General features: G+C 71.1%; 55 protein-coding genes, 1 tRNA gene and 1 pseudogene (2 of these 57 cut by a window edge). 28 read left to right on the forward strand and 29 right to left on the reverse strand.

Translation table 11 applies throughout. From position 1 onward, the window contains the following. Positions 1-534: the final stretch of a helix-hairpin-helix domain-containing protein gene (locus tag AC0699_RS01525; protein WP_478654266.1), read on the forward strand. The gene continues 1,710 nt to the left of window position 1, outside the view; 534 of the gene's 2,244 nt are visible here — the last part of the coding sequence; its start codon lies off the left edge, out of view; the stop codon is at positions 532-534. A 183-nt stretch (positions 535-717) separates the two neighbouring features. Here AC0699_RS01525 and AC0699_RS01530 read toward each other — a convergent pair whose 3' ends face one another. Further along, positions 718-1,389, reverse strand: a complete 672-nt coding sequence (locus AC0699_RS01530; RefSeq protein WP_469767771.1) for a hypothetical protein — start codon at positions 1,387-1,389, stop codon at positions 718-720. Between the two features lie 47 nt (positions 1,390-1,436). On the opposite strand from AC0699_RS01530, the gene AC0699_RS01535 reads away from it, so the two are divergent. Further along, positions 1,437-1,625: a DUF5703 family protein gene (locus AC0699_RS01535; protein ID WP_137990344.1), complete on the forward strand. Its 189-nt coding sequence runs from the start codon at positions 1,437-1,439 to the stop codon at positions 1,623-1,625. Between the two features lie 78 nt (positions 1,626-1,703). On the opposite strand, the gene AC0699_RS01540 is transcribed toward AC0699_RS01535, so the two are convergent. The 3 genes from AC0699_RS01540 to AC0699_RS01550 all read right to left on the reverse strand — a co-directional run bounded on the left by AC0699_RS01540 (position 1,704) and on the right by AC0699_RS01550 (position 4,393). Beyond that, positions 1,704-2,504 (reverse strand): chaplin, encoded by an 801-nt coding sequence (locus AC0699_RS01540; protein WP_478654268.1) that lies wholly within the window; start codon positions 2,502-2,504, stop codon positions 1,704-1,706. Positions 2,505-2,638: 134 nt separating this feature from the next. Next, positions 2,639-2,872, reverse strand: coding sequence for a chaplin ChpH (gene chpH / locus AC0699_RS01545; RefSeq protein WP_478654271.1), 234 nt, complete (start codon positions 2,870-2,872; stop codon positions 2,639-2,641). 195 nt (positions 2,873-3,067) lie between these two features. Beyond that, positions 3,068-4,393, reverse strand: a complete 1,326-nt coding sequence (locus tag AC0699_RS01550) for a M20/M25/M40 family metallo-hydrolase (RefSeq protein ID WP_478654274.1) — start codon at positions 4,391-4,393, stop codon at positions 3,068-3,070. 255 nt (positions 4,394-4,648) lie between these two features. Here AC0699_RS01550 and AC0699_RS01555 point away from each other — a divergent pair. Next, positions 4,649-4,736, forward strand: a tRNA-Leu gene (locus tag AC0699_RS01555). A 68-nt stretch (positions 4,737-4,804) separates the two neighbouring features. Further along, a complete protein-coding gene (locus AC0699_RS01560; protein WP_478654276.1) occupies positions 4,805-5,770 on the forward strand; it encodes a pseudouridine synthase in 966 nt (321 codons plus the stop codon). 9 nt (positions 5,771-5,779) lie between these two features. Here AC0699_RS01560 and AC0699_RS01565 read toward each other — a convergent pair whose 3' ends face one another. From AC0699_RS01565 to AC0699_RS01575, 3 genes are all read right to left on the reverse strand, one after another. Continuing rightward, a complete protein-coding gene (locus tag AC0699_RS01565; protein ID WP_478654278.1) occupies positions 5,780-6,877 on the reverse strand; it encodes an S-(hydroxymethyl)mycothiol dehydrogenase in 1,098 nt (365 codons plus the stop codon). 184 nt (positions 6,878-7,061) lie between these two features. After that, positions 7,062-8,525 (reverse strand): amino acid permease, encoded by a 1,464-nt coding sequence (locus AC0699_RS01570; RefSeq protein WP_478654281.1) that lies wholly within the window; start codon positions 8,523-8,525, stop codon positions 7,062-7,064. Positions 8,526-8,747: 222 nt separating this feature from the next. Beyond that, positions 8,748-9,449 carry a FadR/GntR family transcriptional regulator gene (locus AC0699_RS01575; protein WP_478654283.1) on the reverse strand — a complete coding sequence of 234 codons (702 nt, stop codon included), beginning with the start codon at positions 9,447-9,449 and terminating at the stop codon, positions 8,748-8,750. Between the two features lie 173 nt (positions 9,450-9,622). Here AC0699_RS01575 and AC0699_RS01580 point away from each other — a divergent pair, with 173 nt between their 5' ends. Beyond that, positions 9,623-10,132 carry a gluconokinase gene (locus tag AC0699_RS01580; protein WP_469767764.1) on the forward strand — a complete coding sequence of 170 codons (510 nt, stop codon included), beginning with the start codon at positions 9,623-9,625 and terminating at the stop codon, positions 10,130-10,132. 9 nt (positions 10,133-10,141) lie between these two features. Further along, positions 10,142-11,569: a GntP family permease gene (locus AC0699_RS01585; protein ID WP_478654286.1), complete on the forward strand. Its 1,428-nt coding sequence runs from the start codon at positions 10,142-10,144 to the stop codon at positions 11,567-11,569. 26 nt (positions 11,570-11,595) lie between these two features. Here the strand turns inward: AC0699_RS01585 and AC0699_RS01590 are convergent, their stop codons facing one another. The 4 genes from AC0699_RS01590 to AC0699_RS01605 all read right to left on the reverse strand — a co-directional run bounded on the left by AC0699_RS01590 (position 11,596) and on the right by AC0699_RS01605 (position 15,585). After that, a complete protein-coding gene (locus tag AC0699_RS01590) occupies positions 11,596-12,261 on the reverse strand; it encodes a cytochrome b/b6 domain-containing protein (RefSeq protein ID WP_478654288.1) in 666 nt (221 codons plus the stop codon). Continuing rightward, positions 12,203-12,940, reverse strand: a complete 738-nt coding sequence (locus tag AC0699_RS01595) for a molybdopterin-dependent oxidoreductase (protein ID WP_478654290.1) — start codon at positions 12,938-12,940, stop codon at positions 12,203-12,205. The genes AC0699_RS01590 and AC0699_RS01595 overlap by 59 nt, the downstream gene beginning before the upstream one ends. 75 nt (positions 12,941-13,015) lie before the next feature. Next, positions 13,016-14,596 carry an APC family permease gene (locus AC0699_RS01600; protein WP_478654293.1) on the reverse strand — a complete coding sequence of 527 codons (1,581 nt, stop codon included), beginning with the start codon at positions 14,594-14,596 and terminating at the stop codon, positions 13,016-13,018. A 32-nt stretch (positions 14,597-14,628) separates the two neighbouring features. After that, the gene (locus AC0699_RS01605; RefSeq protein ID WP_478654295.1) at positions 14,629-15,585 is read right to left on the reverse strand and encodes a hypothetical protein; all 957 of its coding nucleotides are present in this window, start codon (positions 15,583-15,585) and stop codon (positions 14,629-14,631) included. A gap of 235 nt (positions 15,586-15,820) precedes the next feature. On the opposite strand from AC0699_RS01605, the gene AC0699_RS01610 reads away from it, so the two are divergent. Beyond that, the gene (locus AC0699_RS01610; protein ID WP_478654297.1) at positions 15,821-16,252 is read left to right on the forward strand and encodes an ASCH domain-containing protein; all 432 of its coding nucleotides are present in this window, start codon (positions 15,821-15,823) and stop codon (positions 16,250-16,252) included. A 126-nt stretch (positions 16,253-16,378) separates the two neighbouring features. Here AC0699_RS01610 and AC0699_RS01615 read toward each other — a convergent pair whose 3' ends face one another. Beyond that, positions 16,379-18,034: an FAD-binding dehydrogenase gene (locus tag AC0699_RS01615; RefSeq protein WP_478654299.1), complete on the reverse strand. Its 1,656-nt coding sequence runs from the start codon at positions 18,032-18,034 to the stop codon at positions 16,379-16,381. Positions 18,035-18,244: 210 nt separating this feature from the next. Here AC0699_RS01615 and AC0699_RS01620 point away from each other — a divergent pair, with 210 nt between their 5' ends. The 5 genes from AC0699_RS01620 to AC0699_RS01640 all read left to right on the forward strand — a co-directional run bounded on the left by AC0699_RS01620 (position 18,245) and on the right by AC0699_RS01640 (position 21,049). Beyond that, positions 18,245-18,901 (forward strand): TetR/AcrR family transcriptional regulator, encoded by a 657-nt coding sequence (locus AC0699_RS01620; RefSeq protein WP_478654302.1) that lies wholly within the window; start codon positions 18,245-18,247, stop codon positions 18,899-18,901. Then, on the forward strand, positions 18,898-19,662 hold the full coding sequence (locus AC0699_RS01625) for a glucose 1-dehydrogenase (RefSeq protein ID WP_478654304.1): 765 nt from the start codon (positions 18,898-18,900) through the stop codon (positions 19,660-19,662). The genes AC0699_RS01620 and AC0699_RS01625 overlap by 4 nt, the downstream gene beginning before the upstream one ends. Before the next feature lie 40 nt (positions 19,663-19,702). Beyond that, entirely contained in the window at positions 19,703-20,251 is a 549-nt protein-coding gene (locus AC0699_RS01630; protein WP_478654306.1) for an NUDIX domain-containing protein, read from the forward strand. Between the two features lie 94 nt (positions 20,252-20,345). Continuing rightward, positions 20,346-20,735, forward strand: a complete 390-nt coding sequence (locus tag AC0699_RS01635) for a YidH family protein (RefSeq protein ID WP_469767754.1) — start codon at positions 20,346-20,348, stop codon at positions 20,733-20,735. Continuing rightward, positions 20,732-21,049, forward strand: a complete 318-nt coding sequence (locus AC0699_RS01640; RefSeq protein WP_478654308.1) for a DUF202 domain-containing protein — start codon at positions 20,732-20,734, stop codon at positions 21,047-21,049. The genes AC0699_RS01635 and AC0699_RS01640 overlap by 4 nt, the downstream gene beginning before the upstream one ends. 63 nt (positions 21,050-21,112) lie before the next feature. On the opposite strand, the gene AC0699_RS01645 is transcribed toward AC0699_RS01640, so the two are convergent. After that, complete coding sequence (locus AC0699_RS01645; protein WP_478654310.1) at positions 21,113-22,048, reverse strand: NADP-dependent oxidoreductase; 936 nt, start codon at positions 22,046-22,048, stop codon at positions 21,113-21,115. A 182-nt stretch (positions 22,049-22,230) separates the two neighbouring features. Here AC0699_RS01645 and AC0699_RS01650 point away from each other — a divergent pair, with 182 nt between their 5' ends. Then, complete coding sequence (locus AC0699_RS01650) at positions 22,231-22,527, forward strand: hypothetical protein (protein ID WP_478654312.1); 297 nt, start codon at positions 22,231-22,233, stop codon at positions 22,525-22,527. Positions 22,528-22,604: 77 nt separating this feature from the next. Next, positions 22,605-23,516, forward strand: a complete 912-nt coding sequence (locus tag AC0699_RS01655) for an MBL fold metallo-hydrolase (RefSeq protein WP_478654314.1) — start codon at positions 22,605-22,607, stop codon at positions 23,514-23,516. Positions 23,517-23,578: 62 nt separating this feature from the next. Here the strand turns inward: AC0699_RS01655 and AC0699_RS01660 are convergent, their stop codons facing one another. Beyond that, on the reverse strand, positions 23,579-24,868 hold the full coding sequence (locus AC0699_RS01660; protein WP_478654316.1) for a glucarate dehydratase family protein: 1,290 nt from the start codon (positions 24,866-24,868) through the stop codon (positions 23,579-23,581). A 136-nt stretch (positions 24,869-25,004) separates the two neighbouring features. On the opposite strand from AC0699_RS01660, the gene AC0699_RS01665 reads away from it, so the two are divergent. Beyond that, the gene (locus AC0699_RS01665; protein ID WP_478654318.1) at positions 25,005-26,027 is read left to right on the forward strand and encodes a phosphotransferase family protein; all 1,023 of its coding nucleotides are present in this window, start codon (positions 25,005-25,007) and stop codon (positions 26,025-26,027) included. An 8-nt stretch (positions 26,028-26,035) separates the two neighbouring features. Further along, a complete protein-coding gene (locus AC0699_RS01670; protein WP_478654321.1) occupies positions 26,036-27,250 on the forward strand; it encodes an acyl-CoA dehydrogenase in 1,215 nt (404 codons plus the stop codon). A gap of 277 nt (positions 27,251-27,527) precedes the next feature. On the opposite strand, the gene AC0699_RS01675 is transcribed toward AC0699_RS01670, so the two are convergent. From AC0699_RS01675 to AC0699_RS01685, 3 genes and pseudogenes are all read right to left on the reverse strand, one after another. After that, entirely contained in the window at positions 27,528-28,121 is a 594-nt protein-coding gene (locus tag AC0699_RS01675; protein ID WP_469767746.1) for a TetR/AcrR family transcriptional regulator, read from the reverse strand. A gap of 49 nt (positions 28,122-28,170) precedes the next feature. Beyond that, positions 28,171-28,594: pseudogene (locus AC0699_RS01680) on the reverse strand (AMP-binding enzyme). Continuing rightward, positions 28,591-29,355, reverse strand: coding sequence for an SDR family oxidoreductase (locus AC0699_RS01685; protein WP_478654324.1), 765 nt, complete (start codon positions 29,353-29,355; stop codon positions 28,591-28,593). The pseudogene AC0699_RS01680 and the gene AC0699_RS01685 overlap by 4 nt, the downstream one beginning before the upstream one ends. Before the next feature lie 167 nt (positions 29,356-29,522). Here AC0699_RS01685 and AC0699_RS01690 point away from each other — a divergent pair, with 167 nt between their 5' ends. The 7 genes from AC0699_RS01690 (at position 29,523) to AC0699_RS01720 (ending at position 37,374) form a co-directional block, all read left to right on the forward strand. Continuing rightward, positions 29,523-30,764, forward strand: a complete 1,242-nt coding sequence (locus AC0699_RS01690) for an exo-beta-N-acetylmuramidase NamZ family protein (RefSeq protein WP_478654326.1) — start codon at positions 29,523-29,525, stop codon at positions 30,762-30,764. Between the two features lie 76 nt (positions 30,765-30,840). Beyond that, a complete protein-coding gene (locus tag AC0699_RS01695; RefSeq protein ID WP_478654328.1) occupies positions 30,841-32,172 on the forward strand; it encodes an erythromycin esterase family protein in 1,332 nt (443 codons plus the stop codon). Positions 32,173-32,314: 142 nt separating this feature from the next. Continuing rightward, positions 32,315-33,508: a serine-threonine protein kinase gene (locus AC0699_RS01700; RefSeq protein WP_478654620.1), complete on the forward strand. Its 1,194-nt coding sequence runs from the start codon at positions 32,315-32,317 to the stop codon at positions 33,506-33,508. A gap of 289 nt (positions 33,509-33,797) precedes the next feature. Next, positions 33,798-34,409 (forward strand): hypothetical protein, encoded by a 612-nt coding sequence (locus AC0699_RS01705; RefSeq protein WP_478654331.1) that lies wholly within the window; start codon positions 33,798-33,800, stop codon positions 34,407-34,409. 101 nt (positions 34,410-34,510) lie between these two features. Next, positions 34,511-35,374 (forward strand): 3-keto-5-aminohexanoate cleavage protein, encoded by an 864-nt coding sequence (locus AC0699_RS01710; protein ID WP_478654334.1) that lies wholly within the window; start codon positions 34,511-34,513, stop codon positions 35,372-35,374. Between the two features lies 1 nt (position 35,375). Continuing rightward, positions 35,376-36,476 carry an RNA ligase (ATP) gene (locus AC0699_RS01715; protein ID WP_478654337.1) on the forward strand — a complete coding sequence of 367 codons (1,101 nt, stop codon included), beginning with the start codon at positions 35,376-35,378 and terminating at the stop codon, positions 36,474-36,476. 181 nt (positions 36,477-36,657) lie between these two features. After that, positions 36,658-37,374 (forward strand): YoaK family protein, encoded by a 717-nt coding sequence (locus AC0699_RS01720; RefSeq protein ID WP_478654338.1) that lies wholly within the window; start codon positions 36,658-36,660, stop codon positions 37,372-37,374. Between the two features lie 31 nt (positions 37,375-37,405). Here the strand turns inward: AC0699_RS01720 and soxR are convergent, their stop codons facing one another. Further along, positions 37,406-37,885 (reverse strand): redox-sensitive transcriptional activator SoxR, encoded by a 480-nt coding sequence (gene soxR, locus AC0699_RS01725; protein WP_478654341.1) that lies wholly within the window; start codon positions 37,883-37,885, stop codon positions 37,406-37,408. 118 nt (positions 37,886-38,003) lie between these two features. Between soxR and AC0699_RS01730 the strand changes: the two genes are divergently transcribed. Next, positions 38,004-38,465: a MaoC family dehydratase gene (locus AC0699_RS01730; RefSeq protein WP_478654344.1), complete on the forward strand. Its 462-nt coding sequence runs from the start codon at positions 38,004-38,006 to the stop codon at positions 38,463-38,465. A 110-nt stretch (positions 38,466-38,575) separates the two neighbouring features. Here AC0699_RS01730 and AC0699_RS01735 read toward each other — a convergent pair whose 3' ends face one another. The 3 genes from AC0699_RS01735 to AC0699_RS01745 form a co-directional block, all read right to left on the reverse strand. Continuing rightward, complete coding sequence (locus AC0699_RS01735; protein ID WP_469767735.1) at positions 38,576-39,199, reverse strand: TetR/AcrR family transcriptional regulator; 624 nt, start codon at positions 39,197-39,199, stop codon at positions 38,576-38,578. 58 nt (positions 39,200-39,257) lie between these two features. Continuing rightward, a complete protein-coding gene (locus tag AC0699_RS01740; RefSeq protein ID WP_469767734.1) occupies positions 39,258-39,545 on the reverse strand; it encodes a YiaA/YiaB family inner membrane protein in 288 nt (95 codons plus the stop codon). Positions 39,546-39,679: 134 nt separating this feature from the next. After that, positions 39,680-40,831, reverse strand: coding sequence for an acyl-CoA dehydrogenase family protein (locus tag AC0699_RS01745; RefSeq protein WP_478654622.1), 1,152 nt, complete (start codon positions 40,829-40,831; stop codon positions 39,680-39,682). A 65-nt stretch (positions 40,832-40,896) separates the two neighbouring features. Between AC0699_RS01745 and AC0699_RS01750 the strand changes: the two genes are divergently transcribed. After that, positions 40,897-41,574, forward strand: coding sequence for a TetR/AcrR family transcriptional regulator (locus tag AC0699_RS01750; RefSeq protein ID WP_478654348.1), 678 nt, complete (start codon positions 40,897-40,899; stop codon positions 41,572-41,574). 186 nt (positions 41,575-41,760) lie between these two features. Then, complete coding sequence (locus tag AC0699_RS01755) at positions 41,761-42,729, forward strand: DMT family transporter (RefSeq protein ID WP_478654350.1); 969 nt, start codon at positions 41,761-41,763, stop codon at positions 42,727-42,729. Here AC0699_RS01755 and AC0699_RS01760 read toward each other — a convergent pair. After that, positions 42,692-44,032: an MFS transporter gene (locus AC0699_RS01760; protein WP_478654352.1), complete on the reverse strand. Its 1,341-nt coding sequence runs from the start codon at positions 44,030-44,032 to the stop codon at positions 42,692-42,694. The two genes, AC0699_RS01755 and AC0699_RS01760, sit on opposite strands and share 38 nt — an antisense overlap. Before the next feature lie 146 nt (positions 44,033-44,178). Between AC0699_RS01760 and AC0699_RS01765 the strand changes: the two genes are divergently transcribed. Next, positions 44,179-44,760 (forward strand): putative glycolipid-binding domain-containing protein, encoded by a 582-nt coding sequence (locus AC0699_RS01765; protein ID WP_478654355.1) that lies wholly within the window; start codon positions 44,179-44,181, stop codon positions 44,758-44,760. A gap of 48 nt (positions 44,761-44,808) precedes the next feature. Here AC0699_RS01765 and AC0699_RS01770 read toward each other — a convergent pair whose 3' ends face one another. From AC0699_RS01770 to AC0699_RS01800, 7 genes are all read right to left on the reverse strand, one after another. Further along, entirely contained in the window at positions 44,809-45,891 is a 1,083-nt protein-coding gene (locus AC0699_RS01770) for a Zn-dependent alcohol dehydrogenase (protein ID WP_478654357.1), read from the reverse strand. Between the two features lie 23 nt (positions 45,892-45,914). After that, positions 45,915-47,306 carry an aldehyde dehydrogenase family protein gene (locus AC0699_RS01775; RefSeq protein WP_478654360.1) on the reverse strand — a complete coding sequence of 464 codons (1,392 nt, stop codon included), beginning with the start codon at positions 47,304-47,306 and terminating at the stop codon, positions 45,915-45,917. A 245-nt stretch (positions 47,307-47,551) separates the two neighbouring features. Continuing rightward, on the reverse strand, positions 47,552-47,905 hold the full coding sequence (locus AC0699_RS01780) for a hypothetical protein (RefSeq protein WP_478654363.1): 354 nt from the start codon (positions 47,903-47,905) through the stop codon (positions 47,552-47,554). Continuing rightward, a complete protein-coding gene (locus AC0699_RS01785; protein WP_478654366.1) occupies positions 47,898-49,142 on the reverse strand; it encodes an MFS transporter in 1,245 nt (414 codons plus the stop codon). Before AC0699_RS01785 ends, AC0699_RS01780 begins: the two co-directional genes overlap by 8 nt. A gap of 1 nt (position 49,143) precedes the next feature. Continuing rightward, complete coding sequence (locus AC0699_RS01790) at positions 49,144-50,535, reverse strand: CitMHS family transporter (protein WP_478654369.1); 1,392 nt, start codon at positions 50,533-50,535, stop codon at positions 49,144-49,146. A 138-nt stretch (positions 50,536-50,673) separates the two neighbouring features. Next, positions 50,674-52,908 (reverse strand): molybdopterin oxidoreductase family protein, encoded by a 2,235-nt coding sequence (locus AC0699_RS01795; RefSeq protein ID WP_478654372.1) that lies wholly within the window; start codon positions 52,906-52,908, stop codon positions 50,674-50,676. A 197-nt stretch (positions 52,909-53,105) separates the two neighbouring features. After that, the gene (locus tag AC0699_RS01800) at positions 53,106-53,714 is read right to left on the reverse strand and encodes a TetR/AcrR family transcriptional regulator (RefSeq protein WP_478654374.1); all 609 of its coding nucleotides are present in this window, start codon (positions 53,712-53,714) and stop codon (positions 53,106-53,108) included. A gap of 256 nt (positions 53,715-53,970) precedes the next feature. On the opposite strand from AC0699_RS01800, the gene hmgA reads away from it, so the two are divergent. Further along, positions 53,971-55,121 carry the 5' portion of a homogentisate 1,2-dioxygenase gene (hmgA, locus tag AC0699_RS01805; protein ID WP_478654377.1) on the forward strand. Its footprint extends 178 nt past the window's final position, so the window shows 1,151 of its 1,329 coding nt (coding positions 1-1,151); its start codon is at positions 53,971-53,973; its stop codon lies beyond the right edge, outside the window.

The raw sequence follows: 55,121 nt of genomic DNA on the forward strand, positions 1-55,121 counted from the left end.
GCGATCGGGGTTCCGGCCTCGGAGACCCAGGTGATCACGGTCGGCCATGGCGGGGGCGCGGGCACCCGCGCGCTCAACGCCGCACTGAAGCAGCGGCTCAACCCCGGTCCCGGCCGCTTCGGCGGCTTCGACCCGGGCGACCGGGTCGCCTATGTCCCGGCGCCGGGCCGCACTCTGCACGGCGCGGTGGTCTCGGCCGACGCGGAGGGCCTGCGGCTCGACTGCGAGGGCACGCCCGTCGTCGTACCGAAGGAGCGGGTCGAGTCGGCGGTACGGCACGGCTGGGCGCTCACGGCGCACCAGGCGGCGGGGATGCGCTGGGCCGCCGCGGTCGTGGTCCTGCCCGGTGACGCTGCGCAGGGCCTGAGCCGCCCCTGGGTGTACACCGCGTTCAGCCGCGGCGAGCGCCATCTGTCCGTGGTCCACGGCGTGGACCAGGCACTTCCGCGCGCGGTCGCGGAGGTCCCGGCTCCGTCGCGAACGACCCGGCTGCGGGTCCTGCTCGAAGGGCTCCTCACGCCCCGGAACGAGTGAACCCTTGGCCGGGGTTCTCGGCTGCGAAAGCGTGCTGTCCCCCCGGGCAGGCGCCCGGAGGTCCGTCCGCAATCGCCGGACGGGCTCGGTACGCACGCCGCCCACCGTCGAGCAGGGACGGGCTGCGGGGCGATGAGGGGCAGCCCCCGGCCCACGGGGGCCGGGGGCGTACGCCCCGAAGTTTCACCTGTCCGCGGTGTCCAGGTCGTCCCGGTCCTCGTCCACGTCCTCCTCGTCGAAGACCGAGCTGACGTCGAAGCGGCAGACGACGTGCTCCGGATCGGCCTGGTCGAACGGGGTGCTCAGCCACTCGCCCGGCTCGGGAAGCTCCTCCGCCGCGGACACCCACAGCGTCGAGTCGCCCTCCTCCAGACCGAACTCTTTGTGCCGGGAGGCGATTTCGTCCGGTTCGAACTCACCGAAGAGCACACCGAGCGCGGCGTGCACGCTCGTGCCGACCACCGCCGCATGCGCCTCGTCCGCGGTTTCGTCGCGGTCGAGATCGGCGATGCGCTGCGCCTGGGCGAGCAGCCGCTGCGGCTCCACCACGGCGTAGTCGCGGCGGATGAGGACACTCAGCGCGTTCGGTTCGTCGGGGCCCGCGTAGGGGGGCAGGGAGTCGTCCGCTCCGGGGATCTCGAAGGGGGTTACTTCGTCGTAGCGGTCGTAGAGCCGCTCGTCGTACGCCTCGGCCGCGGCGGCAAGCGCATTGAACGCCGCGAACACCGCCGGGTCGTCCTCTCCCGTGCGGCTTTCGACCGCTTCGAGGTGACGGTCCAGCGCGGCTTTGACCGCCTCGGCGGCGGCGCGAACCTCGGCAGCCGTGGGCTGCGCAGGAGCGGAAGCATCAGACATAGTGCAGACGCTATCCGTACTGGGCCTCTGCCCGCACAATAGATGCGATGCCGGAATACGAATTTGTCGACGTGTACGTGCCTCGCGGGGTCTCCCGCAAGGAGGCCACCCGTCTGCTGACCGACCATGCCGAATACGGACACTGGGAGTTGGACCGACTGACTCTGCGGCGGGACGGCAGCCGCAGGGTGCGGCTGCGCCGTCGCATCATCCGTCAGGTACGCGCCACGTGGTGAGTTCCTGCAGGACGAGAGGTGACGAAAAGACGGAGCGGGCCCGCGGTTGCGGGCCCGCTCCGTTGTGTCACGGCTCAATCACGCGGAGGCGCGGGCCCTTCGGTAGAGGACCACACCGCCGAGCAGCAGGCCGGCGCCCGCCGGGATCACGAATCCGAGCGAACCGGCACCGGTCTGCGCGAGCTCGTCGGTGCCCTTGGGCGGCGTGACGGTGTTGGCACCCGGCGTGTTCGGGCCGGAGGACTCGATCGGCGTTGCCGGCTCTCCGGGTTCGCCGGGCTCACCAGGCTGACCGGGCTCTTCCGGTTCGCCGGGCTCACCAGGCTGACCGGGCTCTTCCGGTTCGCCGGGCTCACCAGGCTCCCCGGGCTCACCAGGCTCACCGGGCTCACCGGGCTCTTCCGGTTCGCCGGGCTCACCAGGCTCCCCGGGCTCTCCCGGCTCACCGGGGCTGTTCCCGTCCGAGCCGTTGCCGCAGTCGTTGCCGACCGCGCCGTTGCCGAGGCCGCCGATCGTCACGCTGTTCCCGCACGCGTTCACGGGCACATCGACGGGCACCTGGACGCTGTTGCCGGAGGCGACTCCGGGAGAGTTCGCCGTGCCGCCCTCGGCGTGGGCGCCTCCGCCGTGGTCCGACGTATTGGCGCAGCTGTTCCCGAACGCGGGGTTGAGTACACCGATGACGTTCACGGTGTTGCCGCAGATGTTGACCGGCACATGCACCGGAGCCTGGACCGAATTCCCGGAAAGCACTCCCGGGGAATTCGACGCACCCCCCTCGGCGCCCGAGTCCGCGTGCGCGTAGCCACCACTGAGGGCGGCGAGCACGCTGCCCGCGGCCGCCGCGGTGATCAGGCCTTTTCGCGCGACCTGTCGCATAGCTGGTTTCCTGCCTTCTGACTTCCGGAATACCCCGGGCGCCGCGCCCGGGGGTGGAACACGGGCGGCCCCGGAGTGCATGGCGCGCACTCCGAGGCCGCCGGGGTCACTCCCTCACGGGGCAAGACTCAACGTCAGTCGTTGACACAGACGTTGCCGAAGGCGGGGTTCAGCAGCCCGATCACGGAGACCGTGTTGCCGCAGACGTTCACCGGGATGTGGATGGGCGCCTGAATGACATTGCCCGAAAGCACACCCGGGGAGTGCACGGCGGCACCCTGCGCGCCCGAGTCGGCGACGGCCATGCCCGCACCCGCGAGAACCAGACCACCAGTGGCAGCCGCAGCAGCGACGACCTTCTTGATCATTATTCCTCCTTGTTGGCAATGCGGTCCCAGCCGCGGGCCGCACACCTGTAACGAGGAGGGGTTAATGGAGCTACTAGCTTATGGTCCCATTCACTCTTTTCAGTCAAATACGCACGCGTGGACGAATGCTGGAGTTTCCGTGGGCGAATGCTGGAGTTTCGTTTCAGCAGATCGAGCGGTTCAGCCGCAGCTCCCTCAGCTCGCGTCGAGGAAACGGTCCAGTACCCGCACGCCGAACTTCAGACCGTCCACCGGAACCCGCTCGTCCACTCCGTGGAACATTCCGGCGAAGTCCAGCTCGGGCGGCAGTTGCAGCGGTGCGAAGCCGAAGCAGCGGATGCCGAGGTCGTCGAAGGACTTGGCGTCGGTGCCGCCGGAGAGCATGTACGGGACGGCTCGGGCGATCGGGTCCTCGGCCCTGAGCGCCGACTGCATGGCGTCCACCAGATCGCCGTCGAAGCTCGTCTCCAGTGCCTTGTCGGCGTGCACGTCCTCCCGCTTCACGCGCGGCCCGAGGAGCCGGTCGAGATCGGTCAGGAACTCCTCCTCGTATCCCGGCAGGAAGCGCCCGTCGACATGCGCCGTGGCCTGCCCGGGAATCACGTTCACCTTGTAACCGGCGCCGAGCATGGTCGGGGCGGCGGAGTTGCGGAGCGTCGCGCCGATCATCTTGGCGATGCCGCCGAGCTTGGCGAGGGTCGCCTCCATGTCCTCCGGGTCGAGCGGGGTGCCCAGCGCGTCGGACAGCTCGTCGAGGAAGGACCGTACGGTCTTGGTCATCCGCACCGGCCAGGTGTGGCGGCCGAGCCGGCCGACGGCCTCGCAGAGCTCGGTGATCGCGTTGTCGTTGTTGGTCATCGAGCCGTGTCCGGCGGTGCCCTCGACCGTGAGCCGCATCCAGTGCATGCCCTTCTGGGCGGTCTCGACGAGATAGAGCCGCAGATTCTCGTTCACGGTGAAGGAGAAGCCGCCGACCTCGCCGATCGCCTCCGTGACGCCCTCGAAGACATCCGGGTGCTTGTCGACGAGATACCGGGCCCCGTACGTACCGCCCGCCTCCTCGTCCGCGAGGAACGCCAGCACCACGTCGCGCGGCGGCTTGCGGCCGCTGCGCAGCCGGTCCCGTACGACCGCGAGGGTCATCGCGTCCATGTCCTTCATGTCCACCGCGCCACGGCCCCAGACGCACCCGTCGGCGATCTCCCCGGAGAAGGGGTGGTGGGTCCAGTCGTCGGCGTTGGCCGGTACGACATCGGTGTGGCCGTGGATGAGCAGCGCCGGCCGGGACGGGTCCTCGCCCTCGATCCTCGCCACGGTGGAGGCCCGGCCCCGGTGCGACTCGATGATCTTCGGCTCCAGGCCCACCTCGGCGAGCTTCTCCGCCACGTACTCGGCGGCCGCCCGCTCCCCCGGGCCGGAGTGGTCGCCGTAGTTGCTGGTGTCGATCCGGATCAGATCGCGACAGAGATCGACGACCTCGTCCTCGCCGGAGATCCTCCGGGCGGTCTGCGACTCGCTCACGCTGTTTCCTCCCACTGTCGCTCTGGTGGTCCGTCCTCATCCTCCCGCGCCCCCGGCTCGCGCCAAAGAGTGCCCGGGTGATGACACACGCCCGAAACGGGACGAGGTGCGGGACGGGGTACGGGAGTGGGCAGAAGGCGGACGGGGGGTGGAGTGGGGGTGGAGAGGGGCGGACAGGGGGCGTGATCGGGCACTCCGAATGTTTGCTATGGTTTTCCACGTCGGAACGGCCCAGGGCCGGAAGACAGACACCTGGTCCGGGTGGCGGAATGGCAGACGCGCTAGCTTGAGGTGCTAGTGCCCTTTATCGGGCGTGGGGGTTCAAGTCCCCCCTCGGACACCAGCATCGAACCCCAGCTCAGCTGGGGTTTTTTGTTTTTACGGGGCCGTACGGAGGCGGGTGCTCGAGCCGTGGGACGCAGGAGACGGGCTGCCCCGGTGGCGCCGCTGGCGCAGCGCGACGGGATCGACCCGGTGCGGATCCGGCTGCCCGCCGATCCGGACGGGACCTGGCGGACGGTACGGGACCATCTGGTCGGGCGGTTCGCGGGGGCGGTCGGGGCCGAGCGGGTGGATGCCATGCTGCGCGAGGAGCGGTTCGTCTCGGCGGACGGGCCGGTGGCCGCCGAGGAGCCGTACACGGCCGGACGGTATCTCTGGTTCCACCGGGATTTCGCGCCCGAGCAGCGCGTCCCGTTCGAGATCGGGATCGTGTACCGGGACGCTCGTGTGGTGATCGCCGACAAGCCGCACTTCCTCGCGACGACTCCGCGCGGCCGGCACATCACCGAGACCGCGCTGGCCCGGCTGCGCCGTGATCTCGAGCTGCCGGAGCTGCAGCCCGCGCACCGGCTGGACCGGCTGACGGCAGGGCTCGTGCTGTTCGTCGTACGGCCCGAGGACCGCGGCGCGTACCAGACGCTGTTCCGGGACCGGCGGGTGCGCAAGGAGTACGAGGCGGTGGCGCCGTACGACCCCGGGGTGGCGCTGCCCGTCACCGTGCGCAGCCGGATCGAGAAAGAGCGCGGGGTGCAGGCCGCCCGGGAGGTGGCGGGCGAGCCGAACAGCGAGAGCCGGATCGAGCTGCTGGAGCACCGCGGCGGGCCAGGGCACGCGAGCCCGGCAAGATCCGGAAGCCAGGCCCTCGGCCGGTACCGGCTGCTGCCGGCCACCGGCCGTACCCATCAGCTGCGGGTGCACATGAACGCCCTGGGGCTGCCCATCCTCGATGATCCGGTGTATCCCGTGGTCCGTGCGGACGGGCCGGAGGACTACCGGCGGCCGTTGCAGCTGCTCGCACGGGCCCTGGAGTTCACCGACCCGCTCAGCGGGCGGGAGTGCCGGTTCGAGAGCGGGCTGCGGCTTTCGGCGTGGTGACCGTGCCGGTCACAGCACCACCACCGAGCGCAGGACATCGCCCTCGTGCATCCGGGCGAAGGCCTTCTCGATGTCGCCGAGGCCGATCGTCTCGGTGACGAAGGCCGCGAGGTCGATGCGGCCCTGCTGGTGGAGATCGATGAGCATCGGGAAGTCGCGGGACGGCAGACAGTCGCCGTACCAGGAGGACTTGAGCGCGCCGCCGCGGCCGAAGACGTCGAGGAGCGGGAGTTCGAGCTTCATCTCGGGTGTCGGAACGCCGACGAGAACGGTCGTGCCCGCCAGGTCCCGGGCGTAGAAGGCCTGCTGGTACGTCTCGGGGCGGCCGACGGCCTCGATGACGACGTCGGCGCCGAAGCCGTCGGTGAGTTCGCGGATCGCCTCGACGGGGTCGGTGGTGCGGGAGTTGACGGTGTGGGTGGCGCCCATGGAGCGGGCGGTCTCCAGCTTGCGGTCGTCGATGTCGACGGCGATGATCCGCGCGGCTCCGGCGAGCCGGGACCCGACGATCGCCGCGTCGCCGACGCCGCCGCAGCCGATGACGGCGACCGAGTCGCCGCGGCCGACGTTTCCGGTGTTGAGGGCGGCGCCGATGCCTGCCATCACTCCGCAGCCCAGCAGGCCGGCCACGGCCGGGGAGACCGACGGGTCGACCTTGGTGCACTGGCCGGCGGCGACCAGCGTCTTCTCGGCGAAGGCACCGATACCGAGAGCCGGAGAGAGCTCCGTCCCTCCCCCTGAGCCTCCGGCCAGCGTCATCTTCTGCCGGGCGTTGTGGGTGTCGAAGCAGTACCAGGGCCTGCCGCGCCGACAGGCCCGGCAGCGGCCGCAGACCGCACGCCAGTTGAGGATCACGAAGTCGCCGGGGGCGACCTCGGTGACGTCCGGGCCGGTCGACTCCACGACGCCCGCGGCCTCATGGCCGAGGAGGAAGGGGAAGTCGTCGTTGATGCCGCCCTGCTTGTAGTGGAGGTCGGTGTGACAGACCCCGCATGCCTGGATCTTCACCACGGCCTCGCCGGGGCCGGGGTCGGGAATCACGATCGTCTCGACCCGCACGGGTTCGTCCTTGCCGGGGGCGACGACCCCCTGGACCTGCTGCGCCATCGCAGTGCTTCCCTTCCTCGGGGGACTTCCGCGTACAGCTGTCCCGCCCCACTATTCCCGAAGCCGCTCCCGATTCCCGAAGCCGCTCGCGAAACCGCTCCCGAAGCCGCTCGCGAAACGGCGAGGCCCCCGCGGGATGTCCCGCGGGGGCCTTCCGTGCAACGCGTACCGGGACGCGGTGGCGTCAGAGCTGCTTGTGTCCGGCGGCGATCCGCTTGACCTTCTTGCGGACGACGAACCAGCCGCCGACGAGCGCGAGCGCGATCAGCGGGAGGCAGTTCACCGTGGTGCGGCTGATGCCGCCGTCCATCCACATGAGGACCAGCACGGAGGCGAGGAAGACCAGGGTGATGATCTGCGTGTACGGAGCCCAGGGCAGCTGGTAGCCGGGGCGGGTGACCCGGCCGTCCTTGGAGCGGTTCCAGAACAGCAGCGAGCAGACCATGATCATGCCCCAGGTGCCGATGATGCCGATGGAGGCGAAGTTCAGCACCAGCTCGAAGGCGTCGCCCGGCATGACGTAGTTCAGGACCACGCCGAGGACACCGAAGCCCGCGGTGAGCAGGATGCCGCCGTAGGGCACGCCGCCCTTGTTCATCACGCCGGTGAACCTGGGCGCCGAGCCGGACATCGACATCGAGCGCAGGATGCGGCCGGTCGAGTACAGGCCGGAGTTCAGGCTGGACAGGGCGGCGGTGAGCACGACGAGGTTCATCACGCCGGCCGCGCCCGGGATGCCGAGCTTGTCGAACACGGTGACGAAGGGGCTCTGGTCGCCGGTGTAGGCGGTGTACGGCAGCAGCAGCGCGAGCAGGATGACCGAGCCGACGTAGAAGAGGCCGACGCGCCACATGATCGAGTTGATCGCCCTCGGCATGATCTTCTCGGGGTTCTCGGTCTCACCGGCGGCGACGCCGCACAGCTCGACGGAGGCGTAGGCGAAGACGACACCCTGGATCAGCAGCAGCATCGGCATGACACCGGTCGGGAAGACGCCGCCGTTGTCGGTGATGGTGGCCAGGCCCGGGGTGTGGCCGCCGACCTCGTGCTGGGTGACGACGAGGAAGATGCCGATGAGCATGAAGACCACCAGCGCGGCGACCTTGATGATCGCGAACCAGAACTCCATCTCGCCGAAGTACTTCACCGAGATGAGGTTGGCGGTGAGGACCACGGCGAGGGCGATCAGGGCGAGCACCCACTGCGGGATGTCGCTGAACATCGCCCAGAAGTGCGCGTAGGTCGCGGCCGCGGTGATGTCCGCGATGGCGGTGGTCGACCAGTTCAGGAAGTACAGCCAGCCGGCGGTGTAGGCGCCCTTCTCGCCCATGAACTCACGGGCGTACGAGACGAAGGCACCGGAGGAGGGCCGGTAGAGCACGAGCTCGCCGAGCGCGCGCACGACGAAGAAGGCGAAGACGCCGCAGACCGCGTAGGCGATGAAGAGCGAGGGGCCGGCGTTGGCCATGCGTCCGCCGGCGCCGAGGAAGAGGCCCGTACCGATGGCGCCGCCGATGGCGATCATGTTGATGTGCCGCGACTTGAGGTCCTTGCGGTACCCGGCGTCACCGGCGTCTACGTGGGGGGTGCCCGTTGCCGGAGGCCCGGCGACGGGCGTTTCGGCCGCAGTCATGATGCGGTCACTCATGTAGGTGTTCGCCTTCGTGAGGGGGTGTGCGGTACCCGGTCAGATGCCGGCGGCCTTCCGCGGTGAGGAAGACAGTCACCACGGCTCGGCCTCGGGGCGCAGAAGGCCCGAAAGCTCATAGTCACGGCAACCCTGGGATTTTGGCAGTGGCGCACCTCACTCAGATACAGATCTGAGGTATTTCAGAGGTTGCGACAAGGTGAAGCAAGGATGCCATGATCCTCAGGGGGCGAGTACGTCCAGCTCCTGGAGCGCCCCGACGGCGATCTCACGCGTAAGGGTCTCGGCCCGGGCTGCGTCGCCTTCGCGAACGGCTTCGGCGACCTGCACATGGAGGGTCACGGCAGCCGGGTCCGGGTCCTCGAACATCACCTGGTGGTGGGTGCGGCCGGCGAGGACCTCGGCGACGACATCGCCGAGCCGGGCGAACATCTCGTTGCCGGAGGCATTGAGCACGATCCGGTGGAAGGCGATGTCGTGCTCCAGATACCCCTCCAGCTGATGGCCGCGGGAGGTGGCGACCATGCCGAGCGCGCACTCGGTGAGCGCCGCGCACTGCTCGGGGGTGGCGTTGCGGGCGGCGAGCCCGGCGGCGACCGGCTCGATCGCGGACCGCAGCACGGTCAGTGAACGCAGCTGGCGGGGGCGGTCGGCACCGGCCAGCCGCCAGCGGATGACGCGCGGGTCGTAGACGTTCCATTCCGCCGTGGGACGTACGGTCACGCCGACGCGGCGCCGGGATTCCACCAGGTGCATCGACTCCAGGACGCGGACCACTTCACGGACGACGGTGCGCGAGACGTCGAAGCGCTCGGCCAGCTCGTCGGTGCGGAGCACATTGCCCGGCGGGTACTCCCCCGCGGTGATCGCCAGGCCGAGGCTGTCGAGGACGTGTGTGTGCAGCCCGTGGCCCTCTGTGGTCATGGGCCAAGCCTACGGGGCGGGGCCGTAGAACATTAAGTATGACGTTTACATCTCAACCTCTTGAATAAGTCGTACCTAATGCGTTTCAGTAGCGCGACGGCTCGACGGCGGGACCGCTGCCGGGCCCATGTCGATGACGTCGGACCGATGTCGAAGAAGACAGCGAGGCACCCATGAGCACCCCCCACGTCGTCGTAGTGATGGGCGTGGCAGGGACCGGCAAGACCACGATCGGCCCCCTGCTCGCCGAACGCCTGGGCGTTCCGTACGCCGAAGGCGACGACTTCCATCCCGCGGCCAACATCGCCAAGATGTCGGCCGGCGTCCCGCTGGACGACGCGGACCGGGCGCCCTGGCTCGACGCGATCGGGCAGTGGGCGCACGGCAGGGCGGGCCTGGGCGGCGTGGTCGCCAGCTCCGCGCTCAAGCGGATCTACCGGGACCGCCTGCGCGCCGCCGCGCCCGACGCCGTCTTCCTCCACCTGACCGGCGACCGTGCGCTCATCGAGCGGCGGATGGCCGAGCGCAAGGGGCACTTCATGCCCACCGCGCTGCTCGCCTCACAGTTCGCCACCCTGCAGCCGCTGCAGGAGGACGAGGCCGGCGTCTGTGTCGACGTCACCGGGTCTCCCGAAGAAATCACCGAGCGAGCCGTCGCCGCGCTGCGCCGGCTCGAGAGCTAAGGAATCACCGTGACCAGTCTCAGCGTCGAGATGCTGGCAGCGGACGCCACCGAACCGATCACCTCGGCGGGCAACGCACAGCTGGGCATCGCCGTTCTCGCGGGCATCGCCGTCATCGTCGTGCTCATCACCAAGTTCAAACTGCATGCCTTTCTGGCACTGACGATCGGCTCGCTGGCGCTGGGCGCCTTCGCCGGTGCTCCGCTGGAAAAGACCATCGAGTCCTTCACCAAGGGCCTCGGCACCACCGTCGCGGGCGTCGGCGTGCTCATCGCGCTCGGCGCGATACTCGGCAAGCTGCTCGCCGACTCGGGTGGCGCGGACCAGATCGTCGACACGATCCTCGCGAAGGCGAGCGGCCGGTCCATGCCCTGGGCGATGGTGCTGATCGCGTCGATCATCGGGCTGCCGCTCTTCTTCGAGGTCGGCATCGTCCTGCTGATCCCGGTGGTGCTGATGGTCGCCAAGCGGGGCAACTACTCGCTGATGCGGATCGGCATCCCGGCCCTCGCGGGCCTGTCGGTGATGCACGGCCTCATCCCGCCGCACCCCGGCCCGCTGGTCGCGATCGACGCCATCGGCGCCAACCTGGGTGTCACCCTGGCGCTCGGCCTGGTCGTCGCCGTACCCACGGTGATCATCGCCGGTCCGGTGTTCTCCAAGTACGCCGCACGCTGGGTCGACATCCAGGCCCCGGACGGGATGATGTTTTCCTCCGGGGGTTCCTCCCGGACCCCCGCCGAGCGCTCCTCCGAGGACCTGGCGAAGCGGCCCAGCTTCGCCGCCACCGTCTCCACCGTGCTGCTGCCGGTCGTCCTCATGATGGCCAACGCCCTCGTCGAGATCGTCGTCGACGACCCCGAGAACCCGGTTCAGCGCGTCACCGACGTCATCGGCTCGCCGCTGATCGCCCTGCTCGCGGCCGTGATCGTGGGCATGTTCACGCTGGGCCGGGCCGCCGGCTTCAGCAAGGGCCGGATCGCCTCCACCGCCGAGAAGTCCCTCGCCCCGATCGCGGGCGTGCTGCTGATCGTCGGCGCCGGCGGCGGCTTCAAGACGACGCTGATCGACATCGGTGTCGGCCAGATGATCCTGGACTTCTCCAAGAACTGGGCGATCCCGACGCTGCTGCTGGCCTGGCTGATCGCGGTCGCGATCCGGCTGGCGACCGGCTCGGCGACCGTGGCGACGATCTCCGCCGCCGGTCTGGTCGCCCCGCTCGCCGCCGACATGGGCACCGCCGAGGCGGCGCTGCTGGTGCTGGCGATCGGTGCCGGCTCGCTCTTCTTCAGTCACGTCAACGACGCCGGATTCTGGCTGGTGAAGGAGTACTTCGGGATGAGCGTCGGCCAGACGATCAAGACCTGGTCGGTGATGGAGACCATCATCTCGGTGGTCGGCATCGTCTTCGTCCTGCTGCTCTCCCTGGTGCTGTAGCCCCTCCGGCCGTCAGCCGGCGGCCGTCAGTCCTTGTCCGGGTCCCACAGCGGGTGTTCCCGACGGGCCCACGGGCGCTCGACCGACCCGGTGCGCATGCCACGGCGTGCCTCCGGGTCGGCGAGCGCCATTCCGATGTGGCCGATGAGTACGAGGCCGATGGTGAGCGCCAGCCAGTCGTGCACGAAGGTCGCGCTCGTACGCCACACCAGCGGGGCGAGATGCGTGAACCACATCAGCAGCCCCGTGCCGAGCATCACCAGGACCGCGCCCGCGATCCAGGCCGCGTAGATCTTCTGTCCGGCGTTGAACTTGCCCGCCGGACGCGACGACGGCCGGCGGTCCCGGCGCCGTACGGCCCGCAGCCATTGCCGGTCGTGCGGACCGAAGCGGTTGAGCCGCCCCAGATCCGCCCGGAACGCGCGCGAGGCCAGCCCCAGCAGGAACGGTGCGGGCAGCAGCAGTCCCGACCACTCGTGCAGGGTCACCACGAGATGGCGGCGGCCGACGAGTTCGGCGATCCCCGGGACGTACAGTGCGGCCGCGGTCGCGACGCACAGCAGCATCAGGGCCGCGGTGGTGCGGTGCACCCAGCGCTCGGCGCCGCTGAACCGCCGTACAGGAACCGGGCGTTCAGACGGTGGGGGCGTCGTCGCGGCCGTTGGACCGGCCGACCCAGGCGTCGACGTCATAGCCTCTCTCCTCCCAGTATCCGGGCTGCACTTCGGAGGTCAGGGAGATTCCGGAGAGCCATTTCGCCGACTTGTAGAAGTACATGGGCGCGATGTAGAGACGCACCGGGCCGCCGTGCGAGTGGCTGAGCGGCTTGTCCTGCATCCGCAGGCAGACCAGGACGTCGGAGCGTCGGGCCTGGTCGAGGGTGAGGCTCTCGCTGTACGTGCCGTCGAAGCAGGTGAACCGGATGGCCCGGGCCTCGGGCCGCACCCCGGCCGCGTCCAGCAGGTCCGACAGTCTCACGCCCTCGAACGCGGTGTCGGGGACACGCCAGCCGGTGACGCACTGCACGTCGCGCACGATGCGGGTCTGCGGCAGCGCCCGCAGGGCGTCCAGTGTGTACGTCGTGGGCCGCTCGACCAGTCCGTCGACGGTGAGGCGGTAGTTCTTCTCGTTCTTGTGCGGTACGGACGCGGCGACCGAGTAGTAGCGGAAGCCGCCGCCGTTCGGGAGCAGCCCGGTGAGCTTGGTGGGGTCCTTGTCGGCGACCGAGCCGAGGAAGGCTTCGAGGCCGCGCTGCAGATACGGGGCGGTGGCGACGCCTGCGGCGCCGAGGCCGAGGACCGAGAGCACCAGGCGCCGCCCGACGGGCGTGCCTTCGGCATCGGGGCTGGGGGCTGAGTTGGGGTCCTTCACATTCCGATTCGAGCACCCGCGGCCGCCCGAATCCAGAGACCGCGGGTGTTCGTCAGACTTCCGTCACACCCGGCGTCACCGTCGGGCGTCCGCCGCACCGGCCGGATCGGCGGCTTGCTCCAGCCGGAAGGCCTCGTTGCCCAGGCCGATCCGGGCGTGCACATCGGGCTTCGCGGAGCGCAGGACCGCGCCGTAGAGCAGCCCGCCGACCAGCGCGACGCCGATGACGCCCGGCAGGATCCAGTTGAGGGAGGAACCGGGTCCGGCGCCGATCAGGGCCTCGAAGTCCTTGACCGTGTAGACGGCGATCGCGACGAGGGCGAGGCCCGCGAGCCCGGAGGCGATGAGCCGCCAGGCCTGCGGTCCGGCCGCGCCGCGCCGTACGAAGAAGGCGATCACCGCGAACGAGGCGGCGGCCATCAGCAGGATGACGCCGAGCGCTCCGACGTTGCCCATCCAGGTGAACAGGCGCAGTACGGGCGTGGTGGGGTCGCCCACGGGCAGGTCGTCGGTGGCCGCGAAGGCCGCGATGACCAGGACGGAGACGGCGGACTGGAGCACGGAACCGGTGGCGGGGGCACCGCTGGCCTGGTTGGTACGGCCGAAGGCGGCCGGGAGCAGCCCCTCACGGCCCATGGCGAAGGCGTAGCGCGCGACGACGTTGTGGAAGCTGAGCAGGGCCGCGAACATGCCGGTGACGAAGAGGACGTGCAGGACGTCGGTGAAGGTGCCGCCGAGCCGGGTCTCGGTGAGCGAGAAGAGCAGCCCGGGTCCCTGCTTGCCGGCCTCGCCGGTGATGGCTCCGGGCCCGGTGGCCACGGTGAGGGCCCAGGCGCTGAGTGCGAGGAACAGCGCGGCGTACCCGACGGCGAGGAACATCACGCGTGAGACGACGACCTGTGGGCGGCTGGTCTCCTCCGCGTACACAGGGGACTGCTCGAAGCCGACGAACGCGGCGATGCAGAAGCAGAGGGCGGTGCCGAGGCCGGCGCCGGTGAGGGTGTCGGGGTTGAATGCGCTCAGCGACAGGCCTTCGCTGCCCGGTTCGGCGACGGCCGCGATGTCGAAGATGACGACGAGCGAGCACTCGATGACGAGGAGCACGCCGAGCACCTTGGCGTTGAGGTCTATCTTCAGCCAGCCCAGTACGGCGACGATCGCGGCGGCGACGAGGGCGGGGACCCACCAGGCGACGGTCACGTCGAGATGGGTGGCGAGGAGCCCGGAGACCTCGAAGCCGAGGATGCCGTAGATGCCGACCTGCATGGCGCTGTAGGCGACGAGGGCGACGAGCGAGGCGCCGGCGCCCGCGGTGGGGCCGAGGCCGCGGGCTATGTACGCGTAGAAGGCACCGGCGTTGTGGACGTGCCGGCTCATCTCGGCGTAGCCGACGCTGAACAGCATCAGGACGACTCCGAGGATGACGTACAGGAGGGGCTGGCCGACGATGCCCATCACACCGAACACGGTGGGCATGACCCCGGCGACGACCATCAGCGGGGCGCTGGCGGCGAGCACGGAGAGCAGCAGGCCCGCGGTGCCGAGGCGGTCGGCCCGAAGGGCGCGTTCCTGTCCTTTGTAGGTGTGGATCTCGCTGGTGCTGGTGGCGCTCGTGCGGGTGCTGGTCGCGTCGCTCGATCTGGCAGCCGGCGGCATGGCGGGGTGGTCCCTTCGGCGATGGTGGTCGTTCATACGGTGCCGAGCGCGGCGTTGCGCGCGGCCTGGAAGGCGCGGTGCGGGTCCCGGTCCGGATACGACCAGGGAGCAGGGGTGGCGTGCGGGCCGATGCGGTGGAAGAGCGCGGCGGCCTCGCCGGAGCGGCCCTCGCAGACCTTGGCGTGGGCGAGGAAGTTGAGGTCGAGCCGGTTGCGGGGGTGGTCCTCGCGCTCCCATTCCAGCCACCAGTCGAAAGCGGCCTTCATCACCTGGCGGGCGCGGCGGCCGGTCCAGTGGCCGGAGCGAAGGGGGTCGGCCGGTTCGCTGCCGGCCGAGGCCAGCACGCGGTAGCGCTCGGCGTGCGCGACGACGGGCAGGACGGCGAGCGGGGAGTCGGCGGGGGCCTGTTCCGCGGCCCAGGCCGCGAAGTCGTAGACCTCGTGCAGCGGGTCCTGGCCGGCTCCGGGGTGCCGTTCGGCGAGTCTGGCGGTCATCAGGTGGTGGGCGTGGTGGTGCTCGGGGTGCCGGGCTCGCACTTCGTCGAAGAGGCGGGCGACCTCTTCCTCGGTGCCGAGGGTGCGGGCGAGGAGCAGCAGGGCGAGCCAGGGGGTGGGGTCGTGCGGGGCGAGCTCGGCGGCGGCGCGGCAGGCGGTACGGGCCCGCTCCGCAGGCTCCTTGCCGCGCAGCGCACCGAAGACGGCGGCGCAGGCGAGGAGTGCGGTGGCGTCGGCGCTGGCGGGCTCGGCGAGCAGCCAGTCACGCGCCCAGGCGGCGCTCGACGGCGGTGTGCCGAGCACGACGAGACGGTGGCCCCTGCGGTCCCAGTCGTCGCCGGTCCCGGCGAGCAGGGAGCGCACCGCGGTCCACCGTCCCTGCGCCAACTGGCCGCGCACGGCGACCAGTTCGGTGTCGTCGAGTGCGGGGTCGAAGGCATGCCCGGTGCGTGCTGCCCGACGCCGGGAGCGACCGAGCGGCGGAGGTGGGGGCATCCGCGGCTTCCTTCACAGCAGGATGTGAGCGAACGATCGCGCACAGCAAAGCGGCAGGGAAGGCTCCGCGTCAAGGGCGGTTCTGTGGGGTGGCTGAGGCGCGCGGGGTGGACGGTGGCTGAATCAACTCCCGGAGCGGGCGGTGCGGTTGGTCCCGGTGCGGCTTCCTCCCCCGGCCCGGGATTCCGGCTCCGGCTCCGGCTTCGGCTTCGGCTTCGGCTCCTATCCTGTTGCCGTGAGCGACGACGAACCCCTCAAGCCGTATCTGCTGGCCTTCCCCGGGCCGCTACGGGACAAGCTGGTCACCGCGGTCCTCTCCGGCGAGAAGGTCTCGACGACCGGGCTGCTGGCCGAGTACGAGGCGGAGCGGGAGGAGTTGCCGGAGCCCGGCGAGCGGTCGGCCCTCATCGACTCCGCGGGCCACGAGGTCGCTGTGATCGAGCTGACCGAGGTCCGGGTCCTGCCGCTGGGCGAGGTGGACCTCCGTCACGCGCTCGACGAGGGCGAGGGCCACCGGACGGTGGCCGAATGGCGCGCGGCGCACGAACGCTACTGGCACGGCGAGGAGATGCGCGAGGCACTGGGCGACCCCGGGTTCACGGTGGACGACTCGACGATGCTGGTGGCAGAACGCTTCCGGGTGGTACGGCGCTCGGACGACGCGTAGGCGCTGCCCGGGCGACGCGTAGGCACTGCCCGGGCGACGCGTAGGCACTGCCCGGGCGACGCGTAGGCACTGCTCGCCGGTCGCGGCGGCACGGTGCGCGCCCGGCGACGCAGGCGGTGTCCTCCGTCAGGACACCGCTTTCGCCGCCGCCCTCCCCGCCGCGCGGCCCGAGAAGATGCAGCCACCGAGGAAGGTGCCTTCGAGGGAGCGGTAGCCGTGGACCCCGCCGCCGCCGAAACCGGCCGCCTCGCCCGCCGCGTACATCCCGGGCAACGGCTCGCCGCCCGCCGTGAGCACCCGCGACGAGAGGTCCGTCTGCAGGCCGCCCAGCGACTTCCGGGTCAGGATGTTGAGCCGTACGGCGATGAGCGGCCCCGCCCCGGGGTCGAGGATGCGGTGCGGGGACACCGTGCGGATGAGTTTGTCGCCGAGGTACTTGCGGGCCCCCCGGATCGCCGTCACCTGAAGGTCCTTGGTGAAGGGGTTGGCGATCTCCCGGTCGCGCGCGGTGATTTCGCGGCGCAGCCCGTCCTCGTCGATGAGCGGCTCCTTGGTGAGGGAGTTCATGCCGCGCACCAGCGCGCCCAGGTCCTTCTCGACGACGAAGTCCACGCCGTTGTCCATGAACGCCTTCACCGGGCCCGGCACGTCCAGGCGGGCCCGTGCGATGACGTCGCGGACCGACTTGCCCGTCAGGTCGGGGTTCTGTTCGGAACCGGAGAGCGCGAACTCCTTGCCGATGATGCGCTGGTCGAGCACGAACCACGTGTAGTCGTAACCGGACCGCATGATGTGCTCCAGCGTCCCGAGCGTGTCGAAGCCGGGGAAGAGCGGTACGGGCAGCCGCCGTCCGCGGGCGTCCAGCCACAGCGAGGAGGGCCCGGGCAGGATCCGGATGCCGTGCCGGGCCCAGATCGGGTTCCAGTTCTCGATGCCCTCGGTGTAGTGCCACATGCGATCGCGGTTGATGTGATGCGCGCCGGCCGCCTCCGCGATGCCGAGCATCAGCCCGTCGACATGCGCCGGGACGCCGGAGAGCATCTTCTCGGGCGGGGTGCCGAGGCGTTCGGGCCACTGGGCACGTACGAGGTCGTGGTTGCCGCCGATGCCGCCGGAGGTGACGATCACGGCCTGGGCCCTCAGTTCGAAGGACCCGGTGACCTCCCGGCTGCTCGCCTTTCCGCGCTCGACGCCGGACGGCTCCAGGATCTCCCCCGTCACGGTGTCCACGGTCCCGTCGGTCCGGCCGAGTCCGGTCACCCGGTGCCGGAAGCGCAGCTCGACGAGCCCGCGGGCGACGCCCTCCCTGACCCGCCGCTCGAACGGCTCGACGAGGCCGGGGCCGGTCCCCCAGGTGATGTGGAAGCGCGGCACGGAGTTGCCGTGGCCGTTCGCGTCGTAGCCGCCGCGCTCGGCCCAGCCGACGACCGGGAAGAACCTGACTCCCTGCGCGTGCAGCCAAGGCCGCTTCTCACCGGCGGCGAAGTCGACGTACGCCTCGGCCCAGCGGCGCGGCCAGTGGTCCTCCTCGCGGTCGAAGCCGGCCGTACCGAGCCAGTCCTGGAGCGCCAGGTCGTGGCTGTCCTTGATGCGCATCCGGCGCTGTTCGGGCGAGTCGACGAAGAAGAGTCCCCCGAACGACCAGTGGGCCTGTCCGCCGATCGACTGCTCGGGCTCCTGGTCGAGCAGGACGACCTTCCGTCCGGCGTCGACGAGCTCTGCGGTGGCCACGAGGCCCGCGAGTCCTGCCCCGATCACGATGACATCAGCGTCGTACGCCATGGGTGGTGTCCCTCCCGGAGCGGGGCCCGGTGGCGCGGCCCGGTCAGCGGCTCGGTTCAGTGTCTCGGCTCAGCGACTGGGTTCAGCAGCTGAGATCAGCGGCTGGGTTTCAGTGGCTTCGATCTTCTGTACGCGGCAGTAACTCGTCAACAGTTCAATCCACGCGAGACGGCCCCCGCTTTTAATAATGTCCAGCATTAGGATCGCGGCATGGCGAGGACGTCAGGACCCGAGACCCGGGAGAAGCTCATCCGCGCGGCCGAAGAGATCTTCGCGGCGCAGGGAGTCGACGGAGCGCAGATCCGCGACATCGTGCGGCTCGCGGGCCAGAGCAATCCGTCGGCCGTGCAGTACCACTTCGGCTCGCGCACCGGACTCGTGGAGGCGGTGATGGCCGGCCGCCAGGCCCGTACGGAACAGGTGCTGGCACCGCTGCTCGACGGGGCCCCGGACGATCTCCGCGAGCTGGTGGCCGTGCTGGTCATGACGGAGGCGACCGAGCTGCACTCCGAGCGGGGGCTGCGCTGTCTGCGGATCTCGGCCCAGCTGAGCCACGAGAGCGGCGTACGCACCCGCACTCCGCACCCCACGCTCGACGGCACCGTCTACTGGCGGCTCATCGAACGCGTCGAGGCCTGTCTGACCCCGGCCGGGCTCCCCGAGCCGGTCCTGCTGGAACGCCTGGACCTCGCGCTCACCCTGATCGGCGCGGCGCTCGCCGACCGGGCCCGCCAGTACCTCGACGGCATCGCCCCGCTCACCGGAGAGGAGTTGTTCCTCGCCGACCTCGTCGAGACCGCCACCGCACTGCTGCGGGCGCCCTTGCCCGCCGCCCGGTACACCACCACCCGAGGGGACACCACATGACCGATCTCGGCGGAAAGACCATCGTCATCACGGGCGGCGCACGCGGACTGGGGGCCGAGGCCGCCCGGCAGGCGGTCGCGGCCGGCGCGTCGGTCGTCCTCACCGACGTCCTGGCCGACGAGGGCGAGGACATGGCCGCGGAGCTGGGCGGGCGTGCCCGGTTCCTGCGCCACGACGTGACCTCGGAGGAGGACTGGCAGCGGGTCGCGCGGTACACGGTGGCCGAGTTCGGCGGGATCGACGGGCTGGTCAACAACGCCGGGACAGCCGCCGGTCAGTTCATCGAGGCGGAGAGCGTCGAGAACTTCCGCAAGGTCCTCGACATCAACCTCACCGGCGTGTTCATCGGGATGAAGACGGTCATCCCGGCCATGAAGGAGCGTGGCGCGGGCTCGATCGTCAACATCTCGTCGGCCGCCGGGCTGATGGGCCTGGCCCTGACCGCCGGGTACGGCGCGTCGAAGTGGGGGGTGCGGGGGCTGACGAAGATCGGCGCGGTGGAACTCGGGACGGCGCGGATCCGCGTCAACTCGGTGCACCCGGGCATGACCTACACGCCGATGACCGCCTCCGTCGGCATCCGCACGGGAGAGGGCATGTACCCCAACACACCGATGGGGCGGGTCGGCGAGCCGCACGAGATCGCGGGCGCGGTGGTCTTCCTGCTCTCCGACGCGGCCTCGTACGTGACGGGCGCCGAGCTGGCGGTGGACGGCGGCTGGACCACGGGCCCGACGGTGAAGTACGTCATGGGCCAGTGAGTCCGGTCCGGTCGGTCGACCGGCCTGGTTGGATGAGGGCATGAGTGCCGCTTCCAGTCCCTCCGACGAGATCCTCGACATCGTCGACGAGAACGACGAGGTCATCGGGCAGGCCCCGCGCGGCGAGGCGTACGCGCGGGGCCTGCGCCACCGCTGCGTGTTCATCCAGGCCCGGGACGCGGAGGGCCGGATCTTCGTCCATCGCCGCACCCCGACGAAGCTCGTCTTCCCCTCCCTGTACGACATGTTCGTCGGTGGTGTCGTCGGCGCGGGCGAAACGTACGACGAGGCGGCGCTGCGCGAGGCCGAGGAGGAACTCGGCGTCTCCGGGCTCCCCCGGCCCGTCCCGCTCTTCAAGTTCCTCTACGACGCCCCGGCGACGGATCCGGGACAGATCTGGCAGACCTGGTGGTCGGCCGTGTACGAGGTCCGCTGCGAGCTGCCGGTGAACCCCCAGGCCGAGGAGGTCGCCTGGCACGCCTTCCTGCCGGAGGCGGAGCTGGAGGCACGGCTGGGCGAGTGGGAGTGGGTTCCGGACGGCCTCGCCGCGTACGAACGTCTGCGCGACCATCGGGCCTCGGCGGGCTGAGCCCGGCCGGTGACGGCGCGGGCGAGCACCTCGCAGGACCCGTGCCGGAAGCGCCGGTCCGGGCACCGACTATGCCGCGGGTAGGGTGCGACGCGTGAGCGAATTCGTACAGAGTCTGCGGCTGTGGTTCGCGCCCCAGCGGATCCGGGACGAGGGCGAGACCCCCGACTACCGCTTCTCGCTCGCCAATGAGCGCACTTTCCTGGCCTGGCTGCGCACCGCGCTCGCGCTGATCGCCGGCGGCTTCGCCGTCGACCAGTTCCTGCCCGATCTTCGCTGGGGTGTCCGCGTGGGTCTTTCGCTCGCGCTGATCGGCACGGGCGTGCTGTGTGCGCTGCGGTCCGTCAACCACTGGGTGCGCTGCGAGCGGGCGATGCGGCGCGGCGAGGATCTGCCGGTGTCGCGCTTCCCGACGCTGCTGGCGCTGGTCGTGGGCGCCGTGTCGGTCGCGATGGTGGTGGTCGTCTCCTGGGGCCGTGGGTGAGCGGCGGTGCCCGCGATCCGGGACTGCAGCCGGAGCGGACCCGGCTGGCGTGGCGGCGCACGACGCTGTCCTTCACGGTCGTCGCGGTGCTCGCGGCGCGCCAGGTCGTCCGGCACGACGAGATCACGGGAGGCGATGTCGTCGCCTTCGCGCTGAGCGCGCTGGTGTGGCTGGCGTTCCTGTTCGTGGCGCAGCGGCGCATCGGGGTGATGGCCGCGGGGCGGCCGCCGGGCGCGATGCCCCTCGGTCAGGCTCTCGCAGCCACCCTGTGCACGCTCGCGCTCGCCGCGTTCGCCGTCACGATTGTGTGGTGACCGTGCGGAGACCGCATCGCACGGTGACCCGGACGGGCGAGGCGACCGGCCGGACGCGGGCGCTCAGCCCTCCCAGTCGACGGTGACGACGATCTTTCCGCGGGCGTGACCTTCCTGGCTGAGCCGGTGGGCGTCGGCGGTCTTCTCCAGCGGGAAGCTGCGGGCCACATGGACCGAGATGACCTCCTCCTCGGCGAGCTCGCTCAGCCGGTACAGGTCCGCGGTGTTGGGACGTACGAAGACATAGCGTCCGCCGAGCGTGGTCACCGCCGCGTCGCTGATGGAGGCGAGCCGGCCGCCCTTGGCGAGCAGCTCCGCGGAGAGGGTCAGGGTCTCGCCGCCGATGGTGTCGAAGACCGCGGCGACCCCGTCGGGCGCGAGGGCCCGTACCCGCTCGGCAAGCCCTTCGCCGTACGTCACCGGCTCCGCGCCCAGATCGCGCACATGCTCGTGGGACGGCTCACTCGCGGTGCCGATCACCCGGGCGCCGAAGTGGCGGGCGAGCTGCACGGCCATCGACCCGACCCCGCCGGCCGCGGCGTGCACGAGGAGCGTGTCGCCCTGGCGCACCCCCAGGGCCTGCGTGAGCACCTGGTAGGCGGTGAGCCCGGCCAGCGGCATCCCCGCCGCTTCCTCGAAGCTCAGATTGCGGGGTTTGCGGGCGAGGGTGCGGACGGGGGCGGCGACGTACTCGGCGAAGGTCCCCCGGGACAGGAAGTCCTCACGGACGTATCCCATCACCTCGTCACCGACGGCGAACTCGGGCACGGAGGCACCCGGCTGGACGACGACCCCGGAGACGTCCCAGCCCGGGATCACCGGAAAGACGGCGTCGACCACTGCGTCCAGGTAGCCCTCGCGGAGTTTCCAGTCGACCGGGTTGACGGCCGCCGCCCGCACCTTGACCAGGACGGAGTCGGGCCCGACCTTCGGCTCCGGGAGCTCGCCGTACTCCAGGACCTCGGGACCGCCGTAGCGGCGGTAGCTGATCGCCTTCATGCTCCGACCCTCCGACCCGCCCGGGGCTTGCGCAAGCTGAAGGCCGCCCCGGGGGGACACCTGGTGGGGTGTGCCGTCCGGATCGCGCCGCGGCACACCGCGGGAACACCGATTAAACGGATATTACAGACTAATCTGAGTGAAACCAGGAGATCTCCCGATCCACCCCGAAGGTGAGCCACATGACCGTCCTCCACCAGGAGCACCCCACCCACGAGCACACCCACCGGCCGGGCTGCGGGCACACCGAGATCGTGCACGGCGACCACATCGACTACGCGCACGACGGACATCTGCACCGCTCGCACCAGGGCCACTGGGACGAATGCGAACCGGGCGGCCATGTCACGCACAGCGACCACGCTCACCAGCACGGAGACGGCTGCGGGCACACCGCCGTCGCCCACGGCGACCATGTCGACTACGTCCACGACGGCCACCGCCATGCCGCCCACGACGGGCACTGGGACGACCACTGACCCGCCCCCGTTCCGCCCGGCCGTGGCCAACTGGCAGGCTGTCCCTGTCAGTTGGCCACGATCTCCGGGGAGCCGCGGTGCCTGCCACCGATCCGTACACCGTCCAGCTCACGCCGTCGGTGCAGGCGTACGTCCAGCCCGATGGCGGCTGGTGTCTGAACAACGCGGGAATCATCAGCGACGGTGAGTCCACGCTCCTCGTCGACACCGCCGCCACCGAGCGGCGCGCGCTGCTGCTGCGCGAGGCGCTTCTGGCGACCGGAGCCCGACTGCCGCGCACGGTCGTCAACACGCACCACCACGGCGACCACACGTACGGCAACTGCGTGTTCACACCGGACGCCACCGTCGTGGGCCATGAGTCCTGCCGCTCGGAGGCCCTCGCCGCCGGGCATCAGCTCCATCTCATCTGGCCGCAGACCGACTTCGGCGACATCACGATCACCGCGCCGGACGTGACGTACAGCGAGCGGCTGACGCTCCGGGCCGGCGGGACCGAGGTGCGGCTGATCCACCCGGGGGTGGCGCACACCGTGGGCGACACGATCGTCCACCTCCCCGAGCACGGCATCGTCTTCACGGGCGACCTGATCTTCCAGGGCGGTACGCCGTTCATCCCCATGGGTTCGCTCAGCGGCTCACTGCGGGCGCTGGAGCTGCTGCGCTCGCTGGACGCCGGGACCGTCGTCCCGGGGCACGGCCCGGTCACCGACCCGTCGGCGTACGACGCCACGGAACGGTATCTGCGATACGTCGCCGCACTCGCCGAGACCGGGCACACCAAGGGCCTCACCCCCCTGGAGACGGCACGCACCGCCGACCTCGGGGAGTTCGCCGGGCTGCGGGAGAGCGAGCGGCTGGTGGCCAATCTGCACCGGGCGTACGCCGAACTGGAGGGGCAGCCGGCCGGCTCGCCGCTCGACCCCGTCGCCGTCTTCGGGGACATGGCGGTGATGAACGGGGGCGTGCCGGTGGCGTGCCACGCCTGATTTCTTTCAGGGCCCCGAGCCCGCGGGCCCCGCGCCTCAGCCCCGGGGGCCATGGCCCCCGGTCACCAGCGCGGCATCACCGGGGTGCGCCACTGAGGGTCCGCCTTGCGCATCGCCGCCGCGTCGTCGCGCTCGCGCATCGTGCCGTCGTCCTCCAGCCAGCGCCGGTGCAGCGCCGCCAGCTTCTCGCGGTCGAGTTCGACACCGAGGCCCGGTGCGTCGGAGACGGTCAGCCGCCCGTCGCGGAAGACGTGGCGGGCGGTGACGATGTCCTCGGTCTGCCAGGGGTAGTGGCTGTCGCAGGCATGGTCGAGGTTCGGGACGGTCGCGGCGACCTGGGTCATGGCCGCGAGACTGACGCCCAGATGCATGTTGGAGTGCATCGAGAGTCCGACGCCGAACGTCCGGCAGATGGCGGCCAGTTCGCGGGTCTTGTGCAGGCCACCCCAGTAGTGGTGGTCGCTGAGCACGATCTGTACGGCGTCACGTGCGAAGGCGTCGGCGATCTCGGGGAAGGTCGTCACGCACATGTTGGTCGCCAGCGGTACGTCGGTACCGGCGGCGATCTCGGCCATCCGGTCGGTGCCGCTCGCCGGGTCCTCCAGGTATTCGAGGACGCCCTTCAGCCGCTCGGCGACGTACAGAGAAGTCGCCACGGACCAGGCACCGTTGGGGTCGAGGCGCAGCGGCCGGCCGGGGAACGCTTCGGCGAGTGCCCGGATCGCGGCGATCTCCTGGTCCGGCTCGAAGACGCCACCCTTGAGCTTGAACGAGGTGAAGCCGTGGTCGCGCTCCAGGCGCAGCGCCTGGGCGACGATGCCCGCGGGGTCGAGGGCGGCGCTCCAGTCGTCCTTCTCGCCGCCGTCCGGGTGGGCGTCCCAGCGGTAGAAGAGATACCCGCTGTATTCGACGGTGTCGCGGACCTTGCCGCCGAGCAGGGCGTGCACGGGCAGTCCGAGCGTCTTGCCCAGAGCGTCCAGGCAGGCGACCTCGAAGCCGGAGACGACCGAGAGCCGGAGCTTGTCCGCGGTCTGGACGCCCCGCAGTCCGCCGGCGTCGACACGCGCGTCGGCGGCCCGCGAATCGCCACACACCTGGTCGGCGAGACCGAAGAGGCTGTTCAGGTCGGTGACCGGACGGCCGGGGAGTGCCTCGGCGAGAGGCCTGGCGAGTTCGAGGTATGTGCCGTCGCCGTACGTCTCGCCCACGCCCGTCACTCCACCTCGCGTGACGACCTCCACGATGAGGCGTGGCGTGTACGGCTGGTGGACGCCCTGGGTGTTGAGCAGCGGTGGATCGGCCATGAGGATCGGGGTGAGCCGGACCGTGTCGATGAGCAGCGCGGTATCCATACATGAACCCTATTCAGAAATACGATCAGGAGACCAGGGGCCGAGCCGGTCTTTCCGGTCGGACCCTGGACGACATACCGACTGGTCGGTCATCATGAGTGGGAACCGAATCGCCGCCCCACCGGAGGTGCCCCCGATGAGCTCAGTCCACCCGCCAGGCCTCGACCCCGAGCAGCTGCGCGGCTTCCTCGACCGCGAGCGACCGGGCCTGGTGAGCGGACCGCTCAGCGCCCGGCTGATCCAGGGCGGACGGTCCAACCTCACGTACACCGTCACCGACGGCGCCGGCCAGTGGGTGGTCCGCCGGCCCCCGCTCGGCCATGTGCTGGCCACCGCCCACGACATGAAGCGTGAGCACCGGGTGATCAGCGCCCTGCACCCGACGGCCGTGCCGGTGCCCGAGCCGGTGCTGCTGTGCGAGGACGAGTCCGTACTCGGCGCGCCTTTCTACGTCATGGAATTCGTCGAGGGCACGCCGTACCGCACGGCCGAGCAGCTCGCGCCGCTCGGCCCGGAGCGCACCCGCAAAGCCCTCCTCGGCCTCGTCGACACGCTCGTCGAGCTGCACGCCGTGGCTCCCGAGTCGGTGGGCCTGGGCGACTTCGGCCGCCCGGAGGGCTTCCTGGACCGGCAGCTGCGCCGCTGGGGCAAGCAGCTCGACGCCTCCCGCAACCGCGAGCTCGCGGGTATCGACGAGCTGCACGCCGCCCTCGGCCGCGCCCTGCCCACCTCTCCCGCGCCCGCCGTCATCCACGGCGACTACCGCCTCGACAACGTCCTGATCGGTGACGACGACCGGATCAAGGCGATCCTCGACTGGGAGATGTCCACGCTCGGCGATCCGCTCACCGACCTCGGGCTGCTGGTGATGTACAGCCAGAAGCTGGAGGTCCCCGACTCCCCCGTCAGCACCACGGCGGGAGCCGTCGGCCACCCCGATCCCGCCGAGCTGATCGAGCGTTACGCCGCCCGCTCCGGCCGCGACACGTCCGCCATCTCCTGGTACACGGCGTTCGCGTGGTTCAAGCTCGCCGTGATCCTCGAGGGCATCCACTACCGCTACACGCTCGGCCAGACCGTCGGCGCCGGCTTCGACCGCATCGGCGATCTCGTCCCCGTCTTCATCGAGCACGGCCTCACCACCCTCCAGGAAGGCTGATCACTCCCATGGACTTCGCATTCGACGCGCGCACCGAGGAACTGCGGGCCAAGCTGCTCGCCTTCATGGACGAGCACGTCTATCCGGCCGAGGCGGTCGAGCACGAGCAGCGCGCGCAGCTGGCCTCGCCGTGGGACACCCCGGCAATCATGGATGAGCTCAAGGCCGAGGCCCGTAAGCAGGGTCTGTGGAACCTCTTCCTCCCGGACGAGGAGTACGGGGGCGGGCTGACCAATCTCCAGTACGCGCCGCTCGCCGAAATCACGGGCCGCAGCCCCCACTTGGCCCCGACGGCGCTGAACTGCGCGGCGCCCGACACCGGCAACATGGAGGTGCTGGCCCAGTTCGGGTCCGAGGAGCAGAAGAAGCAGTGGCTGGAGCCGCTGCTGGCCGCCGACATCCGCTCGGCCTTCGCGATGACCGAGCCCGAGGTGGCCTCGTCCGACGCGACGAACATCGAGACTCGGATCGAGCGGCAGGGTGACGGGTACGTCATCAACGGCCGTAAGTGGTACATCTCCGGCGCGATGAATCCGGACTGCAAGATCTTCATCGTGATGGGCAAGACCGACCCCGACGGGGCCGACATCCGCCGCCAGCAGTCGATGATCCTCGTCCCGCGTGACACGCCCGGCGTCGAGGTCCGGCGCGCCATGCAGGTGTACGGCTACGAGGACCACTCCCACGGCGGGCACGCCGAGGTCGTCTTCGACAACGTCCGCGTTCCGGCGTCGAATCTGATCGGCGAGGAGGGCGGCGGCTTCGCGATCGCCCAGGCGCGGCTCGGTCCCGGCCGTATCCACCACTGCATGCGGCTGATCGGCATGGCCGAGCGGGCGATCGAGCTGATGTGCCGCCGGGCCGTGTCCCGTACCGCCTTCGGCAAGCCGATCGCCCAGCAGGGTGTGGTGCAGAACTGGATCGCGGACGCCCGGGTGACGGTCGAGCAGCTGCGACTGCTGGTGCTGAAGACCGCGTGGCTGATGGACACGGTCGGCAACCGCGGCGCGCACACGGAGATCCAGGCCATCAAGATCGCCACTCCGCGTGCGGTCGTCGACATTCTCGACAAGGCGGTCCAGGTGCACGGCGCCGGCGGGGTCAGTCAGGACTTCCCGCTGGCCGAGCTGTGGGCGGCGGCGCGGACGCTGAAGCTGGCGGACGGGCCGGACGAGGTGCACCAGCGGTCGCTGGCGCGGCGCGAGCTCAAGAAGTACGTCTAGGCCGTGTTTGAGAACTAGCGCCGTCCGCCCGCAGGGCGGGGCTCGAGGCGTCCGGTGCGTGCAATCGCAAGGCGGAGGATCGTCCTCGTACTGGACGTACTTGGATGACTCCGACAACGCAGCGTGGGGGCACCTCCCGTGCCCGAAGGGCTACGGGGGAGTGCGTGCCAGGCGTCGCGAGCCAGGCGGGAGTTCTCAAACACGGCCTAGTCTTCTGTCCTGACTCAGAAGACTAGGGCGGCCTCGGTGTCCGGGGGGCTTCCCCCCCGGACCGTCCTTACGGGCGCAGGGCCCTGAGCAGCAGGTCGGCGAGGTGATCGGCGACCTGCTGCGGGGTGAGCGGCCCGTCCGGGCGGTACCACGTGGACAGGTGGTGGACCGAGCCGAAGTGGTAGTCCACCACCAGATCCGCGGGGGTCGCGTCGGAGAACACCCCGCTGCGCTGGCCCTCCTCGATGAGCGCCCGGAAGCGCTCGTGGTAGCGCCTGCGCTCGGCGCGGACCTGCTTGTTCTTCTCCGGGCTGAGGTGGTGCATGGAGCGGAAGAAGATGGCCGCGTCGTCGAGGTTGTCGATGGTGGTCACGACGACGTCGGCGGCGGCGGACCGCAGCCGCTGCTCGACCGGCGCGTCGGCCTCCGCGAAGGCGTCGAGGCGCTCCTGCTGGAGCCTCAGCACCCGCGAGTAGACCTCCTGGAGGAGGTCCTCCTTGGAGCCGAAGTAGTGGTAGAGCGCCCCTTTGGTGACGCCGGCCGCCTCGACGATCTCCTGGACGGACGTACGGTCGTAGCCCTGCTCCGCGAAGAGCCGGGTGGCGGCGGCCAGCAGCCTCTGGGGGACGGGAGTGCCGTTCCCGTCCGTCGTCCTGGCCATTGCCGCCACCCGCCTTTCGCTCGGCTCATCTTCTCGGAGCACACCGTGTCTACGCACGGGAACGCAGTTCCCGTCTGAGGATCTTCCCACTTGTCGTCCTCGGGAGCTCCTCCAGGACCTCGACCTGCCGTGGGTACTCGTACGCGGCCAGGCGGTCCGCGCAGTGTCCGGCGAGCTCGTGGGGTGCCACGGACGCGCCCGGGCGCAGGCTGACGTAGGCCTTCACGGTCTCGCCGCGGTCGCCGCGCGCGATGCCGCGGGGCGGCGAGATGGCCGGCGACCGAGTCGGAGAGCGCGTCGGTCTCGCGGTAGCTGAGCCGTCCGTCGAAGTAGGCGAGGGCGGTGTGCCAGGGGGCCCGGTCGACGGCGGCGCGGAAGGAGTGCACGACGGTCGCGTGCGGTGCCACCGGCGCCCGCCGGGCGTCGGTGAGCTGCGAGAGCCAAGGCCTGGCGGCGTAGCCGTCCGCGGTCACTTCGCCCTCTCTTCCCACTTCCGCTGGATGTGGTTCATGCCGGCCAGCCAGCGGCCGGGTTCGGCGGCGCGGGCCTGGTAGTACTCGGCGACCTCGGGGTGCGGAAGGATCAGGAAGCGGTCGGCCTCGATGCCTTCGAAGAGGGCGTCGGCGACGTCCTCGGGCTCGATGGCGCTGGGGGCGAGGACCAGTTCGCCGGCCGATCCCGCCGCCGTGAGCATGTCCGTACGGACGCCCTGCGGGCAGATGGCGTGGACCTTGAGCCCGCGGTGACGGTACGTCAGCGAGAGCCATTCGGCGAAGGCGACCGCGCCGTGCTTGGTCACGCTGTACGGGGCGGCTCCGATCATCGTGAGGAGCCCGGCCGCGGAGACCGTGGAGACGAACCGGCCGCTGCCGCGCTCCAGCCAGTCCGGCAGCAGGGTGCGGACGGCGCGGACGTGCGCCATGACGTTGACGTCCCAGGCGGATGCCCAGACGTCCTCGTCGGCGAAGGCGTCGCCCGGCGAGGCGAGTCCGGCGTTGGCGCAGTAGATGTCGACGGTGCCGCCGAGCGCGTCGCGGGCCTCCTCGACGATGGCGGAGGCGTCGCCGGGGACGGCGAGGGCGCCGATCTCGTCGGCGACGGCCTTGGTCCTGCCGGGGTCGAGGTCGTTGACGGCGACGCGTGCGCCTTCCGCCACGAACCGGCGGGCGAGGGCGGCACCGATCCCGCCGCCCGCTCCTGTGACCACCACGTTCGCGCCCTGCAGCGTGCTCATCGGACCTGCCTCTCCGTCGCGGTTCACTCCAGGCAGCAGACTAACCAGTCGGTATGTGGCCACGGAAGAGGCGGGCGGGAACGACCGTGTCCGGCTCGTTCCGCACGGCCCGACCGCGCGCTAGCGTGCGTGTCCATGACAGATGTAGCGATCACGGAGGTGGCGCGATGAGCCTGTCCAGACGGGGTCTGCTGGCGGCGGGAGGCGCGGTCGGCGCCCTGGCGGCGGCCGCACCGGCCGCCGCCGCGCACGGCGGGCGCAGCCGGGTCCGCACCGGCTTCGAGCGGTTCGCCGCCGACGGCTACCGGCTGGTGTCCGGCGAACGGATCGGTGTCGTCACCAATCCGACCGGCATCACCCGCGACGCCCGCCACATCGTGGACGTCATGCACGCCGACGAGCGAGTGGATCTCGCCGCCGTCTTCGGACCCGAGCACGGCTTCCGCGGCACCGCCCAGGCGGGCGGCTCCGAGGGCCGCTACGACGACCCGGCCACCGGCCTGCCCGTCTACGACACCTATCTGAAGAGCGGCCGGCCGCTCGCGGACATCTTCACCGCCTCCGGCGTCGACACGATCGTGTTCGACATCCAGGACGCCGGCGCCCGCTTCTACACGTACATCTGGACGCTGTACGACTGCATGGTGGCGGCGGCGCTCGCCGGGAAGCGGTTCGTCGTGCTGGACCGGCCCAACCCGGTCACCGGGCGGGCGGCACTCGGCCCGGTCCTGGACAAGGCGTTCGCGACCTTCGTGGGCCGCGAGCCCATCGCCCAGGCGCACGGCATGACCGTCACCGAGCTGGCCCTGCTCTTCAACGGCGAGTTCCTCACGACGCCGGTCGAGCTGGCGACCGTGCGCATGTCGGGCTGGCGGCGCGAGGACTTCTACGACGCGACGGACCTGCCCTGGGTGCCGCCGAGCCCCAACATGCCGACGCCGGACACCGCCCTCGTCTACTCGGGCACCTGCCTCTTCGAGGGCACGAACCTCTCGGAGGGACGGGGGACGACCCGCCCGTTCGAGCTGCTCGGCGCCGAGGGCATCGACCGCGCCTGGGCGGAGGCGGCCAACGCGCTGGAAATGCCCGGCGTGCGCTTCCGCGAGGCGTACTTCGCCCCGACCTTCTCCAAGTTCCAGGGCAGGACGGTCGGCGGAGTACAGCTGCACGTCCACGACCGGGAGGCGTACGACCCGGTCCGCACCGGCATCGGCCTGCTGGTGACGGCGAAGCGGAGCTGGAGCGGCTTCGCCTGGCGGTCGGACAACTGGATCGACAAACTCACCGGGTCCACGCGGGTGCGCACGATGATCGACGCGGGGGCGGACACGGACGAGCTGGTGGGCGCCTGGCAGCAGGACCTGGCCGCGTTCCGTGCCGTGCGCCGGGGGTATCTGCAGTACCGCTGAGCGGGGGTATTCCCCCGCCCGCGCAGGGGTGATGGCCGGATGGCGGGCCCTGCCGGCCCGCCGACACCCTTGACGCATGCGCGTTTCCACACGTCATCACCTGCACCGGCTCCTGCTGGCCGTCCTCTGCCTCACGACGCTCGCCGCGACCGCCCCCGCCGCACGCGCCGATGCCTCCCCCGCCGCTCGCGGCGGCGATCCGTTACCCGCGCTGGCGCGGGCGGCCGAGCCCCTGTCGGATCTCCGGCCGTTCGGCCGGATGACCGGCGAGGCGAAGGTCGTCGGGGTCGGCGAGGCCACCCACAACTCCCGTGAGTTCTTCACGACGAAGCACCGGCTCTTCCGGCATCTCGTCGAGCGGAAGGGCTTCACGACGTACGCCCTGGAAGCGAACTGGAGCGCTGGGCTCCGGCTCAACGACTATGTGCTGCACGGGAAGGGGGATCCCCGGCGCATCATGCGTGAGGAGTTCCAGAACTCCTATCTCATGTGGCACACCCGGGAGTATCTGGACCTGATCCGCTGGATGCGGGAGCACAACCTCCGGCACCCCGGCCACCAGGTGCAGTTCATGGGCAACGACGTCGGGTACGCCGGGCCGCAGCTCTTCGACACCGTGACGGACTACGTCGGCGAGCGGTATCCCGCGCTGCTTCCGCGGATCAGCCGGCTCTACCGGGCGTCGCGGCCGGCCGGGTCCGTCGACGAGACGATGAAGGCGTATCTGGTGAAGCCGCTCGACGAGCGCAAGGCACTGGCCGGTGAGGTGCGGCAGGCTCTGGAACTGCTGGAGCGGCAGCGGCCCGGGCCGGACCGCGAGCGGCACGCCTGGGTGCTCCAGTACGCCCGGGTCATCGCCGCGACCGGCGCGATGTACGCGTACGACTTCTTCGACCCGGAGCAGCTCGGTCGGGCGATGCTCCACCGGGACCGGGTCATGGCCGAGAACACGGTGTGGTGGCAGCGGCAGACCGGGCACCGGATGCTGCTCTCGGCGCACAACGGGCATGTGGGGTACGAGACGAGCAGCCCCGCCCAGTACCCGAAGCTGCAGGGCGCGTTCGTGCGCGACATGATGGGCACGGCGTATGTGAGCGTCGGATTCACCTTCGGGCAGGGGTCGTTCAACGCGCTCGACATGACCGATCCGGCCGAGCCGATCCGCAGGTTCTCGGTGGGGCCGATGCCGACGGGGAGCAATGAGCACACCCTGGAGCGGGTGTCGGGCCGCGACTACTACCTCGATCTGCGGACCGCGCCCGACGCGGCCCGCAAGTGGCTGGGCGAGGTCCGTCCGACCCGGAACATCGGCAACTCCTGGCCGGCCGAGCCGGAGCCGGTGCGGCTGGGCACCTCGTACGACCTGCTGATCCATCTCCACCGGGTGACCGCGTCGAACCGGCTCTGACCGGCTCTGACCGGCACTGACCGGCACTCGCCACGGGTCTGGCCGTCCCTCAACCGCCGCGGGATGCTGGGTCAGCAGCGGTCTTCGGTGGAGGTCCCCAGGACGGAGCCCTGGGGGGAGGAGGGACGCGCCCGTGAACGAGATGAGTGTGCGACCGTACCGGGAGATCACGTTCGACGCGGACGGCGATGCGGACCCCGCTCAGCGGGACGCTCTCGTGGGACCGGGGGTCACGGATCTCGTGATGCTCGCGCATGGCTGGAACAACTCCCGGTCCACGGCGACGCGTTTCTGCTCGCGCTTCTTCGAGCCGTTCCCGGGCCTCCTTCCGCCCGGCGCACGCGTCGGGTACGCGGGGGTCGTGTGGCCCTCGATGATGTTCACCGACGAGCCGGTGCCGGACTTCGAGGCGCTTGCCGGAGTCTTTCCGGGCCGGGAAGCGGCGTTGGGCCGGCTGGCGGTGCTGCTCGCGGAGGAACCCGCATCGCACGCGGCCTTCGATGAATTCGGGCTGCTGGTGAGGGAGTTGACCGAGGCCACGACCGCCGGACTCGTCGGCGACGTGGCCGACGACGGCGAGCCGCTGTTCCTCCGGGAGGACCCCGTCGAGGTCTGCCGGATCTTCACCGAGGCGCTCGAAGGCGCGGAACCCTCACTCGCGATCGGTGGTGGACTGAAGAAGCTGTGGAAGGGCGCACGGGAAGTGCTCCGCCAGGCCACGTACTACACGATGAAAAGACGGGCCGGGACGGTCGGGGAGCTCGGGCTCGGGCCGCTGCTCGGGCAGCTCGCCCGCTCCTCCCCCACCACACGCGTCCATCTCGTGGGGCACAGCCAGGGCGCGCGGCTCGTCGCGTTCGCGCTGCGGGGGCTGCCCGCAGGTGCCCGCCCGGTGAAGTCGGTGACCCTGCTGCAAGGCGCCTTCTCGCACTACGCGTTCGCGCCGTCGCTTCCGCATGCCAAGGGCAGCAGCGGGGTGCTGCGCGACATGCAGCACCGGGTCGACGGGCCGCTGGTCGCCTGCTTCTCACGGCATGACACGGCGCTCGGCGTGATCTATCCGCTGGCGTCCCGGATGGCAGGGGACTCCTCGACGCTCGTCGGTCTCGACAAACGTTGGTGGGCGGTCGGCCACGACGGCATCCAGGCCGTCGCCGGCACGCGCCGGCTCACCCTGGAGGAGGCGCTGCGCGACGGGCTCCCGGCCGCCGGGTGCGTGAATGTCGACGCGGCGTCGGTGGTGCGCCACGGCGGGCCGCCGTCCGGGGCGCACAGCGACATCCTGCATCCGGAGCTGGCTCGGGTCGTGCTGGCGGCGGGCAGGGTGGGGCGCTGACCGCAAGGGTGCCGGGGCCCTTCAGCCGGCCCGGCTCCAGCGTCCCCGTACTCCCGAACTCCGAGGTCAGCCGCTCGGCGACGATGGCCGGCACTGCCTCGTCCGGCAGCCGCTCTTCCTGGAACCGTGTGCTCTCCCCACCCATGGGCGCATCCTGGGCCCCGTCCGGGCGACCATCACATCCGGTACTCCAACGGATTTTCGATGGAGCCGGATCGGGTAGTCGTACGTCCATTCCTCGACGCGGAAGTACGAGCGACGAAGTACGAGCGACGGAGGTGGCGGTGCAATGGCCGGTTTCCGGAGTCTTGCGAGACAGGTGCGCGACCCGCGATGTGATCTGGCGCTGCGGCGGTATTCACTGCGCAAGTGCCTTGAGAGGTTCGCCCCGTACGGGCACAGGGCGACCTGGGACCACCTGTGCGCGAGGCACAGGATCGAGCCCGAGGACCGGGAACCCGATCCGGCGCGGCTGGTGGCCGCGCTCGATGAACTGGAGGACGCGCGGGCCGTGTGGCTCGCGTACGAGGAGGAGTTCGCGGAGCGCCGCAGGCGCGAGAAGCACGAGGGGCTGCGGCGGCCCGGCAGTTTCGACGACTGGCACCGGCGCACCTGGGGCGGCAACGGGGTCGCCCGCTGCGACGATCCGGCGGTGCACCCCTCGGACCCGCTCGGTGAGGTGCTGCGCCGGCTGATCGCGGCACTGGAGGCGGCGCCCGGAACGGTCTGCCCGGTGTGTGCGGGGAACCGGATCGTCTGGCGTCAGGGTCTGGACCACGAACCGTCGTACGGTCCGGTGTGCGCCGGGTGCGGAGTCGTGGTGCCGCAGCCCGTGCTCACGGACGAGGCCCTCAGGACCGCCAAGCGGATCCGGGGCAGGGAACTCGCGTCGGTGGCGTAGGGCCTGTTTTTTGGATCAGGCCGGAGGGACGCGGCGCGCGGGGGCGGGCCGCCGAGCGGTGGCCCCCCGCGTTGTCAGTGGCGCCTGGCACCATCGAAGGCATGATCCAGGTCTGTCTCAACGGGGCCCGTGGCGCGGGGGATTCGGCCGCGGTGCCGATGTCGCCGGACGCGCTGGCCGAGTCGGCGGCGGCCGCGCTCGCCGCGGGCGCGGCCGGCGTCCATGTGCATCCGAAGACGCCGTGTGGGAGCGACTCGCTCGCGCCGCGCGTGATCGCCCCCGTGCTCACGGCGATACGGGCCGTGGTGGGGGGCGTACCGGTCGGGGTGACGACGGGTGCGTGGGCCGAGCCGGATCCGGAGCGACGGGTGGAGCGCGTCCGCGCCTGGACGGTGCTGCCCGACCACGCGTCGGTCAACTGGCACGAGGACGGGGCGGAGGAGGTCGCGGCCGCGCTGTTGGAGCGCGGGGTGGGCGTGGAGGCGGGCCTCTGGTCCGGGACGGACGGGCCGCAGCAGTTCCTGCGGTCGCCGCTCGCGCCCCGGGTGCTGCGGGTGCTGGCCGAGGTGACGGATCCGGACCCCGCGACCGCGGAAGCCTCGGCGCTCGCCCTGCTCGACGAGCTGGGCCCGGGCGCGGCCCACGGCCTGCCCCCGAGTCCCGTTCGCCACCGGGTTCCGGCGTGCGGCGACAGTGTCGGCGCAGGTGCGCCCCTTCGGCTTCCGGTGCTGCTGCACGGCGAGGACGGCGGCGCGTGGCCGGTGCTGCGGCTGGCGCGCCGACTGGGTCTGGACACCCGGATCGGCCTGGAGGACGTGCTGTTCCTGCCCGACGGGCGGCCGGCGGCGTCCAACGCCGAGCTGGTCGCGGCGGCGGCGAAGGTACCAGAGCGGAAATCCGGTGGCCCACCGGTATTCCGGGCGGCGACAGTTGGGGCGATGCAGACCACATCCGAGGAGCCCTGACATGTCGACGCTGCGCGTCACCGCCGAACTGCTGACGATCCATGAGCATCCCAACGCCGACGCCCTCGAGCTGGCCCAGGTGGGCCTCTATCGCGCCGTCGTCGCCAAGGGTGCCTACCGCAGTGGTGACATCGCCGTCTACATCCCGGAGCAGGCCGTGCTCCCGGCCGGGCTGATCGAGGAGCTCGGGCTGACCGGGCGGCTAGCCGGGAAGGCGTCCGACCGGGTCAAGGCGGTGCGGCTGCGCGGTGAGCTGTCGCAGGGGATCGTCTGCCGGCCGAAGGCGCTCGCGGACACCGATCTCGGGCGCGCGGCCGCGGACGGCACGGACTTCGCCGAGGCGCTGGGCATCACCAAGTGGTCGCCGCCGATCCCGCCCACGATGAGCGGCGATGTCGAGTCCGCGCCCGACCTGCTCCCGTGGGTCGACATCGAGAACCTTCAGCGGTATCCGGACATCTTCGAGCCGGGCGAGCCCGTCGTGCTGACGGAGAAGCTGCACGGCACGGCCTGCCTGGTGACGTACGTCGCCGACGGCGTGGGGGTCGCTCCCGTGCCCGGAGAGCCACGGGGGAGGGTGCTGGTGTCCTCGAAGGGCTTCGGCTCGAAGGGCCTCGCGCTGAAGGAGGACCCGAGGAACCTGTACTGGCGGGCGGTGCACGGCCACGGCGTCGCCGAGGTCGCGGCGAGGCTCGCCGAGAAGCTGGGGGCGAGCAGGGTCGGCATCTTCGGTGAGGTGTTCGGCGCGGGCGTGCAGGACCTGTCGTACGGGGCGAACGCCCGCTCGACGGAGCTCGGCCTCGCGGTCTTCGACGTCTCGGCGGAGATCGACGGCCAGGTCCGCTGGCTGGACGCCGCGGAGCTGCTCGACGGTGAACTGCCTCTGGTGCCACGGCTGTACGAAGGCCCTTACGCGCTGGAGACGGTGCTCGCGTTCGCGAGCGGCCGCGAGACGGTCTCGGGGCGGGATCTGCATCTGCGCGAGGGTGTCGTGATCCGCCCGGCCACCGAGCGCTACAGCCCGGTGGTGGGCGGCCGTGCGATAGCCAAGTCGGTCAGCCCCGCTTATCTGACCCGCAAGGGCGGCACCGAGTACGAGTGACCGTCCTGGTGTGTGGTGGCCCGTCACGGGGGTGCGGGCCGCCACGCACCGCGACCGCGGGGCAGGGACCGGGTGCCGGGTGGCCCGTCACGGGGGTGCGGGCCACCGGGTGCCCTGGACCGCGCGCCCACGGTCGGCGCAATCGGCGGTGCGGACGACCGGATCCGCCGAGACTCGGCGCGTGCAGCCGAAACGCGAACCCGCCCTGACCTGGGCCATGATGGCGCTCACCATGGCGACAGGGTTGGTCGAGGCGGTCAGCTTTCTCGCGCTCGGCCCGGTCTTCACTGCTGTCCAGACGGGCAACATGCTGCTGATGTCCTTCGCGCTCGCCGGCGTCGGCGGGCTTTCCGTGGCCGCGTGTGCGGCCTCGCTGGGGGGATTCACCGTGGGTGCTGTGCTGTCCGCCCGGTTCGAATCGCACGCACAGGTGCGCGGCCACCGGTGGTTCACGGACGCCCTGTTCGCCGAGGCCGGACTGCTGGTCGTCGCCGCCCTGGTGGCGTGGGGGATGGAGCGGGGCGGCGAACCGGTCACCGGCAGGCACTACGTGGTGTCCGCGCTGGTGGCGCTGGCCATGGGGGTCCGCAATGTCACCACACTGCGGGCGAAGGTGCCGGGCATGCCCACCACCGTCACCACCCGGGCGTTCACCGCCCTCATCGGCGGTTCCCGCCTCGCGCTCGACGCCCGGATCGAACCGGGGGCGCGGAACGAGGTCCGGCGCGCGGCCTCGGTGGCGGCCATGTTCGCGGGCGGTCTGCTGGGCGCGTGGATGATCCACGACGAACGGCTCGCTCCGCCGGTGGTCCTGCTGGTCATCGGCGCCCTTGTGCTGGTGGTCGCGGTCGGCTTCTCCTTCGTGCCGCGCGAGGCCGCCTTCCCCGAGCCCCGCTGACCGGGGCCGCCGGGGCGGATCCCGTCCGCCTTCAGGCCCCGTCCTGCGGAGCGCACCGTCGTTCCGGCAGCAGCCGCGAGCCGGTCATACGGTCGCCGAAGACGTCGTCCGGGTTGGACAGGACACAGGTCTCCAAGGACAGGCAGCCGCAGCCGATGCAGTCGGTGAGATGGTCGCGCAGCCGTCCGAGCTGCTTGATGCGCTCGTCGAGCTCGGAGCGCCAGGCCTCGGAGAGCCGTGCCCAGTCCGCGCGGTTGGGCGTGCGCTCCTCCGGCAGTTCGGCGAGCGCGTCCCTGATGGTGGCGAGCGGGATGCCGACCCGCTGGGCGGCACGGACGAAGGCGACCCGGCGCAGCGCGTCGCGTCCGTACCGGCGCTGGTTGCCCGCGGTCCTGCGACTGCTGATGAGCCCTTTCGACTCGTAGAAGTGCAGGGCGGAAACGGCGGCTCCGCTGCGCGCGGACAGCTGGCCGACGGTGAGTTCGTGGATCTTCTCCGGAATCTGCGGCACCTCGGAAGCCTACGTGACCTGCGGTGCGGGCATCCGTTGACAGAAGCCTCCACCCCGACCATGCTAAGCAGTCGCTTAGACATCAGAGTGGACCGGATGAGAGGCAGGGAACAGGGACATGGCCGAGCCGAGGATCTTCACATCCGCCGAGGAGCTGACCGCGGGGGTCGGCGAGCAGCTGGGCCACAGCGACTGGCTGGAGATCGACCAGAAGCGCATCGACCTCTTCGCCGATGCCACCGGCGACCACCAGTGGATCCATGTGGACCCCGAGCGCGCCGCCGCCGGGCCGTTCGGGAAGACCATCGCGCACGGCTATCTGACGCTGTCGCTGCTGCCGACGCTCGTGCCGCAGATCATGCGGGTCGAGGGCATGAAGATGGGCATCAACTACGGGACCAACAAGGTCCGCTTCCCCGCACCCGTGCCGGTCGGCTCACGACTGCGCGCGACCGCCGTCCTCGAGAGCGTCGAGGAGGCGGGCGGCGGTGTGCAGGTCACGGCCGTCGTGACCGTGGAGCGCGAGGGTTCGGACAAGCCGGTGTGCGTCGCCGAATCGGTGTCCCGCTACTTCTTCTGACCGGGACCGGGACCGGGACCGGACCAGGGTTGCTTCTACTGCCCAGGACCAGGACCGGGATCACTTCGTCCGACCGGGACCCGAGCCGCGGCCGCTGCCCGGCGTTCCGCTCACTTCCGGGCGGAGACCATGCGCAGGACGAGGTCGGCGTAGAGTGCGCCGACCTCCTCCGGCGTCCTGCGGCCCTGGGTGCTGAACCACCGCGCCACGTCGATGCAGAGCGACAGCACCGCCAGCGTGGTCCCCGGCACGTCAGGGACGTCGAACTCCCCCGCCTCGACGCCGTCGCGCAGAATCTGGCGCACGACGGCGTCGCTGCGGCGGCGCAGCTCCACGATCTCGGTCCGGTGCTCGTCGGAGAGCGCGTCGAGCTCGTACTGCACCACGCGCGCGGTGTCGTGCCGCCCGGCGTGCCAGCGGACGAACGAGCTCACGGCCGCGGCAAGCCGCTCGCTGGGCGTGCCCCCGCCCTCGGAGGCCGTCGACAGAACCTCGAGCGCCTTGTCGTGCCCGATCCGGCTGATCCGGTGGAGCAGCTCCTCCTTGGTCTTGTAGTGGATGTAGAGCGCGGCGGGGCTCATCCCCGCACGGCCGGCGATGTCCCGCGTCGTCGTCGCGTGATAGCCCCGTTCGGCGAAGGCCTCGACGGCGGCGACCAGGAGCTTCCTCGCGGCTTCGGGAGCGACCTCGCCCCACGGCACTTCCTCGCCCGTTGTGTCCTCCGCCGCAGTCATCGCTCGCCCCTTCTCCACTCAGCAGGACGCCCACCATACCCCGAACCTGAGCAAGCGCTTAGAGCTTCTGGAACGGGTCGTGCTCGGCCAGCAGTTTCTCCAGCCGGGCCTGGTCGACACGGTTCACGATCTGTCCGGCCTCCTGCTTGTCCCTGATCACCTTGGCCAGGGTGAACGCCGAGGTCGTCAGATAGAGGACCGTGATGCCGAGGAAGGCGCGCACCCACACGTCGGCGTCCAGATTCAAGATCCCGATGGCGACCGCGCCGAGCGCGATGGCGAAGGAGGCGACGGCCTGGCCGTAGTACGCCGTCGTGTTCTGCTGCTTGACCCCTGTCTCACTCATGCCCGACAGGATGCGTGGACGCGGGCCGCGCATCATCCGCGTCCGTACTCAGGCACCCACCCGGGCAGGTACTCAGGCAGGTACTCACGCAGGCATGCAGGCACGCACTCAACCACCCACTCGGGCAGGCGGGTTCAGAAGGCGGAGACCCCCGTCAGCGCCCGTCCGATGATGAGCTTCTGGATCTGACTGGTGCCCTCGTACAGGGTCATCACCCTCGCGTCGCGGAGCAGTTTGCCCACCGGGTACTCGTCGATGTAGCCGTAGCCGCCGAAGACCTGCAGGGCGTTGTTCGCGGCGCGGACGGCCGCTTCGGACGCGAAGAGCTTGGCCTTGGACGCGGCGGTGGCGAAGTCCTGGCCCCGGTCGACGAGATCGGCGACCCGCCAGGTCAGCAGCCGCGCCGCGTCCACGTCCACGGCGATGTCGCTGATCAGCTCCTGCACCAGCTGGTACGAGGCGATCGGCTTGCCGAACTGCTCGCGCTCTCCCGCGTAGGCGACGGCGGCGTCGAGCGCGGCCTGGGCGATGCCGACGCAGCCCGCGGCCACCGACATGCGCCCCTTGGCGAGCGCGGACATGGCGATCGAGAAGCCCTTGCCCTCGGGCCCGAGCATGGCGTCGGCCGGCACCCGTACGTCTTCCAGGACCAGTTCGGCAGTGGCCTGGCCACGCAGGCCCAGCTTGCCGCGGATCGTACGGCGGGTCAGCCCGGGGGCGTCGGCGGGTATGAGGAAGGCGGAGACACCGCGGTGGCCCGGGGTGTCGTCGGTGCGGGCGAAGAGCAGCACCACATCGGCCCAGGTGCCGTTGGTGATGAACATCTTCGAGCCGTTGATGACGTATGTGCCGCCGTCCCGTACGGCGCGGGTGGCGAGGTTGCCCGCGTCGGAGCCGGTTCCGGGCTCGGTCAGCCCGAAGCAGCCTAGGGCCTCGCCGGCGGTGAGCCTCGGCAGCCAGTGCCGCTTCTGCTCCTCGCTGCCCCAGGCGGCGATGGTCTTGGTGACCAGCCCGAGGGAGACCGAGACGATGCCCCGGACCGACGAGTCACCGCGCCCGAGCTCCTCCGTGACCAGGCAGTACGCGAGATGGTCGCCGCCCGAGCCGCCGTACTCCTCGTCGACGGTGAGCCCGAGGAAGCCGACCGAGCCCAGCTTCTTCACGATCGACCTGTCGACATTCTCGGCCCGGTCCCAGTCGACGACGTGCGGGGTGATCTCACGGTCGACGAAGTCGCGGGCGAGCCGCCGGACGGCCATCTGCTCCTCGCTCAACTCCAGGTTCACCACGGAACATCCCGCCTTTAACTACCACTGCTAGTTTCTGGTTGGCAGGGCCTACTATGTGCCGCATGGCCCGACCGCGCAAGCCCCTCCTCAGCAGAGACCGCATCGTCGGGACGGCGAGCGCGCTCGTGGACGCGGAGGGCCTCGACGCGGTCTCGACCCGCCGGCTCGCCGCGGAGCTGGGGGTGAGCGGACCGTCCCTCTACAACCACTTCCGCAACAAGGACGAGATCCTGGACGCGGTCGCCGACGCGGTCAGCGCCAAGGTCGACCTGTCGATGTTCGACGAGACCGACGCCCGCGACTGGCGCACCGCACTGCACGACTGGGCCGTCTCGTACCGCGCCGCCCTCGCGGACCACCCCAACATCGTCCCGGTCCTCGCCCGCGGCCCCGGCCGCCGCCCGGCCGGCCTGAAGGTCGCCGACGCCGTCTTCGGCGCCATGGTCCGGGCCGGCTGGCCACCGGCCCAGGCCACCCACATCGGCGCCCTGATGCGGTACTTCATCACCGGCTCGGCACTCGGCTCCTTCGCCCGGGGCTTCGTGAACGACGAGACCGCGTACGACCCGGCCGACTACCCGCATCTCGGCCAGGCCCATCTGCTCGCCGACCGGCAGGAGCAGGTCGACGAGGGGGCGTTCGAGACAGGGCTCAGGGCGCTGCTGGACGGACTGGCAGTGCAGTACGAGGCGGGGGTGCGAGGGGCATGGGCGAAGAAGGAATCGACGGGTGGGCCGTAGCTGGACTGGACGGACTCCGGCTGGTGCGTACGCATCGGCTCGGAACGGGCGGTGAAGGTCACCGCGGACGGGGAGCGGCCCTCCGCGACCTGCTGGGCATACCGGCACAGGCACTGCGGTGAGGGATGCACTGCGGTGAGGGATATCGCGGTGCGCGCCGAAGAGTCCACGACGTACGGTCGCCGCATGACCAAGACCCAGTGGCGCGCCTTCGCCGCGGCCGCGACCACCGTCGTCCTCTGGGCCTCGGCGTTCGTCTCGATCCGCAGCGCCGGCGCGGAGTACTCCCCCGGCGCGCTCGCCCTCGGCCGGCTGCTCGCCGGTGCGCTGGTCCTCGGCGCCATATGCGCCGTACGCCGTGAGGGACTGCCGCCCCGGGCCGCGTGGCCCGGGATCGCGGTCTCCGGGCTGCTCTGGTTCGGGCTGTACATGGTGGCCCTGAACTGGGGTGAGCAGAAGGTGGACGCGGGCACGGCGGCGCTGGTCGTCAATGTCGGCCCGCTGGTGATGGCACTGCTCGCCGGTTGGCTGCTCAAGGAGGGGCTGCCGGCGCGGCTGCTCGCCGGGATGGGTGTGTCGTTCGCGGGCGCGGCGGTGGTCGGTCTTTCGATGTCCGGTGAGGGCTCGGCGTCCGTGCTGGGTGTGCTGCTCTGTCTGCTGGCAGCGGTGTCGTACGCCGCCGGTGTGGTCGGCCAGAAGCCGGCGCTTCGGCACGCGTCGGCGCTGCAGGTGACGACCTGGGGCTGTGTGATCGGCGCGGTGGCGTGTCTGCCGTTCGCGGGGGTGCTGCTCCGCGAGGCCGCCGACGCCTCCGTGCCGGCGACGCTGAACATGGTGTACCTGGGCGTGTTCCCGACCGCGCTCGCCTTCACGACGTGGGCGTACGCCCTGGCCCGTACGACCGCCGGGAAGATGGGCGCGACCACGTATGCGGTGCCCGCGCTGGTGGTGCTGATGTCGTGGCTCTTCCTCGATGAGGTGCCGGGGCCGCTGACACTGCTGGGCGGTGTGGTGTGCCTGGCGGGCGTCGCGGTGTCCCGCTCCGGGTCCCGTACGCCGGCCCGGAAGGACCGGGCCGGCGTCACGGAGGCCGCCGCGGCGGCCGGAGCAACCGGGGTCACGCCCGGGCAGCCGCCCGCTTCGCGAGAATCCTGATCGATACGAGCGCGATGACGGCCAGGCCGATGATGTAGCCGGAGACGGCCATCGAGGTGCCGGTCGCCTCCAGCAGCAGCACCATGACGAACGGCGCCAGGCCGCCGCCGAAGACCGCCGCGATCTGGTAGCCGAGCGAGGCGCCGGTGTACCGCATCTCCGCCGTGAACAGCTCGGCGAAGAGCGCGGCCTGCGGCCCGTACATGATGCTGAGGAAGCAGCTGGTGACGAAGGTGCCGACGGCCAGCCACAGCAGCGACTTGGTGTCGATGAGCAGGAACAGCGGGACTGCCCAGACCAGCAGGCCGACCGCGCCGGCCGCGTAGATCCGCAGCCGTCCGATGCGGTCGGAGAGCGCGGCGGAGGCGGGTATCAGCGCGAGCTGGGTGAGGCTGACGCAGAGCGAGACGGTGAGCACCGCCTCGCGCTCCATGCCGAGTTCACGGGTCGAGTAGTCCAGCACGCCGGTGATGATGATGTAGAAGGTCGCGGTGTTGACCGCGAAGGAGCCGCCGGCGAGGAAGACCGTTCCGAGGTGCTGGCGCAGGATCGTGCCCAGCGGGGACCGGGTCCGGGTCTCGCTCTTCTCCTGCTCGGCCAGGGCCTTTTCGGCCTCGCGGAACTCGGGGGTCTCCTCGACCCGGGTGTGGATGTACCAGGCGAGGCCGAGGACGAGGAAGCCGACGAAGAACGGCACCCGCCAGCCCCAGGACGCGAAGGTGGCGTCGTCGGTGAGCGCGCCCGCCGCCAGGAACACGGTGTTCGCGGTGACCACACCGATGGGCACGCCGAGCTGGACGAGGCTGCCGTACAGTCCGCGCTTGCCCTCGGGGGCGTACTCGGTGGCCATCAGCATCGCGCCGCCCCACTGGGCCCCGACCGCGATGCCCTGCATGACGCGGAGCAGCACCAGCAGGAGCGGGGCGGCGATGCCGATCGTCTCGTACGTGGGCAGCAGCCCGATGCCGGCGGTGGCGATGCCCATCAGGGTGAGCGCCAGGACGAGCATCGGCTTGCGGCCGCGCTTGTCGCCGAGCTGGCCGGCGATGATGCCGCCGACGGGCCGGGCGAGGAAGCCGACCGCGAAGGTGGCGAAGGCGGCGAGGACACCGGCCGAGGAGCTGCCCGCGGGGAAGTACAGGTCCCCGAGGACGAGGGCGGCGGCGATACCGAAGACGAAGTAGTCGTACCACTCGACGGCGGATGCGAGGGCGGCGGCGGTGGCCACCCGGCGGCGGTGCCGGTCGGTGGGAGCGGTCGACTGTGCCGTACCGGCGAGCGGGGAAGGGGGTGCCGTGTCCATGCGTGCACACTCCGATTGGGTGCGGGGGACGAGGAGTGCGGGGACCGTACCGACCGGATGGTATGGCGGTCAACGGTTCGTGCAGCAGGAGTTTTTGCTCGATCATTACCCGCCAGTAGCGTGACGGTCGTGGAAAGGTGGTCGCCGTGCGCTACACATCCCCGCCCGCGACCGCGGCCTGGCGGCATCAGGACGCCCGGGCGGGCTTCGAGGTCGCGTTCTTCCAGCTCCTGGACGACGGCTGGCGCGTCGAGGGGTGCACGACCGCGGTGGAGGACGGCGACGCCTTCGCGGTCGAGTACGCCATCGAGCTGGACGCGGCCGGGAGGACCCGCGCCGCACGGGTACGCGGTCGTGCACCGTCGGGCGCCCGGACGACCGCACTGACGACGGACGGGTCGGGGCACTGGCTGGTCGACGGCAGCCCCGCGCCGCACCTCGACGGCTGCTTCGACGTGGACCTGGAGTCCTCGGCACTGACCAATGCCCTGCCCGTGCGCCGGCTGGAGTTGCCGCTGGGGGCAGCGGCGGCGGCGCCGGCGGCGTACGTCCGCGCGCTCGACCTCACGGTCGAGCGGCTGGAGCAGACGTACACGCGCACCACCGAGGAGACCAGGCACGAGCGCTACGACTACGCGGCTCCCGCCTTCGGCTTCGAGTGCCGCATGGTCTACGACGAGTGCGGGCTGCCGCTGGAGTATCCGGGGATCGCCGTTCGCGTCGGCTGACGTGGATTCCCCGGCCGGCTGCCCAGGAGCGGCCGGCCGGGGGGACGCTCACTCGAAGACGATCAGCGCCCGTCCGCCCTTGCCCGCGAGCATGTTGTCGAAGGCGGCCGGGATGCCGTCGAGGGTGATCCGCTCCGTCACCAGGGCGCTCAGGTCCAGGCGTCCCGCGCGGATGTGCTCCGCGAGCACCGGCAGATCCCGTGCCGGGTCGGAGTTGCCGTACACGCAGCCCGAGAGCGTACGGCCCCAGTGGAAGATCTCCAGAGCGTTGAAGCTGACCTGCTGGTCCTTGCCGCCGATGCCGACGACCGTCGTACGGCCGCCGCGCCTGGTCGAGTCCCAGGCGGTACGGATCGTGGCGGCGCGGCCCACGCATTCGACGGCCACGTCCGCGCCCTGACCGCCGGTCAGCTTGCGGATCTCCTTCGCGGTGGTCTCGGAGGCGACGACGTACTCGGTGGCTCCGGCCCGGCGGGCGAGGGCCTCCTTCTCCGGCGACACATCGACGGCGATGACCGTGGAGGCGCCCGCGATCCGGGCGGACTGGAGCGTCGCGAGCCCGACTCCGCCGACGCCGAAGACGACGACCGACTCGCCCTCGCGGACCCGGGCGGAGTGGTGGACGGCGCCGTAGCCGGTGAGGACCGCGCAGCCGAGGAGCGCGGCATCGGTGAGCGGGACACCGTCCGGGACCGGCAGCACACAGTTGGCGGCGACGACGGTCTCCTCGGCGAACGCGGCGACGTTGAGGCCGGGGTGGAGATCGGTGCCGTCCTCGGTGGCGGCGTAGACACTGGCGGCGCCCGTCAGGGCGTCGGCGCAGAGCCAGACCTCGCCGATCGAGCAGTGATGGCACTTTCCGCAGGACGGAGCCCAGTTGAGGACGACGCCGTCGCCGGGGGCGACATGGGTGACGCCCTCGCCGACGGAGACGACCGTGCCCGCGCCCTCGTGGCCGAGGACTGCGGGGACGGGCACCCGCATGGTGCCGTTGGACAGGGAAAGGTCGGAGTGGCAGACCCCGGCGGCGGCGAGGCGGACCCTCACCTGGCCGGGACCCGGCTCGGGGAGCCGGATGCCGGTGACCTCCAGGGCCGAGCCGATGGCGGGCAGGACTGCGGCGCGGACCACGCTCACAACTCTCCTCGGAGCTATCAGAACTGCAGGGACTTGGTGTGGAGGTACTCGGCGAGACCGTGCGTGCCGAGCTCGCGGCCGACGCCCGACTGCTTGTAGCCGCCGAACGGCGCCAGCGGGTTGAAGCGGCCGCCGTTGATGTCGACCTGTCCGGTGTCCATACGGCGCGCGAAGGCGACGGCCTCCTCCTGCTCTCCCCACACGGCGCCCGCGAGCCCGTAGACCGTACCGTTGGCGATCTTCAGAGCGTCGTCCTCGTCCTCGTACTTCAGGATCGACACGACCGGGCCGAAGATCTCCTCCTGTGCGATGGTCATGTCGGGCGTGACGTCGGCGAAGACGGTCGGCGAGACGTAGTAGCCGGGCTCGCGCGGGGCTTCGGGGCCGCCCGCCACGAGCCGGGCGCCCTCGGCGACGCCCCGCTCGATGTAGCCGCGGACGCGCTGCTGCTGCTTGGCGTTCACGAGCGGGCCGACCCGGTCGCCCGGCGTGTACTTGGCGACGGCTTCGGCAGCGAGCGCCACGGCTTCGTCGTACTGGTCCTTGTGCACCAGCATCCGGGTCCAGGCGCTGCATGTCTGGCCGGAGTTGGACATGACGTTGGCGATGCCGACGTTGACGGCGCGGCCGAGGTCGGCGCCGGGCAGGATCACGTTGGCGGACTTGCCGCCGAGTTCCAGGGCGACGCGCTTGACGGCCCCGCCCGCGGTCGCGCCGATCTTCCGGCCGACGGCGGTGGAGCCGGTGAAGGAGACCAGGTCCACACCCGGGTGCTCGGCGAGCGCCTGTCCCGCGACCGGTCCGAGACCGGTGACGAGGTTGAACACTCCCGCGGGCAGACCGGCTTCGTGAACGGCCTCGGCGAAGAGCTGCGCGGTCAGCGGGGTGTCCTCGGCGGGCTTGAGCACGATCGTGCAGCCGGCGGCGAGAGCGGGGGCGACCTTGGCGACGATCTGGTGGAGCGGGTAGTTCCACGGGGTGATCGCGCCGACGACACCCACCGGCTCGTGGAGCACGGTGGAGTTCCCCACCTTCTCCTCGAAGGCGTACGTGGCGGCCAGCTCGGCGTACGAGCCGGCGACCAGGACCGGCAGTCCCGCGTGGACGGACCGGGCCAGCTGCGGCGGCGCGCCGAGCTCGGCGGTCACGGTCTCGGCGATCTCGTCCTTGCGGGCGGCCAGCACGTCGCGGAGGGCGGCGAGCTTCGCGGCGCGCTCGGCGGGCGGGGTCGCGGACCAGCCGGGGAACGCGGCGCGGGCGGCGCGTACGGCAGCGTCCACGTCCTGCGCGGTGCCGGCCGGGACGTGGGCGACGACCTGCTCGTCCGCGGGGTTCACCACCGCGATGGTGTCGGCGCCGGCGGCGGGCTGCCACGTGCCGCCGATGTACATCCCGTCGTGGGCCTTCATCCGCTTCTCCTTCGGGCGTGGCTCGGTAGTCCGTCGTCCGCACCCAAACTAGCGGTGTTAGTTTTCTGGCGCCAGGGCGGCCGGAGCGCTGAGGCCCTGTGATTCTCCCCCTGCGCCGCCCTTTCCCGCAGCATCGATGTGCGGCTGCGCCGCGTGGGGGCTCCGTGCCGTCCCGTACCCCAGTCCTTGGGGTCGCCGGACGGGCTCCCGTCGGAGCCCGTCCGGCGACCGAGGAGGATCCGCTCTCAGGCCGGCGTCTGGCCGAGTACCGACGGCTGGGCCGGGCGGACCGTGGGCGGCGAGATGGAGGCGACCCTGGCCGCGGGATTCCCGGTGATCGCCGCCGTCGTGGGCGCGGGCGCCGAGGGCGGAGCCTGCACCTGGCCCCTGTCATCAGGGGTCTTCGCCACCGACGACCACGTACGGAGCCGGTGGCTCGCCGCCTCGTCGAGGCTCACCGGCGCCCCTCGCTGTTCCGCCAGCCGGCTCGCTTCCCGGCCGAGCGCTGCCACATCGTCCCAGCGCAGTTGCAGCACGACGGACAGTTCCGCCCCGCCGTCCGGCAGTCCGCGCATGATCGGCCCGTCACCATCAGTCATTGCCGCTCCTGTCATTGACGCAGAGACGCTTCTCCAAGTGGTCAGTAGTACGCAGCACTTGCACGTCGTGTTCAGCCCGGCCGCCCCGCAGGCCGAGACCCGCCGCCGCCACGAGGAGCACCCCGAGTATCACGAACGGCGCCGCCGTGCCCGCGACGCCCGCGACGAGACCGGCCGACGCGGGTGCCGCGACCTGGCCGAGGCGGTTGCCGGTGAGGCGCAGCGCGAGCGCCGTGGAACGGGCCCGCGCCGGGGCGGCCCGGACGACCGTCGTCATCGAGAGCGGCTGGCCGGCCCCGAGGCAGAAGCCGAGCGCCGCCAGCATCACGGCGAGCACCCACACGGGGACGGGCAGCGCGATGCCCCCGCACAGCAGGCCGGCGAGCACACAGGTCACGGTGAGCAGGGCCGTACGGCCCATGACCCGGATCATCGGGGTCATCACCAGCCGGCAGGCGATCGTGGCCGCCGCGCGCAGGCTCAGCAGCAGTCCCACGACAGAAGGGGCGATGCCCCGGTGCTCGCCGATCACCGGGAGGTACGCGGTGAGGATGTCGGTCGCCGACAGCACCGCGAGGCTGATGAAGATCCCGGCGGGTACGCCGCGCGTGCGCAGGATGCGGTGGACGGGGACCTTCGTCGTCGTGGCGGCCCCCGCCCGGGGCACCTGGTGCTCGATCCGCCACAGGGACGTGAAGGAGACCGCTGCGACGGCCGCCGGGACGAGCAGGGCGAGCGCGCTGGTACGGGCCATGTCGCCGCCGATCACCGCGCCCGCCGCGACCGGCCCGGCGAGCTGACCGAGCGAGGCACCGATCGTGAAGTGCCCGAAGTTGCGGTCCTGGTCGGCGGGGGCGGACCGGCGGGCGACGATCGACTGCGCGCCGATCACGAAACAGAGATGCCCGAGTCCCATGACCCCGCTCCAGGCGGCCATGGCGAGAAGGGAGTTCGCCAGTCCGCTCAGCGCGCAGCCGCCGGAGATGAGGACGACCCCGACGGGCAGGAGCGGTGCGCACCTGCCGTGGTCGGTGCGGCGGCCGAGCGGTACGGCGGCGAACAGCGGAAGCAGCGCGTACACACCGGCGATGACGCCGATCGCCCGCTCGTCCGCGCCGAGGGCGAGAGCGCGGTACGAGACGGCCGGGCGCGCCATCGACACCGCCCCCTGCGCGAAGCCGAAGGCGATGACGAGGCGTAGCAGCCAGCTCCTGGACCCGGCGGTCGGTCCGGTCACGTCAGATGATGCCGAAGAGGATTCCGGCGCCGAGCACCACGAGCGAGGTGAGCGCGGCCCACTTGACGGTGAATCTGGTGTGGTCGCCGAATTCGACCTTGGCCATGCCGACCAGGACGTAGACGGCGGGGACGAGCGGGCTGGACATGTGCAGCGCCTGTCCGACGAGGGAGGCGCGGGCGATCTCCAGCGGGGAGACGCCGTGGGCGGCGCCGGCTTCGGCGAGGACGGGGAGGACTCCGAAGTAGAAGCCGTCGTTGGACATGAAGTAGGTGAGCGGGAGGCTCAGCAGGCCGGTGACGAGCGCCATGTGCGGCCCCATGCCCTCGGGGATGGCGCCGACGAGCCAGTCGGCCATGTGCTTGACCATGCCGGTGCCGGTGAGGACGCCGGTGAAGACGGCCGCGGCGAAGACCATGCCCGCGACGTTGAGGACGTTGTCCGCGTGGGCGGCGATACGGGCCTTCTGGTCGGCCATCTTCGGGTAGTTGACGGTGAGGGCGAGGGCGGCGCCGATCAGGAAGAGCACGGGGATCGGCAGCAGCTCCATGATCATCGCGGCGAGCAGGGCGACGGTGAGGCCGGCGTTGAACCAGTAGAGCTTGGGTCGCAGGGTCTCGCGCTTCGGGTCCAGGCCCTGGAAGCCCTCGTCGTCGGTCGTGCCGCCCGGGCCGCCCGTGCCGCCGGAGCCGGTGGCCGCGGCCGCACGGTCCGTGCCACCGCCCGCCGCCACGAGGACCGTCTCGGTCTCCGGCTCCAGCGCCTCGTCCAGCGTCAGATAGCCGATGCGCCTGCGCTCCCGCCGGCCGAGGACGTACGCGAGGACGAAGACGAAGAGCAGTCCGACGCCGAGCGCGGGGATCATCGGCACGAAGATGTCACCGGCGTCGAGCTTGAGCGCGGTGGCGGCGCGGGCGGTCGGTCCGCCCCACGGCAGGGTGTTCATCACGCCGTTCGCGGTGGCCGCGACACCGGTCATCACGACCAGGCTCATCTTGAGGCGCTTGTAGAGGGGGTACATCGCCGAGACGGTGATCATGAAGGTGGTGGAGCCGTCGCCGTCCAGCGAGACGATCGCGGCGAGCAGGGCCGTACCGAGCACGACGCGCATCGGGTCGGCCTTGCAGAAGCGCAGGATGCCCCGGACGACCGGGTCGAAGAGGCCGACGTCGATCATCACGCCGAAGTACACGATGGCGAACATCAGCATCGCGGCGGTCGGCGCGAGGTTGCCGATGCCTTCGAGCACGTAGTCCCCGAGCTTCGCGCCCTGTCCGACGAAGACACAGAAGAGTGCGGGGATGAGGACCAGCGCCGCGATGGGCGACATCTTCTTCATCATGATCAGGACCAGGAAGGTCGCGATCATGGCGAAGCCGAGGATTGTCAGCATGGGACACCTAACGTTCATCTTTGAACTCCCGCGGAGGCGGGCGGTCCGGATGACGTTAGGTGCCGCTCATCGGCGCCAACAAGATGTCGACGCGTGAGCAATACGAGCAAAAGACCAGCTCAGGACGGGGGCGGTGGATCACCGGGGTGGTGACACCTCCACGGGGAAGCCGTTGAGCACAGCGGTGCCGGACAGCGGGTCGAGCAGCGAGCCGTCCAGCAGCTGGTTGACGTTGACTCCGGGACGGGCCGCGGCGACCGACATCCGGGTGCCGGGACGGTCGTGTCCCCAGCCGTGCGGGAGGCTCACCACCCCGGTCCGTACGGCGTCGGTGATCTCCACCGGGACCTCCAGCTCACCTCCGTCCGCCTTGATCCGGGCGGTGGCTCCGTCGTCGAGTCCGAGCCGGGCCGCGTCCTCGGGGTGGATCTGGAGGGTGCAGCGGTTGGAGCCGCCGTTGAGCGCGGCGACATTGTGCATCCAGCTGTTGTTGGAGCGCAGATGGCGGCGGCCGACGAGGACCAGCCGGCCGGGCCGGTCGGCCGCGTCGCCGAGGGCGCTCCGCAGCCGCGGCAGATCGGCGGCGACGGGCGCGGGGAGAAGCTCGACGCGTCCGCTGCGGGTCTTCAGGATCTGCGGGATCCGGGGCTGGAGCGGGCCGAGGTCGATGCCGTGCGGGTGCGCGAGCAGATCGTCGAGGGTGAGGTCGTAGGGGCCGAGGCGCAGCATCATGTCGAGGCGCCGCTCCGGGCCGCCGCGGCCGGCGAGTCCGGCGGCGAGCTCCTTGGGGTCCTGGCCGTGGACCGGCGTGTGCGGGTCGGCGACGGCCTTGGCGAGTGCACCCTCGATGACCATGTCGTCGACCGCGGACGGCTCGGCTCCGTGCATCCCGCTCACGGCGAGGATCAGCCGGGCGTGGATCTCGCACTCGTCCATGGCGCCCGCGTCGAGCGGCACGGCGGCGGGCGTGTAGCGGACCTGGTTGCGTACGGCGAGGGCGTTGAAGGAGAAGTCGAAGTGGCCGCTGCGGGACGGTGGCGGCGGGGGCAGCACGACATCGGCGTGGCGTGCGGTCTCGTTCAGATACGGGTCGACGCAGACCATGAAGTCGAGTCCGGTGAGCGCCCGGTCGAGACGGTCGCCGTCGGGAGCGGAGAGCACCGGGTTGCCGGCGATCGTGATCAGCGCCCGGATCTTCCCTTCGCCGGGAGTCTCGATCTCCTCGGCGAGCGCGGCGATCGGGAGTTCGCCCTTGGCCTCGGGGTGACCGCTGACCCTGCTCGCCCAGCGGCCGAGGGTGAAACCCTTGCCGGGGGCGGCCGGGCGGGGCGCGCGGTCCGTGGCGGCGAGCGGGAAGAGAGCGCCGCCGGGGCGGTCGAGGTTTCCGGTGAGGACGTTGAGGACGTCGACGAGCCAGCTGGCGAGGGTGCCGTGCTCGACGGTGCAGCTTCCGATGCGCCCGTAGACGGCGGCGGTGGGGGCGGCCGCGAGCTCGCGCGCGATCGCGCGGATCTCACCGGCGTCCATCTCACAGGCCGCGGCGACGGCTTCGGGGGTGAACTCCCGTACCGCCTCCCGGACTTCGTCCACGCTGTCCACGTGCGGGGCCAGGTCCCCGAGGTCCGTGAGGCCCTCGTCGAAGAGGACCTGGGCCACCGCGGCGAGCAGCAGCGCGTCGGTGCCGGGGCGGATGGCGACATGCCGGTCGGCGAGTGCGGCGGTGCGGGTGCGGCGCGGATCGACGACGGTGAGGGTGCCGCCGCGGCGGCGCAGCGCCTTGAGCTTGCCGGGGAAGTCGGGCGCGGTGCACAGGCTGCCGTTGGAGTCCAGCGGGTTGGCGCCGAGGAGCAGCAGATGGTCCGTGCGGTCCAGGTCGGGGACCGGGATGGCGACGGCGCTGCCGAAGAGCAGTCCGCTGGAGACGTGCTTGGGCATCTGGTCGAGGGTGCTGGCGGTGAAGATGTTGCGGGTGCGCAGCGTGGAGAGGAGGACCGGCGGATAGAGCCCGCCGGCCATGGTGTGCACATTCGGATTGCCGAGGACGACCCCTACGGCGTTCGCTCCGTGCTCCTCGATCAGCGGGCGGATCCGGGCCGCGATCGTGTCGAAGGCCTCCTGCCAGCTCGCCTCGCGCAGCTCGCCGTCCTTGCGGACGAGGGGGGTCCGCAGCCGGTCGGGGTCGGCGTCCAGCTCGCCGAACGAGGCGCCCTTGGGGCAGATGAAGCCCTGGCTGAAGACGTCGTCGCGGTCCCCGCGGGCCCCGGTGACCCGGTCCCCCTCGATGGTGAGGGTCAGCCCGCAGGTGGCTTCGCAGAGGGGACAGATACGGAGGGCGGTGCGGGTGGCGCTGTTTCCTGCGTCGGTTCCTGGCATGGGGGCCCTCCCGGGGGCGGCGGCAGCGGTGACGCGCGAGGCACCGCCGAGCATACCGACCGGTACGCATGGCGGGGAGGGGCTGCGGCGAACGAGCCGGAGGGGCACTGGGGAGTGCCTTCAGAACCGGGCACGACCGGCCGTCGGCGCGCGACGGAGCGCCCGGAGGAGAATCGAGCCCGGAAACCCGGAGCGGGTCAGTCCAGCACCCGCGCGAGATACGCGTACAGCAGCTCTCTGGTCTCGGCGATGATCTCCGCGTCACCGGAGGGCTCGACCCGGAAGGCGAGTTGCAGCAGCGCGTCCGCGGCCTCGACCGCGATCAGGATGGTGCGCCGCAGCGCGTCGTCGGCGCGGCGGCCCAGATGGCCGGCGAGCAGCCCGGTGAGACGGTCGGCGACCTCGTGGTTCACGCTCTCGGCGGGCGCGGCGAGGGGGATCCGGTAGCCGAAGTCGATCAGCGCGAAGCCGGGGACGGTCCGCTTCATGGCGAGGTACTCGTCGAGTACGGCGTCCACCGCGCCGCGCCAGTCGCCGGCCGGCAGCTCGGCGATCCGCACCGCGATCCGCCCGGCATAGTGGTCGAGATTGCGTGCGGCGAGGGCGTCGGCCATGGCCCGCTTGTTGCCGAAGAAGCGGTAGACGGAGCCGATCGGCACCTCGGCGCGAGCCGCGACGGCGCGCGTGGACAGCTCCTCGTAGCCGGTCTCGTCGAGGAGTTCGGCGCAGGCGTCGAGGATCCGGGTCAGCCGCTCGGCGCTGCGCTGCTGCACGGGCGTACGGCGGAGGGAGTTCGCTGAGGGCATCGCTCCATCATGCCGCCCCGGTGTGGCCGGAGGGTGTCGTTGTGTGGCCGACGTGTGCCGTTGACGGGGAGTGCCGCGCAATCCTACTGTCGACCATAGGATTCCTCGGGGAGCCGCAGAGGCGCGCGGCTGTCGAAAGGGAGAGCGCGCGGAGGCCGCGAGGTACGCGTGGCCGAGCACGGTCGACCGTCGACGGACGCCGAAGCGCCCCGGCGGCGAACCGAGCCACAGGAGACCGGACGCATCGGGAGTGCGGATGAACGGCAACGAGCAGGCGAGGAAGACGGCCGAAGGGCTGGAGTACCTGTCGGGCTTCGGCAACGAACACAGCTCGGAAGCCGTCCCGGGCGCACTTCCGCACGGGCGGAACTCGCCTCAGCGGGCCCCGCTCGGGCTCTACGCGGAGCAGCTGAGCGGCTCCGCGTTCACCGAGCCGCGCGCCCGGAACAGGCGCACCTGGCTGTACCGGATCCGGCCGTCGGCCGCGCATCCCCCGTTCGTCCGCGTCGACAACGGCGGGCTGCGCAGCGCACCCTTCACCGAGACGGTGCCCGACCCCAACCGGCTCCGCTGGAACCCGCTGCCGGAGCCCGCGCCCGGCACGGACTGGCTGGCCGGTCTGTGGACCCTCGGCGGCAACGGGGACGCCACCCAGCGCGCCGGCATGGCCGTGCACCTCTACCACGCCAACGCCTCCATGGAGCGGCGCGTGTTCAGCGACGCGGACGGCGAGCTGCTGATCGTGCCCGAGCGGGGCGGACTCCTGCTGCGCACCGAGCTGGGCCTGCTCGCCGCCCGGCCGGGCGAGGTGGCGCTGATCCCGCGCGGGGTGCGGTTCCGCGTCGAACTGCTGGACGAGACCGCCCGCGGCTATGTGTGCGAGAACTACGGGCAGCCCTTCGTCCTGCCCGACCTGGGTCCGATCGGCGCGAACGGGCTCGCCAACGCGCGGGACTTCCGGGCGCCCGCTGCCGCGTACGAGGACGTCGAGGGCCCGGTCGACGTCGTCAACAAGTTCTGCGGCAACCTCTGGGCCGCCACGTACGACCACTCACCGCTGGACGTCGTCGCCTGGCACGGCAACCATCTGCCGTACGTCTACGACCTGCGGACCTTCAATGTCATCGGGAGCATCTCCTACGACCACCCCGATCCGTCGATCTTCACCGTGCTGACGTCGCCGAGCGACACCCCGGGACTGGCGGGTGTGGACTTCGTGGTCTTCGCCCCGCGCTGGCTGGTCGGCGAGGACACCTTCCGGCCGCCGTACTTCCACCGCAATGTGATGAGCGAGTACATGGGCCTCATCGAGGGCGCGTACGACGCCAAGACGGCCGGAAAGGGCGGTTTCGTCCCGGGCGGCGGATCGCTGCACAACATGATGTCGGCGCACGGACCCGACCGGGA

It is taken from the genome of Streptomyces sp. NPDC043870, from assembly GCF_056435785.1.

What these genes read in the sequence shown, in the direction of transcription:
- AC0699_RS01715 (WP_478654337.1), top strand. Translation starts at nt 35,376, where the DNA reads ATGTCGACGCTGCGCGTCACCGCCGAACTGCTGACGATCCATGAGCAT.
- AC0699_RS01650 (WP_478654312.1), top strand. Translation starts at nt 22,231, where the DNA reads ATGACCGTCCTCCACCAGGAGCACCCCACCCACGAGCACACCCACCGG.
- AC0699_RS01750 (WP_478654348.1), top strand. Translation starts at nt 40,897, where the DNA reads ATGGCCCGACCGCGCAAGCCCCTCCTCAGCAGAGACCGCATCGTCGGG.
- AC0699_RS01755 (WP_478654350.1), top strand. Translation starts at nt 41,761, where the DNA reads ATGACCAAGACCCAGTGGCGCGCCTTCGCCGCGGCCGCGACCACCGTC.
- AC0699_RS01615 (WP_478654299.1), bottom strand. Translation starts at nt 18,034, where the DNA reads ATGGCGTACGACGCTGATGTCATCGTGATCGGGGCAGGACTCGCGGGC.
- AC0699_RS01660 (WP_478654316.1), bottom strand. Translation starts at nt 24,868, where the DNA reads ATGGATACCGCGCTGCTCATCGACACGGTCCGGCTCACCCCGATCCTC.
- AC0699_RS01575 (WP_478654283.1), bottom strand. Translation starts at nt 9,449, where the DNA reads ATGACCACAGAGGGCCACGGGCTGCACACACACGTCCTCGACAGCCTC.
- AC0699_RS01565 (WP_478654278.1), bottom strand. Translation starts at nt 6,877, where the DNA reads ATGGCGCAGCAGGTCCAGGGGGTCGTCGCCCCCGGCAAGGACGAACCC.
- AC0699_RS01580 (WP_469767764.1), top strand. Translation starts at nt 9,623, where the DNA reads ATGAGCACCCCCCACGTCGTCGTAGTGATGGGCGTGGCAGGGACCGGC.
- AC0699_RS01590 (WP_478654288.1), bottom strand. Translation starts at nt 12,261, where the DNA reads ATGACGTCGACGCCTGGGTCGGCCGGTCCAACGGCCGCGACGACGCCC.
- AC0699_RS01690 (WP_478654326.1), top strand. Translation starts at nt 29,523, where the DNA reads ATGAGCCTGTCCAGACGGGGTCTGCTGGCGGCGGGAGGCGCGGTCGGC.
- AC0699_RS01540 (WP_478654268.1), bottom strand. Translation starts at nt 2,504, where the DNA reads ATGCGACAGGTCGCGCGAAAAGGCCTGATCACCGCGGCGGCCGCGGGC.
- AC0699_RS01735 (WP_469767735.1), bottom strand. Translation starts at nt 39,199, where the DNA reads ATGACTGCGGCGGAGGACACAACGGGCGAGGAAGTGCCGTGGGGCGAG.
- AC0699_RS01705 (WP_478654331.1), top strand. Translation starts at nt 33,798, where the DNA reads ATGGCCGGTTTCCGGAGTCTTGCGAGACAGGTGCGCGACCCGCGATGT.
- AC0699_RS01790 (WP_478654369.1), bottom strand. Translation starts at nt 50,535, where the DNA reads ATGCTGACAATCCTCGGCTTCGCCATGATCGCGACCTTCCTGGTCCTG.
- AC0699_RS01800 (WP_478654374.1), bottom strand. Translation starts at nt 53,714, where the DNA reads ATGCCCTCAGCGAACTCCCTCCGCCGTACGCCCGTGCAGCAGCGCAGC.
- AC0699_RS01695 (WP_478654328.1), top strand. Translation starts at nt 30,841, where the DNA reads ATGCGCGTTTCCACACGTCATCACCTGCACCGGCTCCTGCTGGCCGTC.
- AC0699_RS01530 (WP_469767771.1), bottom strand. Translation starts at nt 1,389, where the DNA reads ATGTCTGATGCTTCCGCTCCTGCGCAGCCCACGGCTGCCGAGGTTCGC.
- AC0699_RS01670 (WP_478654321.1), top strand. Translation starts at nt 26,036, where the DNA reads ATGGACTTCGCATTCGACGCGCGCACCGAGGAACTGCGGGCCAAGCTG.
- AC0699_RS01710 (WP_478654334.1), top strand. Translation starts at nt 34,511, where the DNA reads ATGATCCAGGTCTGTCTCAACGGGGCCCGTGGCGCGGGGGATTCGGCC.
- AC0699_RS01780 (WP_478654363.1), bottom strand. Translation starts at nt 47,905, where the DNA reads ATGACTGATGGTGACGGGCCGATCATGCGCGGACTGCCGGACGGCGGG.
- AC0699_RS01630 (WP_478654306.1), top strand. Translation starts at nt 19,703, where the DNA reads ATGAGTGCCGCTTCCAGTCCCTCCGACGAGATCCTCGACATCGTCGAC.
- AC0699_RS01795 (WP_478654372.1), bottom strand. Translation starts at nt 52,908, where the DNA reads ATGCCAGGAACCGACGCAGGAAACAGCGCCACCCGCACCGCCCTCCGT.
- AC0699_RS01605 (WP_478654295.1), bottom strand. Translation starts at nt 15,585, where the DNA reads ATGCCCCCACCTCCGCCGCTCGGTCGCTCCCGGCGTCGGGCAGCACGC.
- AC0699_RS01700 (WP_478654620.1), top strand. Translation starts at nt 32,315, where the DNA reads ATGAGTGTGCGACCGTACCGGGAGATCACGTTCGACGCGGACGGCGAT.
- AC0699_RS01665 (WP_478654318.1), top strand. Translation starts at nt 25,005, where the DNA reads ATGAGCTCAGTCCACCCGCCAGGCCTCGACCCCGAGCAGCTGCGCGGC.
- AC0699_RS01535 (WP_137990344.1), top strand. Translation starts at nt 1,437, where the DNA reads ATGCCGGAATACGAATTTGTCGACGTGTACGTGCCTCGCGGGGTCTCC.
- AC0699_RS01675 (WP_469767746.1), bottom strand. Translation starts at nt 28,121, where the DNA reads ATGGCCAGGACGACGGACGGGAACGGCACTCCCGTCCCCCAGAGGCTG.
- AC0699_RS01740 (WP_469767734.1), bottom strand. Translation starts at nt 39,545, where the DNA reads ATGAGTGAGACAGGGGTCAAGCAGCAGAACACGACGGCGTACTACGGC.
- AC0699_RS01620 (WP_478654302.1), top strand. Translation starts at nt 18,245, where the DNA reads ATGGCGAGGACGTCAGGACCCGAGACCCGGGAGAAGCTCATCCGCGCG.
- AC0699_RS01760 (WP_478654352.1), bottom strand. Translation starts at nt 44,032, where the DNA reads ATGGACACGGCACCCCCTTCCCCGCTCGCCGGTACGGCACAGTCGACC.
- chpH (WP_478654271.1), bottom strand. Translation starts at nt 2,872, where the DNA reads ATGATCAAGAAGGTCGTCGCTGCTGCGGCTGCCACTGGTGGTCTGGTT.
- AC0699_RS01685 (WP_478654324.1), bottom strand. Translation starts at nt 29,355, where the DNA reads ATGAGCACGCTGCAGGGCGCGAACGTGGTGGTCACAGGAGCGGGCGGC.
- AC0699_RS01600 (WP_478654293.1), bottom strand. Translation starts at nt 14,596, where the DNA reads ATGCCGCCGGCTGCCAGATCGAGCGACGCGACCAGCACCCGCACGAGC.
- AC0699_RS01625 (WP_478654304.1), top strand. Translation starts at nt 18,898, where the DNA reads ATGACCGATCTCGGCGGAAAGACCATCGTCATCACGGGCGGCGCACGC.
- AC0699_RS01730 (WP_478654344.1), top strand. Translation starts at nt 38,004, where the DNA reads ATGGCCGAGCCGAGGATCTTCACATCCGCCGAGGAGCTGACCGCGGGG.
- AC0699_RS01570 (WP_478654281.1), bottom strand. Translation starts at nt 8,525, where the DNA reads ATGAGTGACCGCATCATGACTGCGGCCGAAACGCCCGTCGCCGGGCCT.
- AC0699_RS01645 (WP_478654310.1), bottom strand. Translation starts at nt 22,048, where the DNA reads ATGAAGGCGATCAGCTACCGCCGCTACGGCGGTCCCGAGGTCCTGGAG.
- AC0699_RS01775 (WP_478654360.1), bottom strand. Translation starts at nt 47,306, where the DNA reads ATGAAGGCCCACGACGGGATGTACATCGGCGGCACGTGGCAGCCCGCC.